The following is a 40518-nucleotide window of genomic DNA, read 5'->3' on the forward strand; positions in this document are numbered from 1 at the left end:
TAGCACGGCCACGGTTCCCGCGACGAGCAGCATGCCCCCGGCCGCCACAGCGATCGCGACCACGATCATGCCCCAGTCTTCGCCCTGCCCGCCGCCGGAGACGACGCTCACGATCGTCAGCACGCCGACGTTGACGAGCAGCGCGGCGACGAGCGAGAAGAGATGGGTGGCGATGCGCCAGCCGACCGCGCGGCGTCGCTGCACGATCGCCCCGATGACGACGAGCACGGCCCAGAGTCCAAGCGCTGGGCCGAGTAGACCGAACAGCACGCGGGGGGTCTGGTCGACGAGGGTGCCGATCGGATCAGCGCTGTCGGTCATCGCGAACGCCGCGAGCACGAGCCAGGCGAGGGCGATCGTGATGGCAACGATGAGCACGATCTCGAGCACGACGCGACGGACCATGGGCGAGCCTTTCGAGAGCGGGAGCCGAGCGCAAAGGTTGCGCGGGGGGCGGCCTGAGCCTACTCGCGCGGCGCGTGCAGGGCGACGTCGGGCTCGCCACTCACCAGCACCCGCCTCACGAGCGGAACGCCCGGCCGGGAAGCCAGGTGACGGTAGTCGGGAGCATCCAGGATGACCGCGTCGCCCCGCGCGCCGACCCCCAAGTGGCCGGCGTCGGTGCGACGCAGTGCGCGGGCTCCCCCGCGGGTCGCTGCGGTGAGCGCCTGGAGTGGAGTCATGCCGAGCTCGCGCACCGCGAGCGCGACGGCCAACGGCATGCTGCTCGAGAAGTTCGAGCCCGGGTTGCAGTCGCTCGCGAGCGCCACGGCGACACCCGCGTCGAGCAGTCGGCGGGCATCCGGATACGGCTGGTTCGTCGAAAACTCGACGAGCGGCAGCAGGGTCGCGACGGTGCCGTCGCCAGCGCGGGCACTCGCCGCGAGCAGCTCGACGTCATCATCGGTGAGGAACGTGCAGTGATCGACGCTTGCGGCGCCGAGCTCGACGGCGAGGGCGACCCCTCCATCAGGGGCGAGCTGGCCGGCGTGCACGCGCAGCTCAAGGCCAGCATCCCGCCCCGCCAGCAGAACGCGCCGCGCCTCGTCGACGGTGAACGCACCCGAGTCGATGAACACGTCGATAAAGCGCGCGTGCGGAGCGCACGCCGCGAGCATGTCGCCGCCCACAAGGTCGACGTAGGTCTCGCGGTCGTCGGCGAATTCGGCGGGCACGACGTGGGCGCCGAGGAAGGTCGTCTCGGGGGTGACCTCGCGCGCAAGGCGGAGGGAACGTGCCTCGTCATCGACCGTCAGCCCGTAGCCGCTCTTGATCTCGAGCGTCGTCGTGCCCTGGGCGTGCGCTTGGGCGACGAGGTGACGCAGTCGCACGCGCAGCTCGTCGTCGCTCGCTGCGCGCGTGGCGGCGACCGTCGTGCGGATTCCACCCGCCGTGTACGACCGCCCGGCCATGCGCGCCTCGAACTCGTCGACGCGGTCGCCCGCGAACACGAGATGGTTGTGGCTGTCGACGAAGCCCGGGATGACCGCCGCGCCCTCCGCGTCGATGCGCGTGTCGGCGGCGGGGGCATCGACCGTGTCGCCCACCCAGGCCACGCGCCCGTCGGCGATGACGAGGGCGGCCCCGGTGCGGATCGGCCGCTCGGGCTCGGCGGGGTCGAGGGAGACGAACTGGCCGATATTCGTGATGACGGTGGTGGTCGCGGCGCTCATGATGTCATCCTTTCGCGCGCGCAGCGGGCGGGCGGCTCGCCAGTCCGGCGAGGGCTTCCAGCACGCACAGCGCCGCGAGACGCACGGTGCGCTGGTCGGCGGTGTCGCGCGCGGCGTCGAGCTCGGTGAGGTCGATGCTCACGACGGCGGGATGCGCTCCCGCCAGCCGCGCCGCGGTGCGCAGCTCGATCGCACTCAGACCGCCGGGCACGCTCGCCGGACAGCCCGGCGCGACGCTGCGGTCGCAGACGTCGAGGTCGAGGTCGACGTGCACGGGGCCGCCCGCCGACGCGGCGCGGTCGAGCGCCGCGGTCATGGCAGCCGCGATCGGGGTGCGCAGCAGGTCGGCACGGGTGACCACGGTGATGCCCTTCTCGGCGGTCCGCGCCGCGTAGGCCCGTGAGTTCGCGAGCGGCTCGATGCCGAGCTGGCTGGTGCGGTCGCCGCTGAGCCCGGCCTCAAGCAACCGCCGTACGGGCGAGCCGTTCGTGGTGCCGTCGCGCAGGTCGTGGTGGGCATCCAGCGTCACGAGGCCCGCGGTGCCGATGCGCGTGCCCCAGGCCCCGAGCGCGGCGGGAACAGTGGCGGCGTTGTCGCCGCCGAGCACGATGACGAGGGATGCCCCCGCCGCGACCTCGGCGACTCGAGCCGTCGCGGCCTCGTCACCGGCGCCGTCGGGCTCGGGCGCGTCGCCCGCGTCGAGCACGGTCACGCGCGAGCCATCGGGCCGGGCGAGCGCGTCGGCGGAGTAGTAGCGGAGGGCATCCCGGATCGCCGCGGGGGTCGTGTGCGCCTGCCCCGGCGACAGCGAGGTGCGCCAAGTCGGGATGCCCACCAGAACGGCATCCGCCCGCGAGCCCGGCGTCCACGAGGGCCAGTCGCCCGCGCGGGGCCACAGCGGGTCGTGACTCAGCACGCTCCGGCCAGACACAGTCAGCCCTGCTCGCGCATCGGGATGCGCACGCCGAACTGCTCGACGACCGCCTCGCCCTCGATGTAGCCCGCGTCGATGTGGCGGATGACGCCCATGCCCGGGTCGTTCGTCAGCACGCGCTGCACCTTCTCACCGGCGAGCGCCGTGCCGTCGGCCACGACGACCTGGCCGGCGTGGATCGAACGGCCGATGCCAACTCCCCCACCGTGGTGGATCGACACCCACGTCGCGCCCGACGACGTGTTGACGAGCGCGTTGAGCAACGGCCAGTCGGCGATCGCGTCGCTGCCGTCTTTCATGGCCTCGGTCTCGCGGTACGGGCTCGCGACGCTGCCCGAGTCGAGGTGGTCGCGGCCGATCGCGACCGGTGCGCTGAGTTCGCCCGACGCGACCATGTCGTTGAAGCGCTCGCCCGCGCGGTCGCGCTCGCCGTAGCCGAGCTAGCAGATGCGCGCCGGCAGCCCCTGGTAGTGCACGCGCTGCTGCGCCATCGGAATCCAGCGCTGCAGACTCTCGTTCTCGGGGAACATCTCGAGCACTGCGCGGTCGGTCGCCGCGATATCGGCCGGGTCGCCGCTCAGGGCAGCCCAGCGGAACGGACCCTTGCCCTGCGCAAAGAGTGGGCGGATGTAGGCGGGCACGAACCCGGGGAACGAGAACGCATCGGCGTATCCGGCCGCGCGCGCCTCGGTGCGGATGTTGTTGCCGTAGTCGAAGACCTCGGCGCCCGCGCGCTGAAACCCGACCATGGCCTCGACCTGCAGCGCCATCGACGCCCGGGCCGCGGCCGCGAAGCCGAGGGGGTCGCGCTCGCGTGCGGCGTGCCACTCGTCGACCGTGTGCTCGACGGGCAGGTAGGCGAGCGGATCGTGCGCACTCGTCTGGTCGGTGACGATGTCGATCGGGGCGCCCATGGCGAGCAGGCGCGGAAAGACCTCGGCCGCGTTGCCGAGCACGCCGATCGAGAGCCCGCGGCGGGCATCCCGCGCCTCGACCGCGAGTTCGAGCGCGTGCTCGAGCGAATCAGCGACGACGTCGAGGTAGCGGTGCTCGAGGCGGCGGGCGATGCGGCTGGGGTCGACGTCGACGCAGAGCGCGACGCCGTCGTTCATCGTCACGGCGAGGGGCTGCGCGCCGCCCATGCCGCCGAGGCCGCCCGTGAGGGTGATGGTGCCGGCGAGAGTCCCTCCACTGTGCCCATGGAGCCCGCCCTTGCGGGCGGCGAGCTGCGTCGCCACGGCGGCGAAGGTCTCGAAGGTGCCCTGCAGGATGCCCTGCGTACCGATGTAGATCCACGAGCCGGCCGTCATCTGGCCGTACATCGTGAGGCCGAGCTGCTCGAGCCGCCGGAACTCGTCCCAGTTCGCCCAGTCTCCGACGAGGTTCGAGTTGGCGATGAGCACGCGCGGCGCCCACTCGTGCGTCTGCATGACGCCGACCGGCCGGCCCGACTGCACGAGCATCGTCTCGTCGTTCTTCAGCGTGCTCAGGGTGCGGGTCAGCGCGTCGAAGCTCGCCCAGTCGCGCGCGGCCTTGCCCGTGCCGCCGTAGACGACGAGCTCGTCGGGATGCTCGGCCACCTCGGGGTCGAGGTTGTTCTGCAGCATGCGCAGCGCCCCCTCCTGCTGCCAGCCGAGGGTGTGCAGCTGGGTTCCGCGGTGGGCGCGCACGGGGCGGGCTCCGGATGCTGCGCTCACGCTGATCGCGTCGGTGAGGGTCATGGCTGTTCTCCTGTCGGCGGGTCTAGCGGATCTCGGTGACGGCCCGGGCGGCCGCGAGCAGCGTGCCGTCGTCGGTGAGCCGCACGGCGTGCTCGATCTCGGGGGCGAGATAGCGGTCGGGGCCGGGGCCGTCGACGTGCTCGCGCAGGGCGGCGACGACCGCGGCGGTCGCGGGGGCGGACGCCACGCCGAGCGCGGCGCACCGCAGGTCGAGCCCGCGCGCGGCGGTCAGCAGCTCGATCGCGACGACGCGCGTGAGCCCGTCGATCGCGCGGCGCAGCTTGCGCGCCGCCGACCAGCCCATCGCCACGTGGTCCTCATGCATCGCGCTCGAGGGGATCGAGTCGACGCTCGCGGGCACGGCGAGGCGCTTGAGCTCGCCCACGATGCCGGCCTGCGTGTACTGGGCGATCATGTGGCCCGAGTCGACGCCGGGATCGTGGGCGAGGAACGGTGGCAGGCCCTGGCTCCGGCTGGCGTCGAGGAAGCGGTCGGTGCGCCGCTCGCTCATGCTCGCGAGGTCGGCCACGGCGATCGCGAGGAAGTCGAGCACATAGCCGAGCGGGGCGCCGAGGAAGCTGCCGTTCGACTCGACGCGACCGTCGAGCGTCACGACGGGGTTGTCGATCGCGCTCGCGAGCTCCCGGTTCGCGACGGCCGCCGCGTGCGCCATGGTGTCGCGCACGGCGCCGTGCACCTGCGGGGCGCAGCGCAACGAGTAGGCGTCTTGCACGCGGGTGCAGTCATGCGTGCCATCGTCTCCCGGGCGGTGGCTCGCGACGACGGCCGAGCCGCTCAGCACGCGACGCAGGTCCTCGGCGCTGGTCGCCTGACCCGGGTGCGCGCGCAGCGCGAGCAGATCCGCGGCGAAGGGGCGGTCAGTGCCGAGCAGGGCCTCGACGCTCAGGCCCGCGGCGAGGTCGGCTGTGGCCACGAGGCGGTCGAGGTCGGTGAGGGCGAGGGCGAGCATCCCGAGCATGCCGTCGGTGCCGTTGATGAGGGCGAGCCCCTCCTTCTCGCGCAGCGCGACCGGCTCGATGCCCGCCGCGGCGAGCGCCTGCGCGGCGGGCATCAGCGCGCCCCGCGCATCGCGCACCGTGCCCTCGCCCATCACGGCGAGTGCGCAGTGCGCGAGCGGGGCGAGGTCGCCCGAGCAGCCGAGGCTGCCGTACTCGCCGACGATCGGCGTCAGCCCCGCGTTGAGCACGGCCGCGTAGGTCTCGGCGACGATCGGGCGCGCGCCCGTACGTGCGGTCGTCAGGGTCTGCAGGCGCAGCAGCATCGTGCCGCGCACGACCTCGCGCTCGACCTCGGGCCCGCTGCTCGCCGCGTGCGAGCGCACGAGCGAGCGCTGCAGCTCGGCGCGCTTCTCAACCGGGATGTGCGTCGTCGCGAGCGCCCCGAACCCGGTCGAGATGCCGTAGTGCGGCTCGACATCGTCGGCGAGTCCCTCGACGATCGCGCGGGTCGCGGCCATCGCCGCGAGCGCCTCGGCGTCGATGACGACGGTCGCGTCGTGCCGCGCGACCGCGACGACCTCATCGATCGTGAGGGGGCGGCGGCCGAGCGTGATCTGCATGAGCCCAGTGAACTGCGCGGCACCGTCGTGCGCATCGGGCACCGGGCATAATGTGTCTGAGATACCAGACGATTGGCGGTGGATGCTCGTGCCCGACGTGCCCGCCGCCCGCGCCGCCCTGCGCATCGTCGCGCACCTCGCGCACCACAACGACCCCGTGCCCGCCTCGACCCTCGCGCGCGAGCTGGAGCTGCCGCGGTCGAGCGTCTACCAGCTGCTGCGCGTGCTGCAGGAGGAGGGCTTCGTCGTGCACTACCCCGAGGCGCGCGCCTACGGCCTCGGCGCCCTCGTCGCCGAGATCGGCGGCTCGGTGCTGAGCGCGAGCCGGCTCGCCCGGCTCGGGGGGCCGCTGCTCGAGCGGCTCGTGCGCTCGACCCCCGTGCCCGTGGTCGCGCAGCTCGCCGTGCTCGCGGGCGGCGACGTCTCGTACGTCGGGCAGGCGTCGGCGCCGCGCGCGCCGACGACCGTCGTGCGCGTCGGCGTGCGGCTGCCTGCGCACCTCACCGCCACGGGCCGCGCCATGCTCGCGGCGCTCCCGGCCGCGCAAGTGCGCGCGCTCTTCCCGCACCGCGAGGCCCTCATCACGCGCCGCGGCGTCGGGCCGCGTTCGCTGCCCGAGCTCGACCGCATCCTGTTCGCCGCACGCGAGGCGCGCGTCGCGACGGAAGACGGCGAGATCACCGCGGGCTACGCCTCGGTCGCCGCGACCGGCATCGACCGCACGGGCTACCCCGCCGCCGCCCTCGGACTCACCTATCGCGCCGAAGCCGTCACCGCCGAGCACGTGGGTGCTTTGGCCACCGCGGTGCGCACAGCGGCTGCCACCTTGTCGGCGCGACTCGCTGGAAAGAGGCCGGCCCCGACGGACGAAGAGCCGACGACGCGGGCGCGGTTGAGAGCAAACCTATAGGTTCACAGTGAGACGATGTCGTCGTTAGAAGCCGCCCACCTCGACGGAGCCATCATGCTGCTAGGAACCCGATCGTGGGCCAGCGTTGCGCGTCGGCACCTTCTCACTGCGAGCGTCGCGGCGATTATCGGGCTGGGAGCATGGCTCCTGTATTCGACCTGGAGCCCCGACATGCGGCTGTGGAAGTCGTTCGGCGTTTCCGCGATCGGTCTGCTGTGGTTCGCTATCGTCGCCGGGCCCCTCGCACGCATTTGGCCGCGATTGCTTCCGATTGTGCCGTGGCGTCGAGAAGCCGGCATCTGGTTCGCGGTCGTGAGCTCTGTGCATGGCTATCTCGTTTGGGACGGCTGGGCTCGTTGGGACGTCGCGGGTTTATTGGGCTACCAGCTCTCACCGGAAACCGGTCTGTACTTGCGCGCTGAACCAGGCTTCGGGCTCGCCAACCTGCTCGGCCTTGTGGCGCTCGCGCTGGGTTTGGCTCTTGCTGCGACCTCCTTTGATCGAGCGGTCGCCTTCTTGGGCGTTAGTTCGTGGAAGTGGATGCACACTCTCGCCTACGCGGCCTTCTACCTTGTCGCTCTGCACGTGATCTACTTCGCTTTCATCCACTACTCGCCTTCGCCCGTCCGAATGACGCTGTATGAGCCGAATCCTCTCCGGTACTACTACATCGCACTACTCGTAACAGCAGTCGGCACTCAGGCGGTCGCGTTCGTGATGACCGTCTCGCGACGGCGACGTGTGGGGGCTCTGTGACGCACCTGAGTAGCGGCGACTGTCTGACACGGTGCACGCCATGACCACCATCGGAAGCCAAGCCCGTTTGTGGGCAGTTGGAGCGGCCCTTGTGTTGCCGATTGTGCTGCTCGCCGGCGCCCTGATAGTCGCCGAACGTCAGGTGACGGTCGCGGCAATGACGGGAGGCCAGCAGGAACCACCCCCGGGCGTGTATGCCCAGGGGTTCTCGATGACCATCTTCGAGCAAGGACGCACCGTCCAATTGTGGTTGGTAGACCTTGATACCGCGCCGTACTTTCGCCAAACCGTGTCGACGGATGGTCAAGTGGAGTCTGATCAGATCTACCGATTCGACGAACGGACTCTGTACACAGCTGATGCTGAGGTGCCGGATGGCACACGATGGAACAGCATCACTCCGGTCGAACCACAGGATCTCGGTCTTGCAGACTTGGCTACCGGGCCTGCTGCATGGGCAGCGGAGTTCGGGCCGGGTGAACACGAAATTCCCGTCGGGCAGGGGGTTGTCGTACGCGTGCTGATAGACAGCGTCGACGAGCCCATCGATTCAACAGTGTTCATGGTGCCGCCGGGTGCCGCCGTCACGCCGGTCCAGCCATGAGACGAACGCGATGACACACCTCCGACGTCTGCCCGTAGCGATAGTGGGTCGGCGAAATATTGCGGGCGACGTGATCGAGGTGTTGGTCGCCCGTCCCCCAGACTTTGTGTTCGCCGCCGGGCAACATGTGCAGATCGAAGTGGATAAACTGCATCAGCGGGACCAGCGAGGTACCTCGCGTGTCTTCTCGCTCTCGTCGTCGCCACACGACACCGACGTTCTGAGCTTCGCCTTCCGGCGCTCAGAGAGCGGATTCAAGCAGACGCTTGAACGTCTTTCGATCGGAAGTCGGGTAAGAATCTCTGGGCCGTACGGCCATGTCACCCTGACCGACGAATCACGCCGCCCGCGCATCCTGCTCGCTCACGGTGTCGGCATCACCCCGTACATCAGCATGGCTAGATTCGCTGCTGAGTCGATGCTCAGCGTGCCCTTGACTGTGCTGTACTCGGTGGTATCCCGCGCACACGCCGCGTACCTCAGCGAGTTGCAGGTCTGCGCGAACGCGAACCCCTCGATGACCCTCCAGCTGCGAACCGGGGCACTCTCGTCGAATGACCTCTCGCAGGCCCGCCGTGATTGGCCAGACGCAGTGTGGTATCTCAGTGGCCCACCGACCCGAGTGCATCACCTTTCGCTGGCACTGCGCGACATCGGCGTTCCTGACGACGACGTTGTGTCAGAAGAGTTCATCGGGTACTGAACGACGCACGAACGACGAAGCGGGGCCGCGCCCGAAGGCGCGACCCCGCTCGAGTCGTGAATCAGAGGATCTACTTGAGAACCTTCGTGACCGTTCCGGCGCCCACGGTGCGACCACCCTCGCGGATGGCGAAGCCGAGGCCCTCCTCCATGGCGATGGGCTGGATCAGCTCAACGGTCATGTCGGTGGTGTCGCCGGGCATGACCATCTCGGTGCCCTCGGGCAGCGTGATGACGCCGGTGACGTCGGTGGTGCGGAAGTAGAACTGCGGGCGGTAGTTCGTGTAGAAGGGGTTGTGCCGCCCACCCTCGTCCTTGGAGAGGATGTACGCGGTGCCCTCGAAGTTCGTGTGAGGGGTCACCGAACCCGGCTTCACGACGACCTGACCGCGCTCGACGTCCTCGCGCTTGGTGCCGCGGAGGAGAAGGCCGCAGTTCTCGCCGGCCCACGCCTCATCGAGCTGCTTGTGGAACATCTCGATACCCGTGACGATCGTCTTCTGCGTCGGACGGATGCCGACGATCTCGACGTCGGAGTTGATCGCGAGGGTTCCACGCTCGGCGCGGCCCGTGACGACCGTGCCACGGCCGGTGATCGTGAAGACGTCCTCGATGGGCATGAGGAACGGCTTGTCCTTGTCACGCACGGGGTCGGGGATCGACTCGTCCACGGCGTCCATGAGGTCGAGAACGGACTGAACCCACTTCTCGTCGCCCTCGAGCGCCTTGAGGCCCGAGACCTGGATCACGGGAGCGTTGTCGCCGTCGAAGCCCTGGCTGGCGAGGAGCTCGCGAACCTCGAGCTCGACGAGCTCGATGATCTCGGCGTCGTCGACCATGTCGGACTTGTTGAGCGCGACCAGCAGGTAGGGAACACCGACCTGCTTGGCGAGGAGCACGTGCTCGCGCGTCTGCGCCATCGGGCCGTCGGTCGCCGCGACAACGAGGATCGCGCCGTCCATCTGCGCGGCACCCGTGATCATGTTCTTGATGTAGTCGGCGTGGCCGGGGGCATCGACGTGCGCATAGTGGCGCTTGGGCGTCTCGTACTCGACGTGCGAGATGTTGATCGTGATGCCGCGCTGACGCTCCTCCGGAGCCGAGTCAATCGAGGCGAAGTCACGCTGCACGTTGGTGGCCGAAGGGTACTTGTCAGCAAGCACCTTCGAGATCGCCGCGGTGAGCGTGGTCTTGCCGTGGTCGACGTGACCGATGGTTCCGATGTTGACGTGCGGCTTGGTCCGCTCGAACTTGGCCTTAGCCACTGTGGGTCCTCCTCAGGACTTGGTCGCAGGTTTCCTCTTGCAGTTGGATTCCCGCAGTTGGTTGATATGTATCGTACTGAAGGCTCTCAGCGAGCCCTCGCGGGCAGGGCGATTACTCGCCCTTGTTCTTCTGGACGATCTCCTCGGCCACGGCCTTCGGGACCTCCGCGTAGCTGTCGAACGACATCGAGTAGACGGCTCGACCCGAGGTCTTCGACCGAAGGTCTCCCACATACCCGAACATCTCCGACAGCGGCACGAGGGCGCGAACGACCTTGACACCCGTTGCGTCCTCCATCGACTGGATCTGACCGCGACGGGAGTTGAGGTCGCCGATGACGTCGCCCATGTACTCCTCGGGGGTGCGCACCTCGACCGCCATGAGCGGCTCGAGGAGCACGGGGCTCGCCTTGCGAGCGGCCTCCTTGTATGCCATCGAGCCCGCGATCTTGAACGCCATCTCCGAGGAGTCGACGTCGTGCGAGGCACCGTCGAGCAGCGTCGCCTTGACGCCGACCGTCGGGAAGCCTGCGAGGACGCCGACCTGCATGGCGTCCTGGATGCCCGCATCGACCGAGGGGATGTACTCGCGCGGAACGCGGCCTCCCGTGACGGCGTTGACGAACTCGTAGCTCGTCTCCGGCGTCACCTCGAGCGGCTCGAGCATGATCTGGATCTTGGCGAACTGACCGGAGCCACCCGTCTGCTTCTTGTGGGTGTAGTCGTACTTCTCGATCGTGCGCTTGATCGTCTCGCGGTAGGCCACCTGGGGCTTGCCGACGTTGGCCTCGACGTTGAACTCGCGCTTCATGCGGTCAACGAGGATGTCGAGGTGCAGCTCGCCCATGCCCTTGATGACCGTCTGACCGGTCTCGGTGTTCTGCTCGGTGCGGAACGTCGGGTCTTCCTCGGCGAGCTTCTGGATGGCCGTGCCGAGCTTCTCCTGGTCGGCCTTCGTCTTCGGCTCGATGGCGACCTCGATGACCGGCTCGGGGAACGTCATGGACTCGAGGATGACCTGCTCGCTCGGGTCGCACAGCGTGTCGCCCGTCGTGGTGTCCTTGAGACCGATGACCGCGTAGATGTGACCGGCGGTCACGCTCTCGACGGGGTTCTCCTTGTTGGCGTGCATCTGGAAGATCTTCCCGATGCGCTCCTTCTTGCCCTTGGTCGAGTTGATGACCTGCGAACCCGACTCGATGGTGCCCGAGTACACGCGAATGTAGGTGAGGCGACCGAAGAACGGGTGCACCGCGACCTTGAACGCGAGTGCTGCGAAGGGATCGGTCGAGTTCGGGTGGCGCTCGACGATCTTCTCCTCGTCGCGCACGTCGTGACCCTCGACGGCGGGCACGTCGAGAGGCGACGGCAGGTAGTCGATGACGGCGTCGAGCATGGGCTGCACGCCGCGGTTCTTGAACGCGGAGCCGCAGAACACCGGGTAGATCTCACTGTTGACGGTGAGCTTGCGGATCGCGGCCTTGATCTCCTCGACCGTGAGCTCTTCGCCACCGAAGTACTTCTCCATGAGTGCGTCGTCGGTCTCGGCGACGGTCTCGAGAAGAGCAGTGCGGTACTCGTTGGCCTTGTCGATGAGATCGGCGGGGATCTCCTCGATCTCGTACTTGGCGCCGAGCGCCACGTCACCCTTGGAGTCTCCGCGCCAGGTGAGGGCACGCATGTAGACGAGGTCGACGACGCCCTCGAAGGTGTTCTCGAACCCGATGGGGATCTGCATGACGAGGGGCTTCGCGCCGAGACGCTTGATGATCGTGTCGACCGTGAAGTAGAAGTCGGCGCCGAGCTTGTCCATCTTGTTGACGAAGCAGATGCGCGGCACGTCGTACTTGTCGGCCTGACGCCACACCGTCTCCGACTGGGGCTCCACGCCCTCCTTGCCGTCGAAGACCGCGACCGCGCCGTCGAGCACGCGGAGCGAGCGCTCCACCTCGACGGTGAAGTCGACGTGGCCGGGCGTGTCGATGATGTTGATCTGGTGGTCGGCCCAGAAGCACGTCGTCGCGGCGGACGTGATCGTGATGCCGCGCTCCTGCTCCTGCGCCATCCAGTCCATCGTCGCGGCGCCGTCGTGCACCTCACCGATCTTGTGGGTGATTCCCGTGTAGAACAGGATGCGCTCGGTGGTCGTCGTCTTGCCGGCATCGATGTGCGCCATGATGCCGATGTTGCGGACCTTGTTCAGGTCGGTGAGCACGTCAAGTGCCACGGGGTTCCTCCGGTCAGGTTGAGGGGATTCGTGAGTGGGGCGGGTTGGCCGCCCCACTCACGCGATAAGTGCTACCAGCGGTAGTGAGCGAACGCCTTGTTCGACTCGGCCATCTTGTGAGTGTCTTCGCGGCGCTTGACCGCGGCACCCAGGCCGTTGGAGGCATCCAGGATCTCGTTCATGAGACGCTCGGTCATCGTCTTCTCGCGACGAGCCTTCGCGTAGCTGGTCAACCAGCGCAGCGCGAGAGTGTTTGCGCGGTGCGGCTTGACCTCGACGGGCACCTGGTAGGTCGAGCCACCGACGCGGCGGCTGCGCACCTCGAGGGTGGGGCGCACGTTGTCGAGGGCCTTCTTGAGCACGACGACGGCGTCCTGGCCGCTCTTCGTGCCGACGCCTTCGAGCGCGCCGTAGACGATGCGCTCGGCGAGACCCTTCTTGCCATCGAGGAGGATCTTGTTGACGAGCTGGCTGACGATCGGAGCGCCGTAGACGGGGTCTGCGACGACGGGGCGCTTGGGCGCGGGTCCTTTACGAGGCATTACTTCTTGTCCTTCTTCGCGCCGTAGCGGCTGCGGGCCTGCTGACGGTTCTTGACGGCCTGGGTGTCGAGGGCGCCGCGCACGATCTTGTAGCGCACGCCGGGGAGGTCCTTCACGCGACCGCCGCGCACGAGCACCATCGAGTGCTCCTGCAGGTTGTGGCCCTCACCGGGAATGTAGGCGGTGACCTCGGTGCCGTTCGAGAGCTTGACGCGAGCGACCTTGCGCAGAGCCGAGTTCGGCTTCTTCGGGGTCGTCGTGTAGACGCGCGTGCAGACGCCGCGCTGCTGGGGGTTGGCCTTCAGGGCGGGTGCCTTGGTCTTGACGACCTTCGGGCTGCGACCCTTGCGGACCAGTTGCTGAATTGTGGGCAAGATTGCTCCTCGTAAAGCTGCACGGTGACAGCGGTTGCGGTGGTGTTATGCCCCGACCGTGCTGCGCACGATGCGGGCTCACGCGAATCCGCCGGGCTCCGCGATCGGCTCGCGGTGACGGATATGCCGTGGGGGTGTCGCGATCGACCGCCGGAGCGGCGTCCCGCGAGGGACCCGATAGTGAATGCTCGTCACTCGCGTTGCTCGCGCCACCGCGGTGGCACAGCGCAAGCGCGCGCCGAAGCACACACCTGCCCAAGAATAGCCGTCGTGCCCCTACCGGTCAAACGGCGGTCTGGCCTCCGACCGAAGCCCGGTGGGCCTCGAGGTCGCGCTGGTACGCGGCTCGCGCTTCGGCATTGCGCGCCGTGACCGTGCGCCCGCGCTTGGCGACGAGCCCGCCGACCCAGATCGGCACCTCGCGCGCGGCGATGGCCGCGACGAACCCGAGGGGGCTCGTGAGCTGCGCGAGCACGATCGAGCCGACGACACTCGCCTCGGCGCCGACGGCGCCGGCCATGATGAGCGCGGCGCCGATGAACGACACGTAGACGAGCACGGCGACGATGAAGCCGCCCAGGACGTGAGCCCACCATCCCGCGCGATTCACGATGATGACGAGCAGCAGATAGCTGAGCGCGAAGACGATGACGGGCACCCAGTAGATCGGGGCCGCGAAGTACTGCAGCATGGCCCCGGCCGAGACGGGCGGCGCGACCAGGCTCACGAGGAGCACGAGGGCGGCGTACACGGCGGCGAAGATGGCGGCACCGAGGAGGACGACGAGCGTGCCGACGCCGCGGGCGCCCTTCTTCTTGGGCTCGGGCGGGGCGCTCACGTAGACGACCTTGGAGTCAGCCGCGGTCGTCGTCGGCTGATCGGCCGTCGCGGGCTGCTCCGCGGTGGACGACCGTGCCGTGGTCTCGCCGCTGGCAGGCTTCGCCTCCGCGGGCTTCGCCTCTGCAGGTGCCTCCGGCGTCGCCGCGGGCCGCTCCTCGGCGGGTGCCGCGGGTGCGGCAGCCGCCGCAAGGGTCGAGTCGTCGGTCGTGGGCGTCGACGACTGCGGGGCCGACTCCTGCTCCTCCTGCGTCGCGTCGGCCGGCGCGGGCTTCCGGGCCGCGGCCGACTTCTGCGAGTCGGGGGTCGAATCCTTCTTGTCGGATGACGGTGTGCTGGTCATGACACGCTCCTGAGACGTCGACGATGCTGGCCGCTCACCCTAGCAAGGCGAGGTGACGCGATGCGAGGGTTCCGCGCGAGAGTGCTCTCAGGACGCCCTCAGGACTCGCCCTCGGTGGCACCCTCAGTTTCACCCTCCGCCGGTTCGTCGTCAGCGGTGCCGTCCGGCGATTCCTCCGGCGCCGTGCCGTCGAGCGGCAGAACATCCGGAGCAGGTTCGCCAGCGATCATGTAGAGAGCAATAGTGATCGTCGTGGATCGCGCGTCGGGGTTAGTGCCCTCGGTGAAGATGAAACTCGGCACGATGGTGAAGCGACCGGCGCCCTGCAAAGCCTCGATGTAGGCGAGCGTCGGCGGAAGCTCACCGAGCACAGTTGCGACGACGTTCAACTGGAGAAGAGTGCCAGCAGGAACCTGGCCGAACTGGTCCGGCACAACGGCAGGGTCGGCAGGCATGGGCTCGTCAACCACGAGGTTCTCGAGAATGAGCCCCTCGCTCACGAGCTCTCGCAGGAAGGTCTCGACAGCATCCGCATACTCCGGCAGTTCCGGGAATTCGGCCTGAAGCTCGGCGAGCTCTTGCTCAAACTCGTCGAGCCGCTCGAAGTCGGCCTCGATCTGGGCGAGCGTCGTGCGACTGAGGTCGTTCTGCACCAGCACAGCGGCGCGCTCGGTGTCGTAGCGCGCCATCTCTGCGAGCTTGGGCGCGGCACCGAGGAACCATCCCAAGGCGACGACGACGATGATGACGATGACCGTCGCGAAGGTCCAGATGCGGGTGGATGCAGAGTTCACTCGGAGGCCTCCTGCTCGGTGAGGACAGCACTCGAGAGGTTCAGGGTCACGATCGTCAGGTAACCGTCTTCGCCATCGAGAGCGATCGAATCGATGCTCGCGTCCGCAAACCCCTCCAGCTGCTGCCACTCCCTCAACCACCTCGATGGATCGGGCAGATCGTTCGTGGCGACTGTCAGGAGCACCGTTGCCGAGCGAGCCGATCGGAGCGGCCCCTCCTGCGTGAGAGGAGGCTCGAAGGGCGTGTTGCCTTCGGTGGCGATCGCCTCGACGATCTCATTCGAGTCGAGGGCAGCGAGATAGGGCTGAAGCTCGTCCCGCCATAGCACCTCCACGCCCGCGAGCGCCTCGCGCTGCGCGACGACAGCGTCGAGCCGGTCTTGAATGCCGAGAACCTCGACGTACTCGAGCTGCTCGGCGAGCAACTGTTGCGTGATGGCGCGCTCGGCCTCGAGCCTCTGCTGCGCTGCCGCCGCGAGCCAGTGGGTGGCGACGATGCCGCCGACGACGAGGAAGAGGACGACCGCGACGAGGGCGATGAGCCCGCGTCGCCGTGAGCTCTCCCGTCGACGCAGCGCCACCTCGGGTGGCATGAGCTGCGCGCGGGGAATGGCGCCGTAGACGAGGGCCGACGACGCGTCGCGCGACTGCTGCCGACTCATGAGCCGCCCCCGATCGCGAGACCGATCGCTGTGGACCAGGACTGCAACCGTTCCTCGCTGACCTTGCCGCGCAGCGACCTCGAGAGGGTCACGGCGCCGAGCGGGTTGACGGGCACGACCGCGATGCGGGTCGACTCGGCGAGCGCGACGCTGAACCCGCGCATCTGCATGGCGCCGCCGCCGGCGGAGAGGTGGTCGTACAGGACGCCGGGGCGCACGCTCGCAAAATAGGCGAGCGTGTTGCGCACGGCGGTGAGCAGCTCGCTCGTCGACTCGTGGATGATCTCGGCTGCCCGCCGCTGCTCGTCGGTGTGCGCGAGCGGCGAGAGGCCCAGCTCGCGCTTGAGGCCCTCGGCATGCTCGCGCGACACGCTCAGGCGGCTCATGAGCGCGCGCGTCGTGTCGTCACCTCCCGCAGGGACGATACGGATGAACTGAGGCACGCCGGCCTGCACGATGACGATCGTCATCGCGTTCGCCCCGATGTTCATGTGCACGGCGTAGCCCTCCGTGGGCGAGGAGAGAGCGTGCACACGCGTCGTGGCGAAGGGCAGGAGGTCCATGCTCACCGCGGTGAGGCCCGCCATCGTCACGGCCGTGATGTTCGTCGTGACCGCCTGCTTGAAGGCGGCGATGAGAAGGCCGTTGACGGCGGGGCCCGACTCGCTCTGGTTCTCGCCGATCGGGTAGTAGTCGAGCACAGCATCGCTCACGGGCACGGGCAAGAGGTCCTGCACCTGGAACGGGAGCGACTCCTTGATCTGCGCGAGGGGCATGCGGGGCACGGTGAGGTCGCGCACGATCACGCTCTGCCCTCCGATGCCAAGCGCGACGTCCTTCGTGCGGAATCCTCCGGCTGCCCAGAGCCGCTTGAAGGCGGAGGCGAGGGTGTGCACCTCGATCACGTCGCCGCGCTTCACGGAGCCCTCGGGGAGGGGCACCTCGTGCGCGCGCACGATCGTGGGCTTCGCCTTGGCGGCGTCATCGAGCTCGACAGCGCGCAGCGTCGTGCTACCGATGTCGACTCCGACTACTGGCCCCGCCATAGTTCGCCTCTCACTCCAGCCCGAACACGGCCAGGTAGCCGCGTGCGATCGGTTCACCGAACAGGATGCCCAGCCACGCTCCTGCCAGCATCCACGGCCCGAAGGGAATTCCCGTGGTGCGACGCGCCCGACGGGCGAGGATGAGGATCACTCCGTAGAGGCCGCCGAGCAGGAATGCGGCGAGCGCGCCCACCGCGAGGGCCTCCCACCCGAACCAGCCGAGGAAGAGCCCGAGCACTCCCGCGAGCTTCACATCGCCCATGCCCATGCCGCGCGGGGCGATGAGGGCGAGCACGAGGTAGAAGGCGAAGAGGATGCCCGCTCCCGCTGCCGCGCGGGCGAGGCTCACGAGGTCTCCGGTCGAGATCGCCGCCACGGTGAGCGTCACCCCACCGACAAGGTACGTCGGCAGCACGATGCTGTTGGGCAGCCGGTGGACATCGAGATCGATCGCGGCGAGGGCGATCGAGACGGCGGCGAGGTACAGGAGCGCCAGGAGCACGACGAGCTCGGCGATGAGGGGCAACACCGCCGTGCCGATCACGAGCTGCGGGCCGAGCATCGCGGCGACGACCACGAACGCGGCGGCCGTTCCCAGCTCGACGAGCGGGTACCGCGCAGAGATCGGCGCACCGCAGTCGCGGCACTTCGCCCGCAGCACGAGCCACGAGAGCACGGGCACGTTGTCATAGGCGCGCACCGGGGAGGAGCACACCGGGCACGCACTCGGGGGGCGCACGACCGAGAGCCCCGCGGGCACGCGGTGGATCACGACGTTGAGGAAGGAGCCGACGACCGCGCCGAGCACCCCGGCGAGCGCCGGCAGGAGAACCGCCATGACGCCCTAGGAGCCCGCCGCGGCGAGGTCGCGGTACTCGAGCAGTTCGCCGAGGCCGCCGGCCCCGCCGCCGCCTCCGGCGCCACCGCCCGAGGGCTCGCCGCCGTCGAAGTTGTAGCCGGGAATGCCGATCGGTACGAAGGTCAGCTCGCTGTTGTTGCTGAAGTTGACGATGCCGCCGTAATAGTGGCCGCGCCACGTCAAGCGGTTGCTGTTGCGGATCGTACAGGGAGAGTAGATGAGCACAGCGACGGGCTCGGCGATGGTGTTGGTGTTGTTGACGTCGAACTGGCCGCAGCCCGAGGTCGTCGGCCGAGCATCCGGAACTGTGTCGGGCGTGATGAAGCGCAACCGACGCTCGGAGTTCGGGTCATCGGAACTCACCTCGAACTGACCGATGTTGACGGTCTTGGGCGTGATGAAGGTCAGATCGGTCTTGAGCTCGAGCTCGTACGTGCTGTACCAGATCGTGAACCCGCCCGTGCAGCCGCGCACGTCGATGACCGTCGGCGTCGTGTACTGACTGAACGCCTGTACGGCCGCAGTCTGCGAGCCGTTGCGGTCGATGTTGCACGGCCCCGAGTAGGTGACGACGTTCCACCCCTCGTCCGTCCAGTCCGACGCCCGGAAATCGACGTCCACCCAGTCGGGCACGACGGGCATCGGCAGGTCGGGCTGGTTGTAGAGCACCGGGTCCGCCCCCGAGCTGCGGGCGAGGGCGCACGCGTTGCCCGCGGCGTCCCAGCCGGTCGCGCCCGAGGAGCAGCGCTGGCCCCACGTGTTGATCGTGCCGCCGAGGTAGACGCCGCCGCCAACCGACACGCTCGGGCCGAAAGTGGACTGACCGGAGCCAACCGCGATGACGTCGCCGCCGATGACCTGGTTGTTGTTGAGCGCGACCGTGCCCGAAGCCCACACGTCGCCCTCCGCGCTGCACGTGTTGCTGAGCGTGATGTTGCCGTTCGCCGCGACGATGTCGCCCTCGATCGTCACGGAGTTGCTGCACTGGATGCTGCCCTCGCGCACCATGACGTTGGCGGAGTTGCCGTTGAGCTGCACGAGCTCGAGGTTGTTGCTGAGCCCCGGGCTGCCGTAGCTGAACACGGCGGCGCCGCTCGCCGCGGCAGAGGGGGCTCCGGGCAGCCAGTCGTAGACGACCTCGACGGCGGCCGAGTCGAGAGCGGATGAGCTCTCAGAAACACCCTCGGTGAGCGCGAACCCGGTGGACTGGATGCGCACGTGCGTCGAGGAGCCCGTCGGGCATCCCGGCGTCCACACCGCTGTCGCTCCGGCACGCTGCTCGATCTCCACGGAGTAGAACGGCTGCGCGGCGGCCGCTCCCGTGATGGTCGCGTCGATGTCTCCGTACGTCGCGTCGAGATCGCCGTCGGAGGGGCACGCGTCGGTCTCGAGAGCCGCGCGCATGGCCTCAGCACCGGCCTCCGCGGCAGCCTGAGACTGCACTCCTGCGCGCGTGAGGGAGGTGTAGCCCACGGCCTGCACGGTCGCCGACGAGATCGTGAGCGTGATGATCGAGGTTACGGCAATGAGCCCGATGACCGCGATCATGACGTTGCCGGTCTCGTCATCGTGAAGACGGCCCTGGCGCAGGCTGCGCATCATGGGAAGCATTGCGGGCTCACATTCGTCGAGGGCGCGCGGCCCGTGATAGTGGTGATGAAGAGTGAAGAGGGCCCGCTGCCGGTCTCGACCGCGTACCGCAGGCCGAGACCGCGGGCGCCCTCGGCCGCGAAGACAGGGTACTCCGTGCCGGAGCCATCGACATCGGGCACGATGCCGCCGCTCAGCGGGATCCAGTCAGCGCCGACGGAGCCGGGCTCCGGTGCCGTGATGGCGGACGAGGATGTGCGGCGGAAGATCGTGTCGATCTCGGCGTCGTAGAACCACGCCACGCACTCCGGCCCACTCGCGCCGACGACGCGGGCGACCGCGAAGCTCGAGACGCCGTCGGCCGCGGTCGACACTGCTACAGCGGTCGAGTTGCGCATGCCGCCGTCGATCACGTTCGCGACGAGTTGACCATCGGTCGTGGATGTCGTCACCGTACGCACGGTCTCGTCCGCCTGCATGGAGCTCACGAGCACCCCGCCGATGACGATGATGACGACCGACGTGAGCGCAGCGCTGATGAGCAGCTCAACGAGGGTGAAGCCCGCGTCAGTCGGACGAGGCGCGCTCACGGGGAGGTCCCCGGCAAAAAGAGGAGCGTGCGTGACTCGGCGAGCACGCTGTCGTCGGCGGCATCGCGAGCAATCACGCGCACGAGGCTCGTGGAGCGCTCGACGCACGTCGCGAGGTCAGGCACAGTCGTCACGACTTCGATGGTGACTCCCTGGGCATCGACCTCGGTGGTCGTGCCGCCGAGGATCTGCAGTGCGGCGCAAGTATCCGGCGCCTGGGCGAGCGCGCGGTCCGTGACCTGCGCGACGAGCCTCGTGGCCGTGGCGATCGTCGAGTTGGCCTCTGACGCGCGAAGACCCGAGATGAGGACGGGGATGAACGAGATCGCGATGAGAGAGATGAGGAACATCGAGATGACGATCTCGAGCAGGCCAAGGCCGCGCTCGTCGTCGACGCGCGCACTCCCTGTGTTGGTGCCCAAGAGACCCCCCTCTCTGCGATGCTGCGAACCGGTGCCCGTCTCCGTTTCTTCGGAGCGGCCCAGATACCCGTATGGGTGGGACCCCCTGAACGGGGGCCCCACCCGACGAATGGTGTGGACGACTAACCGATCGCCCTCATGGTGCTTACGGGCAAGCGTTGTTGACCGGGGAGTTGGTCGTGGAGCTGACGCTCCACGTGCCGTTTCCGCCGGTGGCCTCGAAGCAGAACGCGGCCCCCCCGGTGTCGACGGTCACGGTGCTTCCGGGCCAGCCGAAGTTCGACAGGGCCGTGGGCACGGAACCGGTGCCATCCCAGCCGGCAGGGGTCGAGACGAGATAGCTCACATAGGCGACTTTGGCGGTCGACAGGTTCGACTGCGCCTGGGCATCCTGAGCCGTGGCCTGCTGACCGAGGAACACGGGAATCGCGATGGCCGCGAGAACTCCGATGATGATGACCACGACGAGGAGCTCAATGAGGGTGAAGCCCTCGTCCTTGCTCTCGGCGAGGCGCTTGCGCTGTGCAGCAAGTGCGGTGTTGATGGACATGTGTCCGTTTCCTTTCCTATCAAACGATGATTGACAGGTGGGCCCCCCACGGAACATGAAACTGGCCCCCCACAGGTAATGGTGGTTCATGTGGCTCACCGTGCATATCCCCTCTACGGGGGTGATCAAGCATCCCGGCGCCCCCAGTGCGGGGGGGGGGGGGGGGGGGCACCGCCTTACTGGACCTGATTGAAGATGTCGAAGATGGGCAGGTAGAGCGCCACGATCATGCCGCCGAGCACGACGCCGAGGAAGGCGATCATGAGGGGCTCGATGAGGGACGTGAGCGACTCGGTCGTCGTCTGCACCTCGGCATCGTAGAAGTCGGCGATCTTCTCCAGCATGGTCTCGAGCGCACCCGAGTCCTCCCCGACCGCGATCATCTGCGTCACCATGGGCGGGAAGATGGGCTCGTTCGCGAGTGGGCCCGCGATCGAGCGCCCCTGGCGCACCGAGTCCTGCACGGAGTTCACCGCCTGCTCGACCTGCCAGTTGCCCGATGTCGAGCCGATGATGGAGAGCGCCTGCAGGATGGGCACGCCCGCGCCGATCATCATGCCGAAGTTGCGCGTGAAGCGCGCGATCGCGATCTTCTTGAAGAGGTCGCCGAAGACAGGCATCTTGAGCAGCAGCGGCTCGTAGATGGACCGGAACTTGGGGGTATGCCGGTTGGCGCGCCACCAGATCGAACCGGCGATGCCGAGCACGATCGCCACGGGCCCGATCCACACCATGTTCTCGGAGATCACCACGAGGATCTGCGTCGGCAGCGGGAGCGTGCCCCCGAGGTCGCTGAAGAGGTCGTCGAAGACGGGCACGATGAACACGATCATGCCGACGACGGCGAGCACCGCCATGATGAGCACGACGACGGGGTAGGTCAGGGCCGACTTGATCGTCGCCTTGAGCTCGACCTCCTTCTCGAAGTTCTTCGCGACCGACTCGAGCGATGTCTCGAGGAAGCCGCCGACCTCGCCCGCGCGCACGAGGTTGACGAAGATCGGCGGGAAGGCCTTGGGGTGCTTCGCGAGGCTGTCGGAGAACGTACTGCCCTCCTCGACCGCCGAGCGCACCTCGTCGAGGGTCTCGGCGAGCTTGGGGTTCTCCGACTGCCCCGCCAGGATGGTGAGGGCCTTGAGCAGCGGGAGACCCGCGCTGATCATCGTCGCCATCTGTCGGCTCATGACGGCGAGATCTTTGAGCGTGATCTTCTTGTCGAAGAGTCCCCCCAGCGAGATGTCGCGATTGAGGCCGGCGCCGGCCGCGACCTGCTGGATCGAGACGGGTGCGATACCCATGGTGCGCAATCGTGCGACGACCGAGGTCTCGCTCGGAGCATCCACCCGGCCCTTGACGGTCTTGCCGCTCGCATCGCGGCCGGTGTACGCGTAGGTGAGGGCGCTCGCCATCAGTAGCTCCTGGGGGTCGAGGCGGCCATGGCGCTCGCGGCGCCACCGCCCATGGGTGCGGCCTGGCGGTGGACGAGGCGGTTGAAGTTCTCCGGGTCCTGCATCTTCGCGTGCGCGGCCTCATGGGTCACCATGTGGCTGTTCACGAGATCGGCGAGGTGCTGGTCCATGGTGTGCATGCCTGCCTCGCGCCCCGCCTGCAGCGCCGAGGTGATCTGGTATGTCTTGCCCTCGCGGATGAGGTTGGCGATCGCGCCCGTCGTCATCATGATCTCGGTCGCGATGATGCGGCCCTTGCCGGTCGCGCGGGGCAGGAGCGTCTGGCAGACGACGCCCTGCAGCGTGAGAGCGAGCTGCGAGCGCACCTGGCCCTGCTGGTGCGGAGGGAAGACGTCGATGATGCGGTCGATCGTCTGCGCCGCGGACTGCGTGTGCAGCGTTGCGAAGACGAGGTGGCCGGTCTCGGCGGCCGTGAGCGCCGTCGACACGGTCTCGAGGTCGCGCAGCTCGCCGATGAGGATGACGTCGGGGTCCTGCCGCAGCACGCGCTTGAGGGCGTCGGCGAAGGAGTGCGTGTCGGCGCCGACCTCTCGCTGGTTGACGAGAGCGCGCTGATTGGCATGCACGAACTCGATCGGGTCCTCGATCGTCACGATGTGCTCGGCGCGCGTCTTGTTGACGAGGTCGATGAGGGCCGCGAGCGTCGTCGACTTTCCCGAGCCGGTCGGTCCCGTGACGAGCACGAGGCCGCGCGGCAGGGTGGCGAATCGCCCCACGACCGAGGGCACACCGAGCTGCTTGAGCGACTTGATCTCGGTGGGGATGAGGCGGAAGGCGCCGGCGAGGGAGTCGCGCTCACGGTAGAAGTTCGTGCGGAAGCGATCCTCGCCACGCGGGCTGATCGCGAAGTCGAGCTCCCACTGCTCGTCGAAGGCCTCGCGCTGGCGATCGCTCATGACGCTGCCGAGAACGGCGTCGACCGTGGCCTTGTCCCAGACCTCCGCGCCCGTGACGGGTGTGAGTTCGCCGTCGATGCGCGCCATCGGCCGCGCGTTCGCGGCAATGTGCAGGTCGGAGCCCCCCCGCGCGATGAGGTCGTCGAGCGCGTGCAGAAGAAGAGGGTGGATGCCCGGCATCGCCGTGCCGAGACCCGCAACGGGCGGCGGCGCATCGTAGGCGGCCTGTGCGGGAGGCGCGGCGTCGATGCCCTGGCCGCGCAGCGGCGGGGCTGCGGACGACGCCATCGGGCTGCTGACGGGAGGCGGCGCGGCAACCGGCTGCTGCCCGACGGGCGGAGGCGGAGGAAGGTGCGGGGTGCCTGTCGCGACGTCCGGGATCGCGTGCACGGCGGCCGCGGTGGGCGGCGCGAAGGGCGCGCTCAACCCCGCGACCGGCTCGCCGCTCGGCGCAGCGGTGTGGTCGGTGATCGGCCCTGCGGACTCGTCGGTCACCGACCACACCTTGCGCGGCGCCGTGGCGCCCTCCCCCGTTCCCCCGAAGCCGTTGGCCTCCGTCATGCTGTCTCCCCCGTGTTGATCCGGTGCGTACCGGCAGTGTGTGGTGTCGCCGCGCCCGCTCAGGCGACGACGCGCAGGATCTCCTCGATCGAGGTGAGCCCCGCGCGCACCTTCGCCCAGCCGTCCTGGCGGAGGGTGAGCATGCCCTGCGAGACCGCAAGCCTCATGATCTCGGCACTCGAGGCGCGCGCGACGGCGAGGCGCTCGATGTCCTCCGTGACGGTCATCACCTCGTGGATGGCCATGCGACCGCGATACCCGGTGCCGGAGCAGGCCGAGCAGCCGACGGCGTGGTAGAACCGCGGACTCGTCTCGTCCTCGCGGCGGCCGAAGCCGAGGTGGTCGAGGTGCGCGAGGTCGTACTCCTGCAGTTGCTTGCAGCGGTCGCACAGCCGCCTCGCGAGGCGCTGGGCGACCACGCAGTCGAGCGCCGAGCCGACGAGGAACGGCTCGATGTCCATCTCGATGAGGCGCGTGATCGAGCTCGGGGCGTCGTTCGTGTGCAGGGTCGACAGCACGAGGTGTCCCGTGAGCGAGGCTTCAATCGCGATCTGGGCGGTCTCCTGGTCGCGGATCTCACCCAGGAGCACGACGTCGGGGTCGGAGCGCAGGATGCTGCGCAGCGCGCTCGCGAAGGTCAGACCCGCCTTGGGGTTCACCTGCACCTGGTTGATGCCCGCCATGCGGTACTCGACCGGATCCTCGACCGTGATGACGTTGATCTCCGGGCGGGAGACGGCGTGCAGAGTCGTGTAGAGCGTCGTGGACTTTCCCGACCCGGTCGGCCCGGTGACGAGGATCATGCCGTACGGCTTGGTGTACGAGTTGCGGAACGCGGTCAGGTTGCCCTCCAGCATCCCGAGATCGCCGATATCGCGCGTCGTCGCATTGTTGTCCAGGATGCGCATGACGACCTTCTCGCCGTACACGGTCGGCAGGGTCGCGACACGGAGGTCTACGACCTTGCCGCCGTGCTGCACCGACATACGGCCGTCCTGCGGGCGGCGGCGCTCGGCGATGTTGATGTCGCTCATGATCTTGAGCCGAGAGATGACGCCGTTCTGGATGTTCTTCGGGGCCTGCTGCACATCGTGCAGCACACCGTCGATGCGGTAGCGCACGCGCATCTCGAACTCGCCGGGCTCGATGTGGATGTCGGAGGCGAGATCTTGAATCGCCTGCCCGATGATGAGGTTGACGAAGCGCACGATGGGAGCGTCGTCGGGGTCGGCCTCCCGCACGGCCACCTGATCGGAGGGCGTGGGAGCGATCTCCTCCTCGATCGCCGTCGTGAGGTCGCTGAGCTCGCCGTCGGCACGGTGGAAGCGATTGATCGCCGCCTCGAGGTCGCCCTTCTCGGCGACGACGGGCGCGACCTGCATGCGCGTGAGGGCTCGCACGTCGTCCATGGCGAGCACATCGCGGGGGTCGACCATCGCGAGCGTGATCGTCGTCGCGGTCGCGTGGACGGGCAGCACGTGATGGCGGCGGCACAGCTGCGCTGGCACCATCGCGACGGCCGTACGGTCGACCGGATACTCGGAGAGCTCGACGAACGACAGCCCGGCGACCTCGGCTCGCGCGGACGCGACCTGGGCCGCGCTCACGAGACCGCGGTCGACGAACTCGCCGACGAGCACCTCGTCGTCGCCGGGATCGTGCACCTGGTCGAGCGATTCGATCGGGACGAGTCCGCGAATGATCAGCACTTCGGTGACAGAAACCACAGCAGAACCTCCCCCCTGGACGCGCCCGGCCACCGGCCGAATGCATGGACTGCTTCTCGGTCACGGTACGACACGCCGTGCGCTCGACAATAGTCCCGCGTTCGGGGGTAGTCCACACCCGTCACAGGAATAACATTCGCCCCAGGAACACCGCAGGGCCCGCACCGTATTCGGTGCGGGCCCTGCGAGCGCTTGGCGGTGGGTCTGACCCCGCCTCGCTATCGGTGCTGGCTAGCTGTAGGTGCCGGGCGTCGGCTCGTCGCTCGAGAACGAGTCGAAGTCGACGAACGACAGGTCGGCCTCGGTGAAGCTCGAGTCGTCGGCGAAGATGCGGTTCGGGTAGCGCTCCGACTTCGCCTCCTCCGTCGCCTCGACCGACACGTTGCGGTACGCGGGCAGGCCGGTACCGGCCGGGATGAGCTTTCCGATGATGACGTTCTCCTTGAGGCCCAGCAGGGGGTCGCGCTTTCCCTGCATGGCGGCCTCGGTGAGCACGCGCGTCGTCTCCTGGAAGGAGGCGGCCGAGAGCCACGACTCGGTGGCCAGCGAGGCCTTCGTGATGCCCATGACCTCCTGTCGCGCGGACGCCGTCTTCTTGGACTCGGAGAGCGCAGCCCGGTTGAGGGAGTTGTACTTCGAGCGGTCGACGAGCTCACCGGGCAGCAGTTCGGTCTCACCGTGGTCGACCACGGTGACCTTGCGCAGCATCTGGCGCACGATGACCTCGATGTGCTTGTCGTGGATCGGCACACCCTGCGAGCGGTACGCACCCTGCACGCCCTCGACGAGGTGCTGCTGAACAGCACGCACACCCTTGACCCTCAGGACCTCCTTCGGGTCCACCGGACCCTCGAAGAACTGGTGGCCGAGCTCGACGTGCTGACCGTCCTCGACGAGCAACGAGACGCGCTTCGACACGACGACAGCGACAGGCTCGTCGCCGTTGTCGGGCGTCAGCACGATGCGGCGCTGCTTCTCGGTCTCCTCGATCGTGATGCGACCGGCGCTCTCCGCGATCGGGCTCGCGCCCTTCGGGGTGCGGGCCTCGAAGAGCTCCGTCACGCGGGGCAGACCCTGCGTGATGTCGTCCGCTCCCGCCGAGCCACCCGTGTGGAAGGTGCGCATCGTGAGCTGCGTGCCGGGCTCACCGATCGACTGGGCCGCGATGATGCCCACGGCCTCACCCAGGTCCACGCGCGTGCCCGTGGCCATGGACCGGCCGTAGCAGGATGCGCACACCCCGACTGCCGACTCGCAGGTCAGGACCGAGCGCACCTTGATCTCAGCGACACCCGCATCGACGAGAGCAGTGATCTGCACGTCGCCGACATCGGATCCCGCCTCGAGCACGACGGCGCCCTTGGCGTCGACGGCGTCAGCAGCGAGGGTGCGGGCGAACACGAGGTTCTCGACGTTGTCGTCGCGCACCCAGGCACCATCCACCTCGTGGGCGATCGGGAAGTCGAGGCCCTTGGACGTGCCGCAGTCCTCCTCGCGGATGATGACGTCCTGCGCGACGTCGACGAGTCGACGAGTCAGGTATCCCGAGTCCGCCGTGCGCAGCGCGGTGTCGGCGAGACCCTTGCGTGCACCGTGGGTGGCGATGAAGTACTCCGCCACCGAGAGGCCCTCGCGGTACGAGTTGATGATCGGGCGCGCGATGATCTCACCACGAGGGTTCGACACGAGCCCGCGCATCCCGGCGATGTTTCCGACCTGCAGCCAGTTACCGCGGGCACCGGAGGTGACCATGCGGTTGATGGTGTTGTCGAGCGGGATGTTCGCGCGCATCTCGGTGTTGACCTCCTTGGTCGCCTCCGTCCACAGCGCGACCAGCTCGGCGCGGCGCTCGTCATCGGTCGTCAGACCCTTGTCGAACTGACCCTGGATCTTCGCCGCGCGAGCTTCGTAGGTCGCCACGATCTCCTTCTTGCGCGGCGGCGTGAGCACGTCGCTCAGCGCGACCGTGACTCCCGAGCGCGTCGCCCAGTAAAAGCCGGCATCCTTCATCTTGTCGAGCGTCGCCGCGACGACCGTCTTCGGGTAGCGCTCAGCCAGGTTGTTGACGATCTGGCTGATCGTGCCCTTGTCGGCGACATCGGCGATGAACGGGTAGTCCTCCGGCATGAGCTCGTTGAAGAGGGCGCGACCGAGCGTCGTCTCCTTGAGCTGGCGCCCGCCGTACTTCTGACCCTCGAGGCGGATGCGGATCTTCGCGTTGAGGTGCAGCGAGCCCTGATCCATAGCCATGATCGCCTCGGGGATCGTCGAGAAGGCACGACCCTCGCCCTCGGCGCCTTCGCGCTCGGTCGTGAGGTGGTGCAGGCCGATGATCATGTCCTGCGTCGGCACCGTCACCGGGCGACCGTCGGAGGGCTTGAGGATGTTGTTCGAGGCGAGCATGAGAATGCGCGCCTCGGCCTGCGCCTCGACCGACAGCGGAAGGTGGACGGCCATCTGGTCGCCGTCGAAGTCGGCGTTGAACGCCGCGCAGACGAGCGGGTGCAGCTGGATCGCCTTGCCCTCGATGAGCTGCGGCTCGAACGCCTGGATGCCCAGACGGTGCAGCGTGGGCGCGCGGTTGAGGAGCACGGGGCGCTCGCGGATGATCTCCTCGAGCACCTCCCACACCTGCGGCCGCGAGCGCTCGACCATGCGCTTGGCGCTCTTGATGTTCTGAGCGTGGCCCAGATCGATGAGGCGCTTGATGACGAAGGGCTTGAAGAGCTCGAGCGCCATGATCTTCGGCAGGCCGCACTGGTGCAGCTTGAGCTGCGGGCCGACCACGATGACCGAACGGCCCGAGTAGTCGACGCGCTTGCCGAGCAGGTTCTGGCGGAACCGGCCCTGCTTGCCCTTGAGCATGTCGCTGAGCGACTTGAGCGCGCGGTTGCCCGTGCCCGTGACGGGCCGGCCGCGACGACCGTTGTCGAACAGCGCGTCCACGGCCTCCTGCAGCATGCGCTTCTCGTTGTTCACGATGATCTCGGGAGCCCCGAGGTCGAGCAGGCGGCGCAGTCGGTTGTTGCGGTTGATCACGCGCCGGTAGAGGTCATTGAGGTCGGAGGTCGCGAAACGGCCACCGTCGAGCTGCACCATCGGGCGCAGCTCCGGCGGGATGACCGGGACGACGTCGAGCACCATCGCGGCGGGCGAGTTGCCCGTCTGCAGGAACGAGTTCACGACCTTGAGTCGCTTGATCGCACGGATCTTCTTCTGGCCCTTGCCGGCGGCGATCTGCTCGTGGAGCTGCTCGCTCTCGGTAGCCAGGTCGAAGGCCTCGAGGCGCTTCTGGATCGCCTCAGCGCCCATGTAGGCCTCGAAGTACAGGCCGAAGCGGTCCTGCAGCTCCTGGAAGACGGCGTCCTCGGGCTTGAGGTCGCCGACCTTGAGGGTGCGGAAGTCCTCCCAGACGCGCTCGAGCTGACCGATCTGCTCGTCGAAGGACTTGCGCAGCTGCGCCATCTCCTTCTCGCCGGCGTCCTTGGTCTTGCGCTTCTGGTCGGCCTTGGCGCCCTCGGCCTCGAGCTCGGCGAGCTCGGTCTCGAGCTTCTGCATGCGCGAGGCGATACCGCTGTCGCGCTGGTCCTCGAGCGTCTTGATCTCGAGGCGCAGCTCGTTCTCGAGCCCGGGGAGGTCGGCGTGACGACCTTCCTCGTCGACCGAGATCACCATGTAGGCGGCGAAGTAGATGACCTTCTCGAGGTCCTTCGGCGCCATGTCGAGCAGGTAGCCGAGCCGGCTCGGCACACCCTTGAAGTACCAGATGTGCGTGACCGGGGCGGCGAGCTCGATGTGGCCCATGCGCTCGCGGCGCACCGAGGACTTCGTGACCTCGACGCCGCAGCGCTCGCACACGATGCCCTTGAAGCGCACCCGCTTGTACTTGCCGCACGAGCACTCCCAGTCGCGCGAGGGCCCGAAGATCTGCTCGCCGAACAGGCCGTCCTTCTCAGGCTTGAGCGTGCGGTAGTTGATGGTCTCCGGCTTCTTGACCTCGCCGTGCGACCACTTGCGGATGTTCTCGGCGGTAGCCAGGCCGATCTGGAGGTAGTCGAAAGTTGTTGCGTCGAGCACGTTTCTTCTCTTCTCTAAACGTCGTCAGATACTCGTGGGCGAGAGCGGCTTAGATCTCGTCGATCGTCGACGACTCGAAGCGGCTGGAGATGTTGATGCCGAGCTCTTCCGCAGCGCGGTAGACCTCGTCATCGGTGTCCTTGAGGCTCACCGCGGTGCCGTCGGCCGAGAGGACCTCGACGTTCAGGCACAGCGACTGCATCTCCTTGATGAGCACCTTGAAGCTCTCGGGAATACCCGGCTCCTGGATGTTCTCGCCCTTGACGATGGACTCGTACACCTTCACGCGGCCCAGGATGTCGTCGGACTTGATGGTGAGGATCTCCTGCAGCGCGTACGCCGCGCCGTAGGCCTCGAGAGCCCACACCTCCATCTCGCCGAAGCGCTGGCCACCGAACTGCGCCTTGCCACCGAGCGGCTGCTGGGTGATCATCGAGTACGGGCCCGTCGAGCGCGCGTGGATCTTGTCGTCGATGAGGTGGTGCAGCTTGAGGATGTACATGTAGCCGACCGAGATCGGGGCGGGGAACGGCTCGCCGGAGCGGCCGTCGAACAGCCGCGCCTTGCCCGAGGAGTCGATCATGCGCACACCGTCGCGGTTCGGGAGCGTGGAATCGAGCAGCCCCGCGATCTCGTCCTCGCGCGCGCCGTCGAACACCGGCGTGGCGATCTTGGTGCCGGGGGCCGCTTCCCGCGCGTTGGCGGGAACACCCTCGGCCCAGTTCGGGCTGCCCTCGATCTTCCAGCCGCGCGATGCCGCCCAGCCCATGTGGATCTCGAGCACCTGGCCGAAGTTCATGCGGCCGGGGACACCGAGCGGGTTGAGCACGATGTCGACCGGCGTGCCGTCCTCGAGGAACGGCATGTCCTCGACGGGGAGGATCTTCGAGATGACGCCCTTGTTGCCGTGGCGGCCGGAGAGCTTGTCGCCCTCGGAGATCTTGCGCTTCTGGGCGATGAACACGACGACGCGCTGGTTGACGCCCGAGCCGAGCTCGTCGTCGCCCTCCTCGGCGTCGAAGACCTTGACGCCGATGACGGTGCCCTGCTCGCCGTGGGGCACCTTGAGCGAGGTGTCGCGCACCTCGCGCGACTTCTCGTTGAAGATCGCGCGCAGCAGGCGCTCCTCGGCGCTCAGCTCGGTCTCGCCCTTCGGCGTGACCTTGCCGACGAGGATGTCGCCGGGCGCCACCTCGGCACCGATGCGGATGATGCCGCGCTCGTCGAGGTCGGCCAGCAGCTCGGGGCTCACGTTCGGCAGGTCGCGCGTGATCTCCTCCTTGCCCAGCTTCGTGTCGCGAGCGTCGACCTCGTACTCCTCGATGTGGATCGAGGAGAGGGTGTCGTCCTTCACCAGGTTCTGGCTGAGGATGATGGCGTCCTCGAAGTTGTAGCCCTCCCACGACATGAACGCCACGAGGAGGTTCTTGCCGAGCGCGAGCTCGCCGTTCTCGGTCGCGGGGCCATCGGCGATGACCTCGCCGACCTCGACGCGGTCGCCCGCGTTGACGACGACGCGGTGGTTGTAGTTCGTGCCCTGGTTGGAGCGGTCGAACTTGCGCAGGTAGTACTCCTGCGTTCCCCCCTCGTCGAGCTGCACGGTCACGGCGTCGGCCGAGACCTCGGTCACGACTCCCGCACCCGTGGCGGTGATGACGTCACCGGCGTCGACGGCGGCGTAGCTCTCCATGCCGGTGCCGACGAGCGGCGACTCCGAGCGCAGCAGCGGGACGGCCTGACGCTGCATGTTCGCGCCCATGAGCGCGCGGTTCGCATCGTCGTGCTCGAGGAACGGGATGAGCGACGTCGCGACCGACACCATCTGGCGCGGCGAGACATCCATGTAGTCGACGGTGCTCGCGGGCACGAGCTCGACCTCGCCGCCCTTCTTGCGCACGAGGACGCGGTCGTCCGCGAAGGAGCCATCGCTGTTCAGAGGAGCACCGGCCTGGGCGACGACGAAGTCGTCCTCGTCGCTCGCGGTCAGGTAGTCGATCGTCGCGGTGACCTTGCCCTTGGCCTTGTCGACCCGGCGGTACGGCGTCTCGATGAAGCCGAACGCGTTGATGCGGGCGAACGAGGCGAGGGAGCCGATGAGGCCGATGTTCGGGCCTTCCGGCGTCTCGATCGGGCACATGCGGCCGTAGTGGCTGGGGTGCACGTCGCGCACCTCGACACCCGCGCGCTCGCGGGAGAGCCCGCCCGGGCCGAGCGCCGACAGGCGGCGCTTGTGGGTCAGGCCCGCCAGCGGGTTGTTCTGGTCCATGAACTGGCTAAGCTGCGAGGTGCCGAAGAACTCCTTGATCGCGGCCACGACGGGGCGCACGTTGATCAGGGTCTGCGGCGTGATCGCCTCGATGTCCTGCGTCGTCATGCGCTCGCGCACGACGCGCTCCATGCGGCTCAGGCCCGTGCGGACCTGGTTCTGGATGAGCTCGCCGACGGCGCGGATGCGACGGTTGCCGAAGTGGTCGATGTCGTCCACGTCGAGTCGGAGGTCGACGGCCTTGCCGCTGCGGCGGCCCGCGATCGTCTCGCGACCCTCGTGCAGCGACACCATGTACTTGATGGTCGCGACGATGTCGTCGACGCTCAGCACCGAGTCGGCGAGAGGAGCCTCGACACCGAGCTTGCGGTTGATCTTGTAGCGGCCGACCTTCGCGAGGTCGTAGCGCTTGGGGTTGAAGTAGAAGTTGTCGAGGAGCGCGCGTGCGGCCTCGGCGGCAACCTGCTCGCCCGGGCGCAGCTTGCGGTAGATGTCCTTGAGCGCCTCTTCCTTCGTGAGGACGGCATCCTTCTCGAGAGTCTGCTCGATCGAGTCGAACCCGGCGAAGTGCTCGCGGATCTCCTCGGTCGTGAGGCCGAGCGCCTTGAGGAAGACTGTGACCGACTGCTTGCGCTTGCGGTCGATGCGCACGCCGACCTGATCGCGCTTGTCGACCTCGAACTCGAGCCACGCACCGCGCGAGGGGATGATGCGCGCCGTGTAGACGTCCTTGTCGGTGACCTTGTCGAGCGAGCGCTCGAAGTAGACGCCGGGGCTGCGCACGAGCTGCGACACGACGACGCGCTCGGTGCCGTTGATGATGAACGTGCCCTTCTCGGTCATGAGCGGGAAATCGCCCATGAACACGGTCTGGGTCTTGATCTCACCGGTCATGTGGTTCATGAACTCGGCCTCGACGTAGAGCGGGGCCGCGTAGGTCTTGCCGCGCTCCTTGCACTCGTCGATCGAGTACTTCTGCTCTTCGAGGTAGGGGTTCGTGAACGAGAGCTGCATGGTCTCGCCGAGGTCCTCGATGGGGGAGATCTCCTCGAAGATCTCCTCGAGCCCGCTGCGGGCGGGCACATCGGTGCGACCGGCGGCCTCGGCCTCGGCGAGGCGGGCCTTCCAGGCGTCGGAGCCGACGAGCCAGTCGAAGCTCTCGGTCTGCAGTGCCAGCAGATCGGGAACGGTCAGCGTGTCGCTGACCTTGGCGAATGACAGCCGCGAGGCGGTGCGGCCGTTCTTGGGAGAGTTGTTCGAGCGTGCAGTGCGCGCAGCAGCCAAGGATCTAACCTCCGTGGGCCCCTCGAAGAGGCCCCAAGTCCTGTCGGGCGATGACAGATGATTTTCGGTCGAGTGAACGCGCCACGATTCGTGGGGATCTGCGAAGAATGAGATCCGCCCCGCCGCTATACTCGGGGCACCTCAGCCATCCGCCATATGACGGCTGAAAGACACGGTGAGCGCAAACCTCAATACTAGGTGCCCCCTGCCCACTGTGTCCAGTCCCGTTCCTTGACCAGACGCGGGCGCTGCGCTATAAGCGCTGGAGGATTCCTCAGATTCCCTCGCTGGGCGAGCGGAACGGGGATGTGCCACGCTTGCGAGCATGATGAGCGCGCGCGATACGGGGGCAGTCGAGATGCGCCTGCCGAGCGGCCTTCTCGCGCGCATCGAGCTGGACCGCTGGGACGCCGGCAGCTACCAGCTCGTCGTGGACGGCACGCCGCAGTCGCACGTCGACCTCGACGACCCGAGCCGCCTGTTCTTCGAGTACGTGCAGCGCATCGGCCACGTCATCGACGAGTGGGGAGACCCCGGCGAGCCGCTCACCGCCGTGCATCTCGGGGCGGGTGCGCTCACCCTGCCCCGCTACATCCACGCCACGCGCCCCGGTTCTCGCCAGCAGGTCATCGAGCTCGACGAGGAGCTCGTGGGCTTCGTGCGCGAGCACCTGCCCCTTCCCCGGCAGTCGGGCATCCGGCTGCGCTACGGGGATGCTCGAGCGACGCTCGCGCGGCTGCCGACCGCTCTGCGCGGCGCGGTCGACATCGTCGTGGTCGACGTGTTCAGCGGTGCGCGCATTCCCGCCCACGTCACGAGTGTCGAGTTCTACGAGGAGCTGCGCGCCTTCCTGGCCCCCGGGGGCATCGTCGCCGTCAACATCGCCGACGGCCCCGGCCTCGCCTTCGCCCGCAGCCAGGCCGCCACGCTGCAGTACGTCTTCGCCGATGTCGCGATTCTCGCCGAGACGGGAGTGCTCAAGAGCCGCCGGTTCGGCAACGTCGTCATGGCGGCGGGTGCCGACTCGCTGCCGCTCGACTGGATGCCCCGCCTCATGGCGCGCGGCCCGCATCCCGCCACGGTCACGAGCGGGAAGGATCTGACCGCCTGGGTCGCCGGAGCACCGATCACGACCGACGCCACCGCCGTCGCCTCTCCCGCGCCCTCGAGTGGTCTGTTCACCACCCGGCGCTAGGCACGGCGGAAGGAGCTGAGCAGTCAGGAGCGAGGCGGGTCGGCCGCGACGATCGCGGGTCGCAGTCGCTCGATCGCGCGCACGACCGCGCTCGCATCGGGGCCGTCGACGGCCGCATCGTCGAGCACTCCGCGCAGGACGACGAGGAAGGCGTCCATGTCGTCCGCGGTCAGGCCGAGCGGCTGGTGGGCCTCCCGCATGCTGCGGCCCTCATATTCCTCGGGGCCGTCGAGGATGACCGTGAGGTAGGCCGCGCGATGCTGCTGGAGCACGTCGAGGTTGAGCTCGGCGAAGGCCGGCCCGAGCCGGGGGTCGTCGAGCAGGCGCCGGGAGAGCTCGTCGACGAGCTGCTCGACGGCGGCAGCGCCGCCCAGACGGTGGTACAGGGTCATCGTGACCTCCCCTCAGGTGTCGTCGCGAGCGTACACGGCTGCGCAGACGTCACACACCGAGCGCCCAGCCACGCCCTCCAGTCTGGGGATACCGGAGAATGGGGAGGACGCGCATGGGACGGCGCTCGACACCGACCGCGATCCTGGCGGCGACTCTTCTCGTCCTTACGGGCTGCGCTCCGGCCGGCCCAGAGTTCCTGCCCGTGCCGAGCGGCCAGCCCGTGCCGACCCCGACCGGCGAGTTCGGCGGCCCTGGGAGCAGCGGCACTGGGGGCGGCCTCACCGACGAGCGCGGCCCGCTGCGCCCCGCGGGAGAGCCCGACTCGGTGATCTCCGGCCTCTCCGCGCCATGGTCGGTCGTGCCGCTGCCCGTGGGGTCGACTCTCGTGAGCGAGCGCGACACCGCGCGGGTGCTCGAGCACACCCCGAGCGGCGACGTGCGCGTCGTCGGCACGGTGCCGGGCGTCGTGCCCGGCGGTGAGGGCGGGCTGCTCGGCCTCGCCGCGCACGACACAGGCACGCCGTACCTCTATACCTACTTCACGAGCGGCTCCGACAACCGCATCGTGCGGTTCGAGCTGCTCGGCGAGCCCGGGGGCTACGAGCTCGGAGCGAGCGAGGACGTGCTCACGGGCATCCCGAGATCGCGCACCCACAACGGCGGCCGCCTCGCCTTCGGCCCAGACGGGATGCTCTACGCGACGACGGGCGACGCGAGTCAGCCCGGCCTCGCGCAAGACGCCGACTCGCTCGCCGGCAAGATTCTGCGCCTCACCCCCGACGGGGCGGTGCCCGACGACAACCCGACGCCGGGCTCGTACGTCTACTCGCTCGGGCACCGCAACCCGCAGGGCCTCGCCTTCGACGCGAGCGGTCAGCTGTGGGCCGCCGAGTTCGGGCAGAACACCTGGGACGAGCTCAACCGCATCGAGCCGGGAGCGAACTACGGCTGGCCGGAGGTCGAGGGAGAGGGCGGCGGATCGGGCTTCGTCGACCCCGTGCAGCAGTGGTCGACGAGCGAGGCGAGCCCGAGCGGCCTCGGCATCGTCGGCGAGACCCTCGTGCTCGCCTCCCTCCGGGGGCAGCGTCTGTGGCTCGTCGATCTCGGCGACCCGAGCGAGAGCACGGCCGTCTACGTCGGCGAGTACGGACGTTTGCGGGATGCTCTGGCCGGGCCCGACGGATCCCTCTGGTTCCTCACCAACAACACTGACGGGCGCGGCTCGCCCCGCACTGGTGACGACCACCTCTACTCGGTGCCGCTCCTCCCCCGCGACGACTGAGTCCACAGCGTCGGGGCCGTGGGCGTCGCGGGTCTCGAGCGTCGGGCGCGCCGCCTACCATCGAGGGCGTGAGCGAGTTGGAGCGAGTGCGCGTGTGGGCCGAGGCCCTCATACGCCTGCACCTCGACGGTTCCTGGAGCTTCGCCTTCGACCGCGCGGCGCGGCGGGCGGGGCTGTGCGACTTCGCGAAGAAGCGCATCACCGTATCGCGCCACCTCGCCGAGAGGGCCGAGGACGACGTCGTGCACCAGACCCTCCTGCACGAGGTGGCGCACGCCCTCGCCGGGCCCAAGGCGGGTCACGGTCCCGAGTGGAAGCGCATCGCCGCCGAGCTCGGCTACGTCGGCGGTCGCACCCACGACCAGCCGATCGCGGAGGATCGCGCTCGCTGGCGCGGGCACTGCCCGGCCGGGCATGAGTTCGTGCGCTTCCGCCGGCCCACGCGCGATCTGGCGTGCGGCCGATGCGGGCGCGGGTTCGACCGCGCCCACCTCATTCAGTGGCGCGCGATCACTCGCTGACCTGCACGTCCTTCCAGAAGGCGACGTAGCCGCTGAAGTCGGCGCCCACGCGCTCGAACGCCGTCGGCATGGGCGTGGGGTAGCTCCACGCGCGGTCCTGGTACTTCTCCCCGTCGACGACGACCGTGAAGTACTGCGTGTCGCCCTTCCACGGGCAGTGGTACGGGGTGGGGCTCTTCTCGAGGAACTCGCTCTTGACGCTCGACGGCGGGAAGTACCAGTTGCCCTCGATCTTGAGAAGCTCGTCCTGCGACGCCTCGGCGATCACGGTGCCATTGATGTGTGCCTTCATGGTGTCCTCCCAGATGTCGGATCACGCTGCGGGGATCCGCAACGCTCCCAGCGCTGAAACGCTAGGCGGGCGGGCTGAATTCCCGCAGGATGCGCAGCTCACCGCTCTCGAGGCGCTCCCGTGCGGCCGCGACAGCCTCTGGCCCGGCCTCGCTCGCGAGCGCTCGACCGCTCACCGACGCACTGAGCATGTGGCCGACGGCTCCGCGCAACCCCGCGAAGGCGGCGGAGGCGGCAGCCGCCTCTGGGCTCGTCGCGTCGATGCCGACGGCGCCGAGCGCCTCGACGACGGCGCCGGCGAGGAGGAGGTCCTCGACCGCGAGACCCTCCGGCGCCTCGACGGGCGACCCGGCCGCGACGACGGCGACCATCGTGCGCTCGCCGCGCTCGGCCTGCAGCGCGAGCAGGCGCTGGGCGATGTCGCCGACGGAGCCCAGAGTGGCGTCGATGATCTCGAGGCGGGGAGGCAGAGCATCCACGGGGCACGCCTCGCCCACGAGCCCATCGCACCAGACGAGCAGGTGCGCAGACTCGCCGATGCGGCGAGCGCCGTCGAGACCGAGGTCGAGGCGAACCTGGTAGCGCTCCTGGGCCTCGGGGGCGGCGTCGAGTGCGGTGGTCACAGGTCGATCGTAGCGAGGTGCCGCACACTGGGCCCATGCGTGTGCGACTGAATCTGCTGCTCGACTGCCCGCCCGACGCGGCGTGGGAGGCCGTGCACTCGCCCGCGGTCTTCCAGGCGGTCTCGGGCCCGATCACCACGGCGCAGTCGCTCGAGGCGGACGGGTTTCCCGACCGCTGGGCCGACACCGAGCACCGCGTGCGGCTGCGCATGCTCGGGCTGCTGCCGATGGGAACCCAGCTCATCGCGCTGCGCGACGAGACCCGGGCCGACGGGACCCGCATCGTGCACGACGAGGGTGGGCCGCTGACGGGCGCGATGAGCATCGTCTCGCTCTGGCACCACCGCATGGCGATCAGCCCCGACCCCGCCGCGCCGGATTCACGCACACGGTTTCGTGACGCCCTCGACGTCGGCGCTGGCGTGCTGACGCCCGTCGTCTGGTTCGGGTTCTGGGTCTTCTGGCAGCTGCGGGCGCAGCAGCTGCGGCGGCTCGCGCCCGGGTGGGCGGTGCAGTTCGGACCGGCGACCTCGGCGGGCGGCAGGTCGTGAGCGCAGCATCCGCGCCCACCGGCGCCAACCCCGACCGAGTCGTGAGCGCCCTGGCCGTCGCCGACTGGCGTCGCCGCATTGCCGCGCTCTATGCCGAGCTGCGGACGGCGACCGACCTGCCCGCCGCGCACGACCATTGGCGCCGCACGCGCGATGAGCTCTTCGCCCACCACCCCGCCTCTCCCCTGCTGCCCGCCGATCGCGGGGCGTTCACCGGCCTGCGTGTGAAGCCCTACGACCCCGCGTGGCGGTTCGAGTGCGTAGTGCAGGATGCCGAACCGCTGCGCACCGAACCTGATCGGATCAGTGTCGAGACCGGCACCGACGGGGTCGTGCCGTTCGAGCGGCTCGGGCTCGTCGAGGTGCCCGGCGTCGGCTCGCTCGACGTCTGGCGGCTCGCGTCGTACGGCGGCGGCATCTTCGTTCCCGTGCGCGATGCTCTCTCGCGCGTGCCCGGCGGCACCTACGGGGGCGGGCGCTATCTGCTCGACACCGTCAAGGGCGCCGACCTCGGCGGCGGTCGCGCAGCGTGGTCTCTCGTGCTCGACCTCAACTTCGCCTTCAACCCCTCGTGCGCCTACGACGAGGCGTGGGCCTGCCCGCTCGCTCCGGCGGGCAATGTCGTCGAGGTCGAGATCCCCGTCGGTGAACGCTACGGCGACGGCCGCCTCACGCTCTGACGCCTTCCTGGACTCATCCTGAGGGCGACCTGCTACGGTTGAAGCATTGGACAGCCCATCGATGGGCTCCCAGCGTCGTAGAACGCTTCCTCTTCTCGCACATCGCGCACTGACTCGCGCGCAGCGAATCGATACTTTCTCACGGCGAACTGATTGCGGCCATCGCCGCCGTCGCCAACCATCACCCTCGTGCCCAGCACGAACACGAGCTCTTCGTGCCGTCTGACGGATCACCGTCAGATCTGGCACGAAGTGTGACTGTTGCTCCCTGCAAGCGCCCATTCGCGCCAGATCTGGGAGGGGTGGAAGACCGAAAGGCACCAACCCATGACCACCACCTTCCGCACGCTCGGCGTGCCCTACCCCCTCGTCGAGGTGCTCGAAGCACAGGGCAAGACCGAGGCCTTCCCCATTCAGGTCGACACCCTGCCCGACACCCTCGCCGGGCGCGACGTGCTCGGCCGCGGCAAGACCGGCTCGGGCAAGACCCTCGCCTTCTCGATCCCCATGGTCGCGCGCCTCGGCACGCGCCTCGCGGGCGGCCCGCGCCGCAAGGGCGCACCGCTCGGCATGGTGCTCGCGCCGACGCGCGAGCTCGCCACCCAGATCAACGCCGTGCTCGAGCCGCTCGCGAAGGCCTACGGCCTCACGACGACGACGATCTTCGGCGGCATCTCGCAGCACCGCCAGGTGCAGGCCCTGAACGCGGGCGTCGACATCATCGTCGCGTGCCCCGGCCGCCTCGAAGACCTCATGAAGCAGCGCTTCGTGACCCTCGACGCGGTCGAGATCACCGTGCTCGACGAGGCCGACCACATGGCCGATCTCGGCTTCCTGCCCGGCGTCACGCGCATCATGAAGGCGACCCCGACCGACGGTCAGCGCCTGCTGTTCAGCGCGACGCTCGACAACGGCGTGGACAAGCTCGTGAAGCAGTTCCTCCACAACCCCGCGACCCACTCGGTCGACGAAGCCAACTCGCCCGTCGCCGACATGACCCACCACGTGTTCGAGGTCAGCGGCGTCGAGGAGAAGAAGCGCCTCGTCTCGACCCTCGCCTCGGGCTCGGGCCGCCGGATCCTCTTCATGCGCACCAAGCACCAGGCGAAGAAGCTCGCCAAGCAGCTCACGGCCGACGGCATCCCCGCCGTCGACCTGCACGGCAACCTCTCGCAGCCGGCGCGTGACCGCAACCTCGCCGCCTTCGGCGACGGCAGCGTGCGCGTGCTCGTCGCCACCGACGTCGCCGCGCGCGGTGTGCACGTCGACGACATCGAGCTCGTCATCCACGTCGACCCGCCCATGGAGCACAAGGCGTACCTGCACCGCTCCGGCCGCACCGCTCGTGCGGGCGCGGCGGGCGACGTCGTCACCCTCGTGCTGCCCGAGCAGCGCCGCGACACCGCGATGCTGCTGCGCAAGGCCGCCATCCAGGTGCAGCCACAGCAGGTCACCGCGAGCTCCGAGGCCGTCACACGCCTCACGGGCGAGGTCGCGGCTCCCGTCGCCTTCGCCGACCTCCCCTCCGTGCTGCGCCCGCCCGTGCAGGGCGGCGGCCGCTCGCAGGGCGCCAACGCTCAGCGCAAGCGCGCCGGTCGCGACGGTGACGGCGGCGGTGCGAGCCGCGGCGGCCAGCGCGGCAGCTCGCGTCGGGGCGGCTCCGGTCGCACCAGCGGCGGTCGTGACGGCGCGGCGCGCACCGACGGCGGACGCTCGGCGGAC

The 40518-nt window shown here is 68.7% G+C and carries 35 protein-coding genes and 1 pseudogene; 10 read left to right on the forward strand and 26 right to left on the reverse strand.

From position 1 onward, the window contains the following. From FK219_RS10730 to hutH, 5 genes and pseudogenes are all read right to left on the reverse strand, one after another. Positions 1 to 405 (reverse strand): hypothetical protein (locus tag FK219_RS10730; protein WP_210416816.1); only part of this gene is annotated, 405 nt, incomplete at its 3' end. A gap of 59 nt (positions 406 to 464) precedes the next feature. Then, entirely contained in the window at positions 465 to 1673 is a 1209-nt protein-coding gene (hutI, locus tag FK219_RS10735) for an imidazolonepropionase (RefSeq protein WP_152582696.1), read from the reverse strand. 4 nt (positions 1674 to 1677) lie between these two features. Next, the gene (locus FK219_RS10740; protein WP_328821680.1) at positions 1678 to 2604 is read right to left on the reverse strand and encodes an arginase family protein; all 927 of its coding nucleotides are present in this window, start codon (positions 2602 to 2604) and stop codon (positions 1678 to 1680) included. Positions 2605 to 2606: 2 nt separating this feature from the next. After that, a pseudogene (gene hutU / locus FK219_RS10745) lies at positions 2607 to 4328 on the reverse strand (urocanate hydratase). Positions 4329 to 4350: 22 nt separating this feature from the next. Next, the gene (hutH, locus tag FK219_RS10750; protein ID WP_152582726.1) at positions 4351 to 5907 is read right to left on the reverse strand and encodes a histidine ammonia-lyase; all 1557 of its coding nucleotides are present in this window, start codon (positions 5905 to 5907) and stop codon (positions 4351 to 4353) included. Between the two features lie 52 nt (positions 5908 to 5959). Here hutH and FK219_RS10755 point away from each other — a divergent pair, with 52 nt between their 5' ends. From FK219_RS10755 to FK219_RS10770, 4 genes are all read left to right on the forward strand, one after another. Next, complete coding sequence (locus FK219_RS10755) at positions 5960 to 6817, forward strand: IclR family transcriptional regulator (protein WP_328821681.1); 858 nt, start codon at positions 5960 to 5962, stop codon at positions 6815 to 6817. A 171-nt stretch (positions 6818 to 6988) separates the two neighbouring features. Beyond that, on the forward strand, positions 6989 to 7573 hold the full coding sequence (locus tag FK219_RS10760; RefSeq protein ID WP_165638122.1) for a ferric reductase-like transmembrane domain-containing protein: 585 nt from the start codon (positions 6989 to 6991) through the stop codon (positions 7571 to 7573). 40 nt (positions 7574 to 7613) lie between these two features. Next, positions 7614 to 8177, forward strand: a complete 564-nt coding sequence (locus FK219_RS10765) for a hypothetical protein (RefSeq protein ID WP_152582698.1) — start codon at positions 7614 to 7616, stop codon at positions 8175 to 8177. A gap of 70 nt (positions 8178 to 8247) precedes the next feature. Beyond that, positions 8248 to 8880, forward strand: coding sequence for an FAD-dependent oxidoreductase (locus tag FK219_RS10770; RefSeq protein ID WP_165638123.1), 633 nt, complete (start codon positions 8248 to 8250; stop codon positions 8878 to 8880). A 70-nt stretch (positions 8881 to 8950) separates the two neighbouring features. On the opposite strand, the gene tuf is transcribed toward FK219_RS10770, so the two are convergent. From tuf to rpoB, 18 genes are all read right to left on the reverse strand, one after another. Then, entirely contained in the window at positions 8951 to 10144 is a 1194-nt protein-coding gene (gene tuf / locus FK219_RS10775) for an elongation factor Tu (protein ID WP_152582700.1), read from the reverse strand. A gap of 112 nt (positions 10145 to 10256) precedes the next feature. Then, positions 10257 to 12371: an elongation factor G gene (gene fusA, locus FK219_RS10780; RefSeq protein WP_152582701.1), complete on the reverse strand. Its 2115-nt coding sequence runs from the start codon at positions 12369 to 12371 to the stop codon at positions 10257 to 10259. Between the two features lie 71 nt (positions 12372 to 12442). After that, positions 12443 to 12913, reverse strand: coding sequence for a 30S ribosomal protein S7 (rpsG, locus tag FK219_RS10785; RefSeq protein ID WP_100823539.1), 471 nt, complete (start codon positions 12911 to 12913; stop codon positions 12443 to 12445). Beyond that, positions 12913 to 13287, reverse strand: coding sequence for a 30S ribosomal protein S12 (gene rpsL, locus FK219_RS10790; protein WP_152582702.1), 375 nt, complete (start codon positions 13285 to 13287; stop codon positions 12913 to 12915). The genes rpsG and rpsL overlap by 1 nt, the downstream gene beginning before the upstream one ends. Before the next feature lie 283 nt (positions 13288 to 13570). Then, complete coding sequence (locus FK219_RS10795) at positions 13571 to 14467, reverse strand: hypothetical protein (RefSeq protein ID WP_152582703.1); 897 nt, start codon at positions 14465 to 14467, stop codon at positions 13571 to 13573. 98 nt (positions 14468 to 14565) lie between these two features. Next, positions 14566 to 15261 (reverse strand): hypothetical protein, encoded by a 696-nt coding sequence (locus FK219_RS10800; RefSeq protein ID WP_152582704.1) that lies wholly within the window; start codon positions 15259 to 15261, stop codon positions 14566 to 14568. Next, positions 15258 to 15923, reverse strand: coding sequence for a hypothetical protein (locus FK219_RS10805; protein WP_152582705.1), 666 nt, complete (start codon positions 15921 to 15923; stop codon positions 15258 to 15260). Before FK219_RS10805 ends, FK219_RS10800 begins: the two co-directional genes overlap by 4 nt. After that, entirely contained in the window at positions 15920 to 16969 is a 1050-nt protein-coding gene (gene pilM / locus FK219_RS10810) for a type IV pilus assembly protein PilM (protein WP_152582706.1), read from the reverse strand. The genes FK219_RS10805 and pilM overlap by 4 nt, the downstream gene beginning before the upstream one ends. Before the next feature lie 10 nt (positions 16970 to 16979). Continuing rightward, positions 16980 to 17807, reverse strand: a complete 828-nt coding sequence (locus FK219_RS10815; protein ID WP_152582707.1) for a prepilin peptidase — start codon at positions 17805 to 17807, stop codon at positions 16980 to 16982. A gap of 6 nt (positions 17808 to 17813) precedes the next feature. Then, on the reverse strand, positions 17814 to 19430 hold the full coding sequence (locus FK219_RS10820) for a hypothetical protein (protein WP_152582708.1): 1617 nt from the start codon (positions 19428 to 19430) through the stop codon (positions 17814 to 17816). After that, a complete protein-coding gene (locus FK219_RS10825) occupies positions 19427 to 20008 on the reverse strand; it encodes a prepilin-type N-terminal cleavage/methylation domain-containing protein (RefSeq protein WP_152582709.1) in 582 nt (193 codons plus the stop codon). Before FK219_RS10825 ends, FK219_RS10820 begins: the two co-directional genes overlap by 4 nt. Continuing rightward, positions 20005 to 20430: a type IV pilus modification PilV family protein gene (locus FK219_RS10830; RefSeq protein ID WP_152582710.1), complete on the reverse strand. Its 426-nt coding sequence runs from the start codon at positions 20428 to 20430 to the stop codon at positions 20005 to 20007. Before FK219_RS10830 ends, FK219_RS10825 begins: the two co-directional genes overlap by 4 nt. A 145-nt stretch (positions 20431 to 20575) precedes the next feature. Beyond that, complete coding sequence (locus FK219_RS10835) at positions 20576 to 20980, reverse strand: type IV pilin protein (protein WP_152582711.1); 405 nt, start codon at positions 20978 to 20980, stop codon at positions 20576 to 20578. Positions 20981 to 21156: 176 nt separating this feature from the next. Beyond that, a complete protein-coding gene (locus FK219_RS10840) occupies positions 21157 to 22389 on the reverse strand; it encodes a type II secretion system F family protein (protein ID WP_152582712.1) in 1233 nt (410 codons plus the stop codon). Next, positions 22389 to 23906, reverse strand: a complete 1518-nt coding sequence (locus FK219_RS10845; RefSeq protein ID WP_328821682.1) for a type IV pilus twitching motility protein PilT — start codon at positions 23904 to 23906, stop codon at positions 22389 to 22391. Before FK219_RS10845 ends, FK219_RS10840 begins: the two co-directional genes overlap by 1 nt. Before the next feature lie 59 nt (positions 23907 to 23965). After that, a complete protein-coding gene (locus tag FK219_RS10850; protein WP_152582713.1) occupies positions 23966 to 25633 on the reverse strand; it encodes a GspE/PulE family protein in 1668 nt (555 codons plus the stop codon). A 231-nt stretch (positions 25634 to 25864) separates the two neighbouring features. Continuing rightward, complete coding sequence (gene rpoC / locus FK219_RS10855; protein ID WP_152582714.1) at positions 25865 to 29710, reverse strand: DNA-directed RNA polymerase subunit beta'; 3846 nt, start codon at positions 29708 to 29710, stop codon at positions 25865 to 25867. Between the two features lie 49 nt (positions 29711 to 29759). After that, positions 29760 to 33260, reverse strand: coding sequence for a DNA-directed RNA polymerase subunit beta (rpoB, locus tag FK219_RS10860; RefSeq protein WP_152582715.1), 3501 nt, complete (start codon positions 33258 to 33260; stop codon positions 29760 to 29762). A 328-nt stretch (positions 33261 to 33588) separates the two neighbouring features. On the opposite strand from rpoB, the gene FK219_RS10865 reads away from it, so the two are divergent. Next, positions 33589 to 34455, forward strand: a complete 867-nt coding sequence (locus FK219_RS10865; protein ID WP_152582729.1) for a spermidine synthase — start codon at positions 33589 to 33591, stop codon at positions 34453 to 34455. 23 nt (positions 34456 to 34478) lie between these two features. Here FK219_RS10865 and FK219_RS10870 read toward each other — a convergent pair whose 3' ends face one another. Next, a complete protein-coding gene (locus FK219_RS10870; RefSeq protein ID WP_152582716.1) occupies positions 34479 to 34847 on the reverse strand; it encodes a group I truncated hemoglobin in 369 nt (122 codons plus the stop codon). Positions 34848 to 34960: 113 nt separating this feature from the next. On the opposite strand from FK219_RS10870, the gene FK219_RS10875 reads away from it, so the two are divergent. Together FK219_RS10875 and FK219_RS10880 are read left to right on the forward strand one after the other, a co-directional pair. After that, entirely contained in the window at positions 34961 to 36130 is a 1170-nt protein-coding gene (locus tag FK219_RS10875; protein ID WP_235923917.1) for a PQQ-dependent sugar dehydrogenase, read from the forward strand. A 68-nt stretch (positions 36131 to 36198) separates the two neighbouring features. Next, complete coding sequence (locus tag FK219_RS10880; protein ID WP_152582718.1) at positions 36199 to 36651, forward strand: SprT-like domain-containing protein; 453 nt, start codon at positions 36199 to 36201, stop codon at positions 36649 to 36651. On the opposite strand, the gene FK219_RS10885 is transcribed toward FK219_RS10880, so the two are convergent. Beyond that, positions 36641 to 36943, reverse strand: a complete 303-nt coding sequence (locus FK219_RS10885) for a DUF427 domain-containing protein (RefSeq protein ID WP_152582719.1) — start codon at positions 36941 to 36943, stop codon at positions 36641 to 36643. The two genes, FK219_RS10880 and FK219_RS10885, sit on opposite strands and share 11 nt — an antisense overlap. Positions 36944 to 37004: 61 nt before the next feature. Further along, a complete protein-coding gene (locus FK219_RS10890) occupies positions 37005 to 37565 on the reverse strand; it encodes a hypothetical protein (RefSeq protein WP_152582720.1) in 561 nt (186 codons plus the stop codon). A 35-nt stretch (positions 37566 to 37600) separates the two neighbouring features. Here FK219_RS10890 and FK219_RS10895 point away from each other — a divergent pair, with 35 nt between their 5' ends. The 3 genes from FK219_RS10895 to FK219_RS10905 form a co-directional block, all read left to right on the forward strand. Further along, the gene (locus tag FK219_RS10895) at positions 37601 to 38116 is read left to right on the forward strand and encodes a hypothetical protein (RefSeq protein ID WP_152582721.1); all 516 of its coding nucleotides are present in this window, start codon (positions 37601 to 37603) and stop codon (positions 38114 to 38116) included. Beyond that, on the forward strand, positions 38113 to 38796 hold the full coding sequence (locus tag FK219_RS10900) for a DUF1684 domain-containing protein (RefSeq protein WP_328821684.1): 684 nt from the start codon (positions 38113 to 38115) through the stop codon (positions 38794 to 38796). The genes FK219_RS10895 and FK219_RS10900 overlap by 4 nt, the downstream gene beginning before the upstream one ends. Positions 38797 to 39123: 327 nt before the next feature. Further along, positions 39124 to 40518: DEAD/DEAH box helicase (locus FK219_RS10905; RefSeq protein ID WP_152582722.1), on the forward strand; the 1395-nt coding region annotated here is incomplete at its 3' end.

Origin of the sequence: Microcella pacifica, from assembly GCF_009371975.2 — a bacterium.
Classification (GTDB): domain Bacteria; phylum Actinomycetota; class Actinomycetes; order Actinomycetales; family Microbacteriaceae; genus Microcella; species Microcella pacifica.

Excerpts from the sequence above, each read along its gene's own strand:
- hutI (WP_152582696.1), bottom strand. The coding sequence starts at position 1,673 with ATGAGCGCCGCGACCACCACCGTCATCACGAATATCGGCCAGTTCGTC.
- hutH (WP_152582726.1), bottom strand. The coding sequence starts at position 5,907 with ATGCAGATCACGCTCGGCCGCCGCCCCCTCACGATCGATGAGGTCGTC.
- FK219_RS10760 (WP_165638122.1), top strand. The coding sequence starts at position 6,989 with ATGCGGCTGTGGAAGTCGTTCGGCGTTTCCGCGATCGGTCTGCTGTGG.
- FK219_RS10765 (WP_152582698.1), top strand. The coding sequence starts at position 7,614 with ATGACCACCATCGGAAGCCAAGCCCGTTTGTGGGCAGTTGGAGCGGCC.
- rpsG (WP_100823539.1), bottom strand. The coding sequence starts at position 12,913 with ATGCCTCGTAAAGGACCCGCGCCCAAGCGCCCCGTCGTCGCAGACCCC.
- FK219_RS10795 (WP_152582703.1), bottom strand. The coding sequence starts at position 14,467 with ATGACCAGCACACCGTCATCCGACAAGAAGGATTCGACCCCCGACTCG.
- FK219_RS10805 (WP_152582705.1), bottom strand. The coding sequence starts at position 15,923 with ATGAGTCGGCAGCAGTCGCGCGACGCGTCGTCGGCCCTCGTCTACGGC.
- pilM (WP_152582706.1), bottom strand. The coding sequence starts at position 16,969 with ATGGCGGGGCCAGTAGTCGGAGTCGACATCGGTAGCACGACGCTGCGC.
- FK219_RS10815 (WP_152582707.1), bottom strand. The coding sequence starts at position 17,807 with ATGGCGGTTCTCCTGCCGGCGCTCGCCGGGGTGCTCGGCGCGGTCGTC.
- FK219_RS10820 (WP_152582708.1), bottom strand. The coding sequence starts at position 19,430 with ATGATGCGCAGCCTGCGCCAGGGCCGTCTTCACGATGACGAGACCGGC.
- FK219_RS10835 (WP_152582711.1), bottom strand. The coding sequence starts at position 20,980 with ATGTCCATCAACACCGCACTTGCTGCACAGCGCAAGCGCCTCGCCGAG.
- FK219_RS10840 (WP_152582712.1), bottom strand. The coding sequence starts at position 22,389 with ATGGCGAGCGCCCTCACCTACGCGTACACCGGCCGCGATGCGAGCGGC.
- FK219_RS10845 (WP_328821682.1), bottom strand. The coding sequence starts at position 23,906 with ATGACGGAGGCCAACGGCTTCGGGGGAACGGGGGAGGGCGCCACGGCG.
- FK219_RS10865 (WP_152582729.1), top strand. The coding sequence starts at position 33,589 with ATGAGCGCGCGCGATACGGGGGCAGTCGAGATGCGCCTGCCGAGCGGC.
- FK219_RS10870 (WP_152582716.1), bottom strand. The coding sequence starts at position 34,847 with ATGACCCTGTACCACCGTCTGGGCGGCGCTGCCGCCGTCGAGCAGCTC.
- FK219_RS10875 (WP_235923917.1), top strand. The coding sequence starts at position 34,961 with ATGGGACGGCGCTCGACACCGACCGCGATCCTGGCGGCGACTCTTCTC.
- FK219_RS10885 (WP_152582719.1), bottom strand. The coding sequence starts at position 36,943 with ATGAAGGCACACATCAATGGCACCGTGATCGCCGAGGCGTCGCAGGAC.
- FK219_RS10895 (WP_152582721.1), top strand. The coding sequence starts at position 37,601 with ATGCGTGTGCGACTGAATCTGCTGCTCGACTGCCCGCCCGACGCGGCG.